The following is a 56,066-nucleotide window of genomic DNA, read 5'->3' as shown; positions in this document are numbered from 1 at the left end:
TCGTCGGCCCCGAACGCAGCCGCCGCCCCCGCGAAGTCCTCCTCACCCGCGACCAGCTCCCCGCCCTACTCGCCGAACTCGCAGGAGCCCCCACCCCATGACCACCAGCACCAGCGGGAAACCCACCTACTACCGCCGCCGCAACGACGACACCCTGCAACACGAGATCATCGTCCGCTCCCCCAACCACGGCACCCAGTGGGACCTCACCATCACCAGCGACGACACCCCCTTCAACCCCGCCATCACCGTCCACGTCAGCACCGACAGCTTCCCCGCCTACACCCACATCCCCGACTTCTTCCGCCGCCTGGCCGAACGCGCCCCCACCACCCTCGACCAGCTCGCCGCCATCCTCGACGAGCTCGGCATACCCGACGAGACCGCCGCCCGCGAACAGGAACGCGCCCGCACCGCCGCCCTGACCACCCACGACCCCGACGACGGCTGGCCATACCTGTAACCCCGCCCCGCCCCTCAACCTCCCGGTGAAAGGACCCAGAAGACGCCATGACCGAACGCCCCCGCCCCGCTGTCCGCCTCCCCGCCGGCACCACCGCCGAACAAGCCCACCGCGCCACCATGCCCTCCGCCCTCGCAGCGCTCGGCGAAGGACTCTGCCCCGCCTGCGCCGCCGACCTCCAACCAGCAGAAGGCGACTCCCACAGCGAGCCCACCGGCCGGCCCTGGCTCCACTGCCCCGCCTGCGCCTGCTACTGGCAGGCCGACCACGACAAGTCCGAAGTCACCTGGGAAGCCGCATGGTTCTGGGCAGGCATAGACCCCTTCAACCCCTGACCACCACCCCCGTGACCCCGCCCCCGGGGCGTTTTGCGAGGCTCTTACGCGCGCACGCGCGAGGCCGGCCTCCTTCGGGTGTGCGGTGTCGGCCCCGGCCTGCTGTGTCAGGTCGGGGCCTGCGCGTATCGTCGGGAGGGTGCGCTATCTGGTGGGGCCGGATGGGTTGCGCGTGGAGCCGGTGAGGTTGACCCGGGGCAGCGCGCACTGGCTGTTCGCGCGGATGCGGGAGCCTGACGCCCGGGAGGGTGAGATCTGGTACAAGGTCACCCGGGATGGGCACGCGGTCGACGTGCCCGGCTACTACCAGCTGCACGAGCTGGAGCAGGTGGTGCCGTTGTCGGAACTGCGTGAGGTCGATGACGGCACGGCGGCGGATGCCGGATGAGCGGTGTGACGCCGCCGCGGGGTTGGTAGCGTCGCGGTCATGCCCCCCTCGAAACGCGCCGTGGCGGCGTGGGACGGTCTGAACGAGCGGCAGCGCGAGTACATGCGGGTCATCTACGAGCACGACCAGGCGGCCGAGAAGCTCTGGAAGGGCGCGTGGGGGCGAGGCGAGACACCGAGGCCGGCGAGTGAGTGGCGGTGGCTGGAGTACGGCAACGTGGGCGGCCTCGCGCAGTTGGGCAAGCTCCAGAGCGCGCTGCAGCGCCGTGGTGTGCGTGACCCGGGCGCCGGATCCACGATGGAGGCGTTGCAGGGGCGGGGGCTGATCGAGACCCGGGAGAAGCCCGCGCTGCTGGGCGGCTACCGGCTCGAGGTGAAGCTGACCACGCTGGGCCGGGCCGCGTGCCGGGCGGGTGGGCTGGACCCCGATCGGGCGCTGGCGCCGGCGCGTGGGCTGCTGTCGGAGGCGCTGTGGGCGATGCTCGTCGACGTGCACGCCGCCGGGTCGCAGGGGCTGCGCGTCAAGTGGGCGAACGGGGCGTGGGAGCGGCTGCTCGGGCGGGAGCCGGACCCGTTCGTGGCCAAGACGCCAGCCGACGGCCGCCCCGACGGCAGCGAGTACGGGCCGTGGCTGCTACGGCTCACCGACACCGGCCGCGCCCACTACGCGGCGAACTGGCGGGAGTACGCGCGGCTCTACCCGGGCGTGAACGCTCCCGGCCCGGACGGCGCCCCGGTGTGGCCCGTCGAGATCGACCGCGAGCTGCGGCGGCTGCGTGAGGCGCCGTGGCCGGCCACGGCGCTGTTGAAGGAGACCCGCGCCGAGCTGGCCCGCCTCGACGAGCAGCCGGGCGGGCAGACGGTGGAGGTGCCGGCGGGCCGGGGCGGGCTGGCGCGGATCGCCGCCAGGAGGAACAAGGCCGCGGCCGCGTACGACATGGCGGTGACGCGGGCCGCTGACCGCTACCGGGCCGTGTTGGAGGAGCAGGCGGCCGAGCTGGTGGAGGCGCGCTGGCAGGGGATCGCCCGGTACGCGGCCGCCGCCACGGCGGTGGTCAACGCCGCGGTGGCGGGCACCAGCCTGACGGCCGCGCTCGAGGAGGATCCGGGGCCGGTGGTGTGGCCGTGGGCGCCGGATGTCCCGGTGACCGGGCTGCCGGAGGTGGACGAGAGCCTGACCCGAGCGCACCCGATGGCCAAGCCCAAGCAGCCGTCGAGGAAGCGCCGCCCGGCGCGAGCCCGCGATGGTGGGGATGGTGCCGGCACGGAGGAGGACAAGGGGACGAGGCTGCTCCGGTACGCGATGGAGCTGGAGGGGCTCGTCGCCGGCGGGAAGCTGCTCCGGCTCCTGATGCGGCAGCCAAGTCCGAGGTAGCCGGTGCCCGGGGCACTGCGCGGGACCTTACCTGGAGGCAAGGTGGCCTTACCCAGAGGTGACGGTTTCTAGCGCGGCCGCACCCGCGTTTCGCTCACGAATTCGATGATCAGAGGGCGTGGACCAGCAGCTATGTGCTTCCACCTGCACAGCCATTAAGCGTGCGCCGGTCGACGCTCTTTCGCAGCAACCGGAAGCGCGTTTCCCTGCGGTCGCTTACCGTTTATCTCGTACCCTTCTCCGCACCCTGGACTGGCCGGTGGACTGCAGTGTCCCCGGTTATCCGGACCGGGCTACCTGATGCGAAAGGTCAGGTGATCGGCGTGGAGAAGGACAGCGCGCTCAAAAACTGGTGGAGGGGCCGCAGGTGGCCGGCCCCCCAGGAGATCGCCCTCGCGGCGATCAACCTGGGGGCCGCGATCCTGCTGCAGATCGGCGGTTGAGTACCCGAGAGTGCCAGCTATCGGGCTCGACCGGCGGTAACAACCTCACCCGGTGACGGGTGCCTCACCTCGGGGCCTCGTAATGCTCCTCATCACGAGGACAGTGCGGGGCCCCACCCTTATGGCCAAGCTCGTAGTGCAACTTGGCATGTACTAAATGACTGTACCCCGCATCTGCACGGGTCGGCACGACGTCCGGACTCGAAAACGTAAGCACTCCTGCAAAGGCTCAGAGAAGTCACCGCGAGGTCAGGTTCCGAGGTGTGACCAGCGCAAGTCACCGTGCTGGCGTCGCATCTTCCGCCTGCCCTGCGGGTCTACCAGCGGCAATGTAGCGCCAGCACGTTGCGCGGGAACCGTCCACTTTCCCTCTCCCTACCCGTGCTGCGTGACGACCGGATCCGCGCCGCCGGGGCGGGACGCGCCTCCTAGGCGGCGTGTGGGCTGCCCGTCGACGGGGCCCGTGCGGTGTGCCACGCCGTCACGGCCGCGCTCACGATCTCCCCCGCCCGCTCCCGCTCCCGGTCGCCGTGCACGCGCCGGCGGGCAAGCTTGGCCAGACTGTCGGCGGCCTCGTTCAACGGGTGCCCGGTATGGCCGATCACGTGCTTGGCCCACAGGTCCGGGAACGCGGCCACCTGCTCGGCGAGCACGACCAAGCGCGGGCGACCCGTCCGTGGCAGGGCCAGGTAGCCGGGCGGCATCATGCCGACGTTCCCTCTACGCCAGGCGCGCAGGTACTTCAGCGCTTTCCTGCTGTCGGTCAGGAGCACGATCTCGCTGGCGTCCTGCCCGAGCGTGGCCACCGCCAGAGCGACCGCGCGCAGCTCGGTCACCAGCGTGCTGACCCGGTCGCGGATGGTGTGGTAGCCGCTGATCGGCTGGTAGTCCATCCCCCACCGGCCGTCGCTGGTGAGGAACGCCATCCCGGAGTGGAAGCTCTTGCAGGAGCCGTCCGTGGCGACAACCAGCCGCTCACCGGCCGGCGCAGCGGGGGCGGCGGTGGGGCGGTCGGCCTGCTCGAGGATCGCCACGATGCAGGACGGGGGCACGTGCTCGGCGGCGGCGTGCTGTTCGGCCAGGGCGAGCATGCCGGCGGCGGCGCCGAGGTCGTCGACGAACGCGGCGTCCAGGGCGAGCCACACCGCTTCACGCGCCTGGTCGCAGGCCGGGCAGGTGCGGGGCCTGCTGGTGGCGTAGTCACGCAACGCTTCAGCGCGGGCCTGCAGGTGCTCGGGGAGGGCGTTGACGCAGGCTGAGAACGTCTCAGGGGTCCGGTTCACGGGCCGGGACTGTAGGGACAAATCGGCTTAACGTCCCCGGGCCGGGAGCCGCCAGGACGTTAGCGCGGGAATCGTCTACCTTCCCTCTCCCCTACCCGTGGAGAGGTCCCCCCTCTGATGCCTCACATCGTGGACTGGGTCGCGCTCGTGTTCAGCGTGGCCGCCCTGCTCGTCGCCCTGACCGTCATGCGTCGCGCTGGCCGCAGAGCCGCGGCCAGCGCGGAGCTGTCCGCCCGCCAGGCCGAGTCACACGCCCGCATGGCCGACCTGCTCGCCGACCACGCCGAGCACCACGCCGTCGTGTCCGGCATCGCCGCCCAGCGTCTTCTGGAGGAAGGAGCCGGCCGTGGCCGTTGACGCGATCGCCGCCTGGCGCGCCCAGCTCGACCACGCGGAGAAGGTGGCCAGGAAGAGACTGGCCATCTACGACAGCGCGGGAATGGGCGCATCCGCCATCGACGAGGATGCCCGACTGATACTTCGCCTGGTGGCCGGCCACCGGCGGCTGCTGGAAGAACTCCAGGGCGCGGCCCGCAGCGACGAGATCACGTTCGTCGAGCAGCGTCCCGCGCCGCCGGAGCTGCCCCACCCTTCGCTGCTGCCAGGGTTGAGGCGGGCCGCCGAGCTCGTCTCCGAGCTGCTCACCACCCCGGAGCGGAGCGTCCGGGCGTGGCTGGACCAGGCCGCCGACCAGTGGGAGAAGGGCGGCCCCACACCATCAGCTCACCCGCTGGTGGCGTCGCTGTTCCTGTCGCTGGATGTCCCTCGCCGGTACGAGTTCGAGCGCGGGGTGCTGGAGGAGCCGCAGGACGTCACCGTGGTGTTCACCGCGACCCTGGACGACGAAACCAGGGTGGAGGTCCGCCGGCAGGTGCGGATGCAGGTGGTGCCGTCGTGAGCGGGTTCGTGCAGCACGGTGACGGCAACGTCTGCCCCGTCGCAGCCCTTGGGCCCGGCGAGGTTCCCGGCGTGCTGCCGGTCGAGCTCGACTGGGATGCCCCGGCCCCGAAGCCTGGCCAGCCGATCGTGGGCGTGTGCCGGAACTGCGGCCGCCGCGGCATCGTCATCCAGCCGCTGCCCGTCGACCCCGGCCAGGCCGACCTCGCCGACCGGTTCGCGTCCTGGCTCGGCAAGTCGATCGGCTGGCAGCTCGACGTCCACGACCAGGGCGCGCCGCTGCACAAGGAGCTGTTCGACCTGCACGCCCGCGTCGAGGCGGTGGTGCTCGAAGGACGCCCCGGCGGCATACCGAAGACGGTGCAGCAGTGCCGGGAGTGCGGGGGCGACGGGTGGCCGTGCCGGACCCTGCGCGTCCTGGGCACCTGGCACAAGGGGTCCGAGCCGGGCTGGGACGAGCGGTGGTCGGCGTGACCGGGATCATCCTCGGGCCCGGCCGGCTGTATCTCGCCCCGGTGGGCACCAGCCCCGGCGACGTCGACGCCTGGAAGCCGATCGGCACCGTCGACGACATCACGCTCACCCTCGACCCGGGCTCGGCCGTGCCGGTGCGGCCGGGCGCGCTGCCGCCCATCACCTTCACGATGCCGAACGGGATGGTGCGGGTCGGGTGGAAGGGCCACCTGCTCGCGTACAGGCGGCGGCACCCGGGCCAGCAGCACGCCAAGGCCCTGTACCGGCGGCGTGCGCGCCGTCGCGGGAGGCGATGACCCATGGGGATCTCCCTGCCCCTCACACCGCCCACGCCGCCCACGACGCCCGTGATCCCGGCCCTGCAGCCACTTCCCCAGCCCGGCGCCGCTCCACCCGCGCCGGTCAGCCTGGCCGCGATGGTCGAGCGCGGCCTGCCCGACACGATGATCGACGTCGCCTACATGGCCAGCCTCATCGAACCGAAGGTGTGGGCGCACGCCCTGCTCATGGACGTGCTCTACGGCCCGTTCTCGTCCACCGACTGGATGGTGTGGGCCGGGGGCGTCGTCCAGGTCATCCGCACCCACCCGCCGCGCCTGTATCCGGCGCCGCCCCCTGCCGGCCCGGTACGGATCCGCGCCGGCCTACTCACATCCCCCTGGAGGAACACGAACGTGACCAGCAGCAGCGGCGGCCAGGCCGCCAGCCCCGACCACGCCGCGCAGGACATGCTGGCCCTGCTGGGCGCCGTCCAGGAAGGCATGGCTGCCCGGCGGGCTGAGGTGAGGGGCGTCCTCGACCGGCTGCACCAGGACGGGCTGGATCTCGACCCGCTCGTGGCCGCCGCCTCGTCCGTGATCATGGGCCGGTTGCACGACCACCCCGTCCTGAAGAAGGTGCGCGAGCGGCGCACCGCCGCGCGCGAGCTGTGGGTGGGCGACGTCGGCGACGCCGCCCGCCAGACCATCACCCTCGACGACGCCCGCGCCCTGCACGCCCATTTCGAGGAGCTACGCGCCCGGCACCACGACGGGTGGAAGGTGCCACCCCTCGGCCTGATCGTGCCCGGCCGGCACTGGCTGACCGTGTACGGGGTCCAGGTCGTGATCGAGGACCGGGCGCCCGTGCTCGGCAAGTACGAGCCCCGGCCGGGCCCTGGCCGGGTCAGGAGCCTGGGGGAGATCGCGCGGGAGATGCTGCCCGCCGGCACCAGACTCGACCGCAAGTGCCGCATGCACGTCCTCGCGGCCCCGCGCCAGGGCAGGCTGGTGGAGAAGGCCAAGGAGTGGGTCGCGAAGGCGCTCGACGCGCCGCACTACATCGCGGTCCTGTCGGCCGAGGACCTGCCCGAGTGCGAGTATCCGCCGTCGCCGTGGTCCGACGAGCCGGGCTGGCTGGAGGTGTACGGGTTCACCGCCGCGGCGATCCCCGCCAGCACGCCGTTCATCGTCTACCGGCCCGGCCCCGGCCTGTCGGCGGGCTGGCTGCACCCCGACCGGGAAGGCGAATGGCACGAGCGCGGCCACATCCACGACCTGGCGCACCTGGGCGGCGTCGGCCCCTTCTCCTGGAGCCCGCTGGACGCGCAGGTCGAGGTGCGGGCGCTGACCGCGCGGGCCACCGGCCGGGTCGAGATCCGCGACGGCCAGGCCGCCGAGGTGTTCGAGGTGACCTGGTGACCCCCGACCGGCAGTTCACGGTGATCTGCGCCCACGACCAGCGCGAAGCCGTCAGGATCCGGCGCCGCTACGGCTTGCCCAGCAACAGCGGCCGCGTCGTGGTCGCCTGCAACATCGACCAGCTCCACCGCGACCTGCGCGGGGCGGAGTCCGCCCGAGTGATCGAGACGAGCGGTTTCCACGACCGGGCCGACGCGCTCCGCATCCGCCGGGACCTGTTCTTGTCCGGGATCGACTTCGGGGACTGGCCGAAGCCGGGAGTGACGCTGGTCGACCAGGTGGGTGGTAACGGCCTGCGCGGGCTCGACGCGATCGCCGCGGCGGCCGCGCCCGCCGGCACCCGGCCCGCCGCCCACACCGTCCAGGTGGCGACGCGCGGGATCTGGTCCGACCCGCCCGTGTGGCAGACCCTGCGCCGAGAGCAGGCGTTGATCGCCGGGCAGCCGCACATGCTGCTCCTGCTCGACGCGGAGGACCTGCTCGACCACGAGCTTATCGGCTGGCCCGCGCACGCTATCGCGCGCCCGGGTGGGTGGCGGGTGCTGTACACGGTCACCCTGCGCGCGATCCCGGGCGCGGTGCCGTACGTGGTGTTGCGGCCGTCGCCGCTGCTCCCGGACGGGTGGCTGCCCGCCAGCCTGGACGGGGCGTGGCAGGTACGGCCGAACGACGCGAAGCCCGTCACGGTCGCCCGCGCCGGCCATGCGTTGAAGTTCCCGGCCGAGTGCGGGCGGGCGTGGCCGACCGGCCGCCTGGAGGCGCGTAAGCCCGTCCTGATCGAGGGCGGCGAGGCGGATGGGTGGGAGCTGGCCGAGGTGTGGGAGGTGGAAGCGTGACCACACCAGCGGAGGCGCGGGCTCGGCTCGCCGAGCAGGTCGACCTGCTCGAAACCGTGTATGAGGCCACCCGGCGCCGGTTGATCGACGAGGCCACCCGGGACCCGTTCGCGGCCATGTCCCCGGAGGAGATGTGCGACAGCAACGGCCGTCCAGTGCTGCTGGACGCGCTGACCGCGATCGTCAACGCCCGCACGGCCCTCGCCCAGCATCCGGGATGGACGCCCGCCTACAACGTGTACGCGCCGCCGCAGGGCGTGCGCGGCCGCCGCCTACCGGCTGGCGCGCCGGAGAAGGTCGTGTGGGAGGGGACGGCGCGGCTGGAGTCGCGTGAGGGTGACCCCCGCGTGGTGCGGCACGTCCACGCGACCATCTTCGAGCAGGAGGTGCGAGAGCCGCGGATCGGGGACAGCCACCGCGTGTGGGCGGAATCCGCTCTACCGCGCGTCCTGCTCACCCCTGCCCGGGACGAGGCCGGCGACGTGGACCGGAGCATCCCGGCATTCCGACCGTACATGCCGGGCCCGCTGGGAGAGGTGGGCCCGGGGCAGGAATGGATCCTGCACGCGGGAGAGTTGCGGCTGACCTTGCACCTCGACCGGATAGAGCCCACGCTCAACTCCGGCCGCAGCCTGACCTGGCAGGCGTACATGAACGTCGTCACCTACCAGGATGTGGCGGGCACGTGGTGACCGGCGTGGACTGCGTGACCGTGATCTGCGCCCACGACCACGCCGAAGCGCTGGCCTGCTGGAAAGACCTCGGCCTCGCCGCGGAGAAGGTCGTCATCGCCGACGGTCCCGAGCCGATCCGGGGCATCCGCGCGGTGGAGCTCGTGATCGTGGAGACGTCCCGGTTCTGGCGGCGGCCGGGCGCTGCGGAGATCCGGGATGCGCTGCTGCCGGCCGAGCTGGTGGCGCGCAGCGTGCGCCGGGTCTCGTGGCCGTTCGGGGCCGGCGGGGCGGGCCGTCCGTGGAAACGCGCCCAGCTCGACACGTGGATGGTGCTGGCGGCGGTGCGGGATCACGAGTTCGGGGCGTTCGGGGAGCTGGTGACGGTGTTCCCGATGAAGGTGGTGCTGGCCGCGTTCCGCCGCGAGATAGGGCGGGGGCGGCTGGAGTACGGGGTGGCCGAGCAACGGCCCTGGCTGACGAGTAGGGGGAGAGCATGGCTGGAGATGCATCGGTGAGCGACGAGGCGGCCCGGGTCGTGGCAGAGGACGCGGCCCGCAACCAGAGGACGCTGCTCCGGCTGCGCGGGGTGGAGATCGACGGGCACCGCTACCGGGCCTGCGGGAAGCCGGACTGCGAGCGGGTGGTGCGCGGGAGCAGTGCTCACTGCTGCGGGCCGTGCGCGGACGCGGCCCAGCGTGGCCACGAGGTCGACGAGCACAGTCCGGGGTGTGAGGAGCGGTGGCGGGAACGGGCGCCGCTGGTCGCGGAGGCGCTCAAGGCGAACCGCTGGTAGCGGCCCGGCACCCGTGGTCTGGTCACGGTTGGTGATCGAGGGTGCCGGGATTCCCGGGGCCTACGCCTACGGTGCGTGACCAGGGGACGTAAGCGGCGGTTTACGCCACCATGCCCGGCATGGCCGCTGCCGCATATGACCTGCTGATCGAGCAGGGCACAGACTACGAATGCCGTTTCATCCTCACCCAGGGCGTCGACAAGGAGCCGATCGACCTGACCGGCGCCCAGGTGCGGGCGCAGATCCGCACCAACCACAGCGCGGCCGCGCCGCTGCTGCACGACCTGGCCGCTGCCGGTCACCTGACCATCACCGACGCGGCCGCCGGCATCGCCACCATGCTCATCCCTGGCGCGGTGTCGGCCGCCTGGGAGTGGCGGGTCGGCGTGTGGGATCTGGAGCTCGTCGACGCCGGCGGCAGGCCGCTCAGGCTGCTGCGCGGCGCTGTCCGGGTGTCGCCGGAGGTGACCCGGTGACCGGCCCGAACGTCGAGATCACCGAGCAGGTCACGCACGTGGTGGTGGAGATCGCCGAGCAGGGCGGCGTCGACCTGACCGTAGAGCACGTCGTCACGGCGGTCGACGTCGAGATCGCCGTCCCCGGCATCCAGGGGCCGCCCGGGGAACGCGGCCCGGCCGGGCCCGGCGGTGGCAGCTACCACGTCCACGACCAGCCCACCCCCGCGCTGGTGTGGACCATCGGGCACGAGCTCGGCCGCCGTCCTGCCGCCGTGGCCGTCGAGGACGTCGACGGCCATGAGATTGACGCGGGCGTGCACTGCCCGGACGACCAGACCGTGATCATCACGCTCGGCGCGGCGACCGCCGGCCGAGCACACCTCTCCTAGAAACACGGGGGCCTGCTGTGGCTATCAAGAAGATGTTGGCCGGCGACTACGACTTCGGCCAGGGCCAGCTTCTCAACGTCGGCGACGCGGAGACCGACAGCGGCGTGCCGTCGTGGGGGCAGGTCAAGACCCTGGTGGGCGGCGCCGTCTCGAACTTGGACTTCAAGGGCAGCGTACGGCTGGCGTCGACGGGCAACGTCACGGTGGCCACCGCGCCGGCCACGATGGACGGTGTCACCCTCGCCGCCGGCGACCGGGTCCTGCTGAAGAACCAGACCGCCGCCGCCGAGAACGGCCTCTACACCTTCGCGGGGGCGGGGCAGCCGCTGGTCCGCGCCTCCGACGCCGACACCAACGCCGAGGTGACGCCCGGCCTGTGGGTCACCGTCGAGGAAGGCACCACCAACGCCGACAGCGCGTGGTGGGTGACCACGAACGCGCCCATCGTCGTCGGCACCACCGAGATCACCTTCGCCGCGTTTCCCCTCACCTCCGGCGGCGCCACCTCCCAGGACTTCGAGCAGGTCGGCCCGCCGGCGGCCGGGCAGACGTGGACCGTCACCCACCAGCTCGGCACCCGGGCGCTCGTCGCGCAGGTGTGGGAGGTCGCCACCAGCGAGCAGGTCGACGTCAAGATCACCGCCCCCACCGACGACACGATCGTCATCACCGCCGGCGTCACCCTCGCCCAGGACGCCTACCGGGTCGTCATCTTCGCCAGGGCGGCCGCCTGATGGCCGCCCGCCACCTCACCCCGCTGCACCTCGCCCACCACCCCGCCACCCCCGCCCCACCCCGGGCGGGTGAGAGCGCCCTCTACCCGGGCGCGGACGGTGTGCTGCGGCAGCTCGACGCGGCCGGGGCCGTCACCCTGCTGCCCGGCCGCCGCCGCGCCGTACTTGGCGCGGACTGGACCCACGATGCGCTCGGCACATGGGTGCCGGTCCCGCTGTCCATCGACGTGGAGCCGGGCCTGCACCGGCTCACCTTCCGCGTGGAGGCCAGCACCCGGGACGGCGCCTGGTCGGACCTGAGCCTGGAACGAACCGCCGGCGCGGCCTCGCTCGGGTTCGGCTCCACCACGTTCCTCCTGGACAACTCCGCCAACGGCTACGGCTACCCCATGAGATGGGGCCTGCCGATCTTCGAGTGGTGGAGGGCCGGCCAGGCAAGCCTCGTGGCCACCACCCACGTGCTCACCCGCGACCCCATCACCGTCAGCCTGGACGCCGGACTCGCGTACACGTCCCAGAGCGCCGACTTCGAGGGCGGCCTGGACTGGCAGATCGACGGCGCCGCCTACGTCGACGACGACGCCGTGGCGCACGGAGGCGGCTGGTCCGGCAAGCTCACCGCGGACGGTGCCGGGCGGGGGGTGTTCTTCGACTGGTTCAACACGGCGCCGGGGACGGGGTGGCGGCTCGGCGGCTGGCTGTACGCGGCCGAAGGGCACCCGCTGTCCGGGGTGGCGATCACCTGGTATGACGGGGACGGCGTCCAGATCAGCCGGCTCGCTGACGAGCGGCCGCTCCAGGCCGGCGCGTGGACGTACGTCGAGGCGGCCGGGGTGGCGCCCGCCGGGACGGTCGAGCTGCACGCGCAGATCGGCATGGAGGAGACGGCCGGCCATCAGGCGGGCAGCACGATCAACGTGGACGACGTGCTGCTGCGCACCACGACCGGGTCGGTGACGGTCCAGGCGGGCTCCTACCTGGAGGTGGCTCCCGCCTGAGGGGGGCGGGAGTCCTGCCCCCGGCCCCGGGCCCTGCTACGGGGCGTCGGGCACGTTCAGCGGCTCGTTCGGGCAGGACGTGGCGAGCCGGTCGAGCATGTCCTTTTCGGCCGGGTCCGCGGCCAGTTGCCAGCGGAGCTTGACCGTCAGCCAGTCGGCGACGTACCGGCAGTGGGCGGGCTCGTGTGGCGGCAGCCAGGTGGCGGGGTCCTGGTCGGCTTTGCTGCGGTTGGTGCGGGCGGTGACCGCGACCAGGGCGCGCGGCTCGTCGAGGTCGTTGGCGTAGGCCTGCCGCCGGTCGGCGGTCCAGGCGGACGCGCCGGAGTCCCACGCCTCGGCGAGGGGCACCATGTGATCAACATCCAATTCGGACGCTTGTTCGACTGTGATGTCATCATAGTAGGAATACCACCGACCGCCCGCCAGGGCGCATCGAGAGCCGACCTCGGGTGGCGTGACGGCCTCCTCGATCAGCACCTCGTTGCGGGTGTGGCAGCCGTCGCGGTCGGCGTCGATCCAGTGCCTGAAGGCGGTGCGGGTGTAGCCGTCGCGGGACTCGGTCGCGGTGTCGAGTGCGGCGACGGCGTCCCACAGCATGACGGTGCGCGCCTGCGCGGCCGGCGCCGACGCCGACGCGGATGTCGCGGTGGCGGGCAGCAGGGTGATGGTGAGGGCTGCGGCGGCAAGGCTGGCGAGGGTGCGGGGCGGGGGGAACGGCATGAAGCCTCCACTAGCTACATTCTGTCGCGGTCAGCTACGGAACGTAGTTAGTGGAGGTGGGGCGGATCTGTAGCCGCACGGTGATAGCCGCGTACGCCCCCGGGCTACATGTCGAACGAGAGCTGCTCGACCCCGGCCTCGGGCCGCTCGCCGCCGAGCGGGACACCCGCGATGTTGCGCAGCACCGCGGCGGTGGTGGCGTCCCCGCCCGGCAGGCAGGCCACGAGCGCGGGCAGCAGCACAGCGGCCGCCACGGCGTCCCACAGCGCCCGGTGCGGCCTCCCTCCGGGCACGAGCGCCCGCACGCGCTCCTCCAGCCCGTACTGGTCCAGCACGGCGGCCAGGTTCCAGCGGCGGATGCCAGGCCGCAGGTGCCGCACCATGCGGGCGGTGTCGAGCAGCCCGGCCGGCGCGAGCTCGGGCAGCCGCCGGTGCAGCAGCCGCCAGTCCACGCCGATGTTGTGGCCGACCAGGACCCGCCCGTCCAGCCGGGCCGTGATCTGCCCGCGCACGTCGTCCAGGGCGGGGGCGGCGGCCAGCGCGTCCCCGGCCAGGCCGGGCGAGATCCACGGGCGCGGGCTGATCCACCGGCCCGGGTTGAGCACGGTGTCCCACGCCTCCCCCATGCCGGGGCGGCCGCCCTCCAGCGGGACGGCCGCGATCTCCAGGATCTGCTCGTTGTCACGGTCCTGCCCGCCGGTCCCTTCCAGGTCGACGGCGACGAGCGGCACGGCCGTCCACGGCTGGTCGATCAACGCGAATCCCCCGGGGTTAGTCGTCTTCGTGGCGGGCGGCCTCGGCCAGCCGGGCGCGTGCGCCGTCGAGCTGCGCCTGCTCGGCAGGGTCCAGCTTGTAGCCTGCCAGCGCCCGCCCGTGGGCGCCACGCGCATGCGGATGCTCGACCTCCCACATCTGGTAGCCGAACCAGTGCTGGAGCGCGTAGCGGCGCTGTTCGCCCAGCGTGGCGGTGAGCACGTGCCCGTCCTCGACCAGGAACGGCGTCGTGGGGTCGAACCCGAACGACTCCAGCGCCGCGATGAACTCCGACTCGCTGGGCGGGCGCAGCGCGGCCTTGCACCGGGCGACCTGCTCGGCCGGGCAGATGTCGCACAGCTCCGGCACGCCGAGGTGCCCGTTGTAGTCGGCGATCTCCCACGAGGCGGTGACACCGCACGACGTCTTGCGGAACAGCGGGATGCTGATGCCGGAGTCCCGCCACGCCTGGACGACCCGCCGGTCCAGGTCCTCGGGCAGCATCTTGCGGCGCTGCCAGTTCTCCGCGTACGGCACCGGCACACCGAGCCCGCGCAGATAGGAGGCGTTCTCCTCCTTGTGGTAGTAGCCGGTGAACACGATCGCGTCCACGCCGGCGGCGTCGGCGACCTCCAGCACGTGCGCCATCGTGGCAGGGTCGTCGTTCCAGTGCGGGACGATCGGCCGCCAGTACAGGATCACCTTCGTCCGCTTCCGGTGACCGGCGGCGATGGCGATGGAGTCCACGGTCGTGGTCGTCTTGGCGATCGGCTCGACCCGGGCGTCGGCGATGCCGGAGTAGGTGAACAGCAGCGTCGGCCGCACGTACGACAACGCCTCCAGCCGGCGCATGTCGTCCTCGGTGACGTGGAACCGCGTGATGATCAGCACCAGGTTTCTCATCGCGAGCCGGTCCAGCTCCTCCAGCACCTCGAAGGTGTGCGGCTTCACCCCGGGCAAGAACGGGTCGGTGGCCTTGTTGAAGATTTGGATCGGGGTGGTGTCCGGCCGGAACTCCGGGTGGGAGACGAGCAGCGTGACGGCCTCGTGGGTGGGGATGAGCAGTTGCGGGATCTTCTGCTCGAAGTTGCCCCAGAAGTGCCGCACGCAGTAGCCGCAGTCGAGCGGGCAGCCGATCACGTGGTTCAGCGACAGGCCGGACTTACGGTTGGTGATGATCTGCGCCATGTACGGGTCGAGGCCGTCCTGCTCGACGGCGGGCATCAGCCGCAGCTTGCGCGGCCCTGAACTGAGGCTGATCGGTACGGGCTGGCTGGTCATCGTGCTGTCGCCTCCTGACTCAGGACGTGCAGGTAGGGTTCGCCGAACCAGATCCGGAAGTCGGCTTCGGCGTCGGCAGGATGGTCGCTGGAGTGGACCAGGTTGCGCACGAACCGGCCCTCGGAGCGCGCGGCCTCCTCGCTGTCGCGCCCGTAGTAGCCGCGGATCGTCGTCCGGGCCGCGCGGGACGGGTCGTAGTGGCCGAGCAGGTCACGCACCTGCTGGGCGGTGTCGTCGCTTGTCCCGTAGGCGAGCGCCACGGTGACGGTCGCGCCGACGTAGTGGCCGACCAGCTCCGCCTCGACGTCGAAGGGGAAGCGGTGCTGCAACTCCAGCATGTCGGCGTAGTGGGCGAGGATCTGCTCGCGGGTGACGACCACCTGCCGGCTGGTGGCGATGGTGACGGTGCCGGCCACCCATTCGAGGATCTGCTGGACCAGGCCGCGCTGGGTGGCGTCCGGCTTGCACAGCACGACCGTCCACCGCGTCCAGTCCACCCGGGCGGTCACGCTCCGGCCCCTTCGGGCATCCGCTTGGGCCAGCGGTGGCGGATGAGCCACTGGTAGCCGGGGTCCAGCGCGCCGAGCACGTCCCGGGTGACGGGCTGGTCGGTGTGGGTGATCTGCCGGTACACCTCGAACACGAGCAGGACCTGCTGCCAGTACGGGTCCAGCCCCGTCTCGCGGACGCTGGCGCCGGTGTGCTGGTGGAGGTTCGCCCGCAGCCCGGCCTCTTCCTGCATGAGCAGCCGCAGCGAGGTCCAGCAGTCGTCGACGGGCATGGCCGGGAAGCGGAAGGCGGGCGGCCGGTAGCCGGCGGCGTCGACCTCGGCGAGGATCTTGCGCACCTTGGCCCGGTTGGGCAGGTTGACGTGCATCGACCCGACGTGGTGGCTGTAGTGGCCGACCCGGACGCCGAGCTGGTGGGCGGCCAGCTCCTGCAAGACGGTGAAGGAGAAGACGTCGCTGGGCATGCCCATGAAGGCGTCGTTGCCGCGCATGTAGGCCGTCATGTGCAGGGCGCCGCCGCGCAGCAGGAACTGGGCGGCGATGGTGCAGGACACGTCCGGGTTGTTGTCGCGGATGAGCTCCTCGGGCCGGAAGATCGATAAGACGGCGCGTTTGCTGTCAGGATCTTTGCCGAGCAGGTCGAGCACCCGCTGCCACTGGGTGCGCCCGTCCGGGCCGGTGATGAACAGCGGCTGCCCGTAGGCGGTGCCCGTCAGGGTGCGGCCGTCCCCGCTGTTCTGCCGCATCTGGGGCGCGTAGTAGCCGATCATGTCGAGGTCGTCGCGGCCGAACAGGTACCACAGCACCTCCGCCCAGTTGTAGGCCAGGTTGATCGGCCGGCTGTTCAGGTACGGCACCCGCTGGACAGGGTCGGCGATGCGGAAGGACACATCCAGCACCTCCAGGGAGGTGTTGCCCCGCGTGCATATCTCGTGCTCGGGGATCGTGGTCACTTCCCGTAACACGCGCGGGTACATCTCGTGGAAGGTGAGCGCGTTCTCCGGTGTCATCCGGGAGCTCCTCGGGTCGGGGGATAGCGCACCCGGTCCAGGGGTGCGCGGGCATGCGGAAGTCATTTCCTGCCGATGGGACACGGATGCGGGACATGCCGGTTGGGGCAGCAGATCATGCCGATCGTGACGAACCGGCCGCCGGTCAGCCACTCGCCCCACTGCACGTCCACCCCGGCCGGCAGCAGCCCGGCGGCGGTCTCCAGGCGGGCGGGGAGCGGCACGCCCTCCCCATGCAGGAACGTGCCCTGGACGGCCCTGTACTGGCCGGCCAGCCACTCGATCGCCGTCTCGACGCTGTCGCATGTCTGGCCGATCCGGGAGGGCGGCTTGGCCAGCCAGTCACCGGTCCGCATGGGCGGCAGCGCCGAGGTGCGGAAGTCGGGCGAGGAGGGGCGGCGTTCGGCCTCGTTGCCGCGTTCGGCGCCGTTGCCGATCCAGTGGTAGCCGTGCCAGTGCATGATCTGCTGCTCCCGTAGGCTGCTGGTGCGGCCCCTGCTTGCTTGGATCAGGCAGGGGCCGCGATCATCGGTGTCTAGATGGTGGTGTCGATGCCGGCCGCGCGCAGCTCGGCGCCGGTGAACCGGAGTGTCCCGGCGGCCGGGTTCTTCGAGTCACTCAGGGCGAAAGCGTCCTCGACCCCCTCCAGCGGGGCGATCTGGACGCAGGACTCGCCGTCCTCCTCCTGCTGGTTCCCGCCGCACAGACGGCGCCATCCCTGCGCGGCCACCCGGCGGCTGTAGAGATCGTTCATGGTCATGCTCGTGCTCCTTCCTCCTTCAGCCCCGCGGGTTTCGGGGCTGTCTTCCTGGCCGCCGGGCGGCGGCCAGGAGGCTTCAAGGGGCAGGCTCCGGCCGACGCTGCTCGGCCGGGTCGGGCCCGCCCGGGTCAGGCTTGCCCGGCTTCTGTTCTGGCTCGGCGCGGCGGACGGGTTGCGGGCGCTTGCGCAAGCTCCGGGCCAGGAACCACTGGGCGACTCCGGCGTCCACCACGCTCACCTCCACATCAGGGGCGGCCCGAACGGGTATTGCAGGGCCATCTCCAGCTCCGCCGCAGCGATGCTGTCCCAGACGTTGTCGAGACCGCTCTGGAAGCAGTAGCCGCCCCTCGGGGCGGGGCCGCGCCAGAACACGGTCAACTTCTGGCTGTAGGGGCCCCACAGCGCCAGCCACCGGCCGCGGGTGCGCTCCTGCACCTCGGCGGCGATCGCGCGGCCAGTGCGGTCGTCGACGCCGTGGGTCGGCCACAGCTGCTCCCTGACTGGCTCGTCCAGATCCTTGTGCATCACATCTCCAGCGGAAGTGCTCAAGCGGTCGGGGCCGGGTCCGGACTGCCGCGAGGGAAGGGCGGCCCGGACCCGGCGGTGCCGGCGGATGTAGTCACCGAGCCGGCGAAGTGGCGCGGCGGTGCCGGCGTCGCGGGGGGACGCTGGGGTGGGCTGCCGCCACACCACGCTCATCACCTCGTCCCGGCGACGCCGGCGAGGAAGTACGGGGCGGGCTGCGCCAGCGCGGTGGCGTAGTAGGGATGCCACGTCTCCGTGGTGGTCAGGCCGGGAGGATGCAGCGGCCCCCACGGGTCCAGCAGCTCCGCGATGCGCTTCCGAGTCCGCAGATACAGCCGCTGCCCGGTCCGCTGCTCGTAGCGGACGCGGGCGGCCTGGACCTCGTCGGCCGGGTAGGGCACGTCGCTGGTGGCGTGGGTGGCCAGCAGCAGACAGGGGGCGAGCCGGTCGTGCACGACGGCCAGCGCCTCCTCGGCCTGGCCGTCGTCCAGGAAGTGCAGCACCGCCCCCATGACGACGATCACCGGGCGGCTGAAGTCGAGCAGCTTCGTCTTCTCGACCTCGGTCAGGAGGCGGGCGGGCTCGCGCAGGTCGGCCTGCACCATCGCCACGCCCTCCCCGCGCAGCAGGGCCCGGCCGTACACGCACACCTGCTCGTCGTTGTCGACGTACACCACGCGGGTGTCCGGCCGCTCCCGCTGCGCGACCTCGTGCACGTTGGGCGGCTGATCCGGCAGGCCGGCGCCGATGTCGAGGACCTGCGGCGGCTCCGCCGGGTCGGCGAGTTCCACGGCGTAGGAGACCATGCGGCGCAGGCACTGCCGGTTCGACTGGGCGATCAGCCGCATCCCGGGGAGCGCCTCGTCCAGGGCGGCCGCCGTATCTAGGTCGTCGGCGAAGTGATCCCTACCGGCGGGGCTGAGCGCGCTGTAGATGCGCGCCGGCGTCGAACGGGCTTCGCCCTCGCCTTCGGGAGGGGTCGCAGTCGTCATCATCGCGGGGCCTCAGAGTTGGGGTCGAGGGTCAGTGCTGGGCCCGCCGTCTCCCCGGGCGGCGGGCAGATTCCGATCGTGACGCGGAGTTGATGGCATGTGAACGCCGCGCAAGCGCCGTTCTCGGCGCGGGCCCGTCACCTTCCCGTCGTGGGGCCGCCGTCTGTCCGCCATTTGGACCGGCACGCGCGCAAACCCCTTCCAGCGCGGGCATCGCCGTCTTACGCTCGGAGCCCCGATGCAGTGCGTGTGAAGGAGCGCAGCGGCATGAGCGGAACGTTGTTGAAGCATCTGTGCCGCCGCCGTCACCTCACCACGCTGGCGAAGTTCAACGCCGTCTACAGCAGGACCGCGCGCGAGCTTCAACTGGGAGACCGGACGGTCTCTCCGCGGACGCTCGAACGCTGGATGGCCGGGGACCTGAAGAGGGCGCCCCAACCTGGGGCGCGCGAGGTGCTGGAGGTGATGTTCGGCCACACGGTCGAGCAGCTGTTCACCAAAGGCGACTACGACAACCCGGCCGCCTCCACGGAGACGGTGATCGACCTCACCGCGCTGCCGACCACCCCGGCATGGAACCGGCCCCGGGCCGGCACCGCCGATAGCTCCTCACGCGAGAGTCTGTACGAATTGATGATGTCCGCCGCCGATGAATCCCGCGAAGCCGCCGTCGACGCCGAAGCCGCAATCGGCCGGCCCACCATGGAACACCTCGAAGCCACCGTGATCGAGCTGTCGCGCTCCTACCTCACCCAGCCGCCCGCCGCGCTGATGCCCAAGGTCGTCAAGGTGCGCAGCCAGATCCTGGACCGGATCAAGGAGACCAGCCGCCCCGACCAGCTCCACCAGCTCCGCTTCCTCGCCGGGGTGGCCACCGCGCTGATCGCCGAAATCTGCATCGACCTCGGCGAGCACCGCATGGCGGGCGAGCACGCCCGCAGCGCGTGGGCGCACGCCGACGCGATCGGGCACGTGCCGCTGGCGGTGTGGGCGCGCGGCATGCAGGCGTCCAGCTCCTACTGGGCCGACCTGCCGCAGGACGCCGTGGTGGCGATCGCCCGCGCGCAAGAACACCACCCGACCGGGGTGGCCGCCGCCCGCATGCACAGCATCCAGGCGCGCACCTGGTCGCACGTCGGCAACATCCAGGGCACCCTGGCGGCGGTGCGGGCCGCGATCGAATCGCGGGCGAGCGCCCACCAGAGCGACGACCTGCACGACATCATCGGCGGCGTCTTCCACTGGGACGAGGCGCGCGAGCAGCGCTGTCACTCCTCGGCCTACCTCCAGCTCATCAGCGTGCGCCGGGACGAGCTGGAGCCGCGGCTGGTGGAGCAGCTCACCTCCGAGATCCTCCAGCACACCCGGCGGGCGCTCGCCGTGTCCCAGGCGGCGCCGCCGAGCCTGCGGTCGCTGTCGGTGGAGGCCACCATCGGCCTGGACATGGCCACCGCCTACCTGATGCTGGGCGACCTGTCCGCCGCGCAGGAGACGCTGTGGCCGGTCCTGGAGCTGTCCCGGGATCTGCGCACCCACCCGGTCCTGTACCGGCTGCGCGGGGTACGCGCCCAGCTCGGCGCTCTGCCGTCGTCCCGGACGACGGCAGAGCTGTCAGCGGCGGTGACCGAGTTCGCGGCGTCCTCCACCGTGCGGGCGCTGCCGCCGAGCGTCTAATGCGATCTGGCGGCCCAGGCGGCGAGGATCTGCCGTTCGCGGTCCCGGTCGATGCCGAGCTCGGCCGACCGCTCCGTCACCGAGAGGACGGTGGACGACATCCACGACCACGTGTCGGCCACCGTCTGCGGGAGCGGCCGGCACTCCAGCCCGGCGGCGCGGGCCCGGCCGGCGTCCACGTGCCAGGTGCCCGGGTAGTCGCGCCACAGCGGCAGCCCCACCCATTCGGGCACGCGGTGCTCGCGCAGGAACGCGTCGTCCACCCACACCAGCTCGACGTCGGTGCCGGCCGCGCTCTGGCAGGCGGCGAGCATCTCGCCGAACGTCGAGTGGCCGATCGGCGCGGTCACGTTGTAGGAGCCGGGCAGCCGCTGCTCGGCGGCGGCCAGGGCGAACGCGGCGACGTCGCGCACGTCGACGGGCTGGATCGGCCAGTCGGGGCGGCCCGGCGCCAGCACCGGCCCGCCTGCCCGGAGGCGGTTCAGCCACCACGGCAGCCGGCCGACGTTCTCGTATGGGCCCAGGATGACGCCGGGCCGCAGCAGCGTGGCCCGATCCCCGTACACGGTCGTGACGGCCTGCTCGCATCCCGCCTTGAGCCTGCCGTACTCGTCGGCGCCGCTCTCCCCGGGCGGCCCGTACGGGGCGTACGCGCGCACCGGCGAGCTGTCGGTGAGCGGGTAGCGCGGCCACCCCTGGTAGACGTTGACGGTCGAGATGAACACGTAGTGGTCGACCACGCTGGCGAGCGCGCCGGTCGACGCCTCGACGAGGTCGGTGGTCATGCCGCTGGTGTCCACGACCGCGTCCCAGCCGCCGTGCGCCACCAGATCGGCCAGGTCGGCCGGGACGCTGCGGTCGCCGCGCACGGTGGTGACGTCGGGGAGCTGCACGCTGGACTTGCCGCGGTTGAAGACGGTCACCTGGTGGCCGCGCGCCACGGCCTGTTCGGCGATGGTGCGGCCGAGGAAGTGGCCGCCGCCGAGGATGAGCAGTCGCATGCCCCAGATCCTGACCGACCTTGGAGCGGATCGGTAGGTGGGATCGGGGGTTCCGTTGACGCGCGAAGGCCGGGAACGCCACCCCACCAGAGTCAGCGTTCCCGGCCCTCATGTAGTCGCCCGGACGTCCAGAAACCGAAGCCTCTGGGTGTGAATACGCCTGGCGGCTGAATTCGCCCAGGCTAGAGCCTAGGACCCTAGGGTCACAAGTGAAAGGGGGTTAGGTGCCTAGGATCATAGGTTCTCATGATCGACTTCGGCGCCGACCGGCCGGTGCACAAGCAACTGGCCGACATCATCCGCGCCGACATCGCCGCCGGCAGGCTGAAGCCCGGCAACGCGCTCCCCTCCGAATCCCGGCTGCAGCAGATTTACGGCGTCGGCCAGATCGCCGTACGGCAGGCGCTGCGGGTGCTGCGCGGTGAGGGGCTCATCGTGACCGTGAAAGGGTCAGGCTCCACCGTGGCCGGCGGGCCACGCGAGCCCTACAACGTCGAACCCGGCTCCAACGTGGTGCTGCGCATGCCCTCCCCCGACGAGCGGGCCCAGCTCGGCGACGTCCCCGAAGGCGTGCCCATCGCGGAGATCCGGCCGCCCGGCAAGGGCCGGCACCGCAAGCTCATCCGCGGGGACCGCTACCAGCTCGTGTTCGAGGAGCCGGACGGCGGCTGATCAGCTCTCGCCGTCCCTCGGCGGGTACAGCCTGTCGTACGCCTGCCCGATCAGCCACCCAACGAACGACGCGACGATCACCGGGTTGAGGCCCGAAGCGGTGATGAGGACGTCAGCCTCCGTGTAGCTCTCCAGGGCAGCCTGGGTCAGCACCATCCAGACGGTGACGGCCCCGGCGAGCTGAAGGACAGCCCGCTGTGCCGCTCTGCTGAGTCGGCGCGGCTGTTGCTGAGCTGGCACCTCGATAGCGGCCTGCCCAGCAGGCTCACGGCGGTGCTTCGAGACGACGAAGACGTCCCGCCCAACCTCCTGAGGCAAGACCTGGAGTTCGACGAGGCTCTTGCTGAAGATCTCCAGAGCGGGGGCCAGACTCGTCATGACCTGAGAGTTCAGGGTCCTGGACGGCGCGGCCAGCAGTTCGGCATGGCTGGCGAAGACCTTGGCGAAGGCAGCCTGGACCTGCGAGGTGTAGGCGCTCACCATCATCGGGTTGCCCGCGTTCGCAATGCGGATCGCGTCGGCCAGTTGCAGGAGCGCCGGACGGAGTATGGGCGTCGGGTCGATCGAGGCGAGGTATGAGCTGCCAGAGAGGCCGGCAAGCAGCCCGGCAAGCAGCGGGTGCGGGCCTGAAGGAGCCTCGGCTGACGGTTCGGTGTTCTCCTCGTCGGGAGGATCGTCGTCAGGCTCATGGCGGTGGGTGTCATCCATGATCCGCCAGGCTATCGTCAGGCTCCGACATTAACCGGGGTGTCATTCCGCCTTCCGATGAGACCCGGGGCGGACCTCGGACGATCAACGCTGGGCAACGATTCGCGACACGCCGCGCGCAACGCTGACGATTGAATCTGAATCAGATAGTGTCTGCGACCATGAGTGACAGCAGACACAGCCGTGGCGGCGGACGCAAGCCGAAGGGCGGGTCCCGCCACAGCATCCGCTTCACCGACACCGAGCTGTACAAGCAGTGGGCGGAAGACGAGCAGTTCAAACAACTGGGCTTCGACAGCTTCAGCGAGTACGTGGACTTCGTGTTCAGGGCCTACCACGGGCGGCCTGTGACGCCGCCGCAGCCGTGCGCTCAGGAGGCGCTGCCGCTCATCCAGACCACCGCCGCGTAGCAGTACGCGGATCCTGCTTATGTCCTGAACGAAGGAGATGTGGACGCCGGGGACGGCGTCTAGAAAGCCAACGAGGGCCCCTGCGCGCGTTCCACCGCCAAGTTGAATCGCGCAAGGACCCTCGGTAACTCCCGGCTCCGGCGGGGCGCTTTCGCGTGCCACCGATGCCGGGCCAGTAGCTAGGAGCCAGAGTAATCGATGGGCCCCTGGCTCTGCCAGTCGTGCCCGAGTTCGGCGTGTCGCATTCGGGCGAAACCGGCACAGCCAATGCGTACAACGTCATACCCGCCCCGCGAGGGGGTGAACCGGGACACGCCGTTCTGACGGCGGCCGCGACCTGGGCGTTGTGTGCCCCTCGCCTGGGCGCCCGCGGCAAGGTGCGCGTCGCCCGGCGCGGGAAGAAGGCCGGGTTCGGCGGCCGCCGCGAGCTGCCGCTGACCCGGCGTGTCCCGCCGATGGTCGCGGCGCTGTACGTCTACCGCGAGGGCATGACCCACCTGCTCGCGTGCGACTTCGACCCCGGCCGCGCGGCGCGGGCCGGCGCCGTCGACCCGGTCGCCGTGGTGGAGCGTGAGGTCGCGGACCTGGCGGCGCTGGTCGCGGCGTGCGGCGGCGAGTGCTTCACCGACCGCTCCCCCGCCACCGGGGGCCGGCACCTGTACGTGGTGTGGGCCGAACGCCAGTATTTCGGGCCGATGAAGCTGCTGGCGCAGGCGCTGGCGCGCCGGTACGTGTCGCTCGACCCGACGCCGATGCTCGGCATCCAGGAGGGGCTCATCGTGCCGCCCGGTGCGTGGGTGAGCGGCGGCGCGTTCCGGGAACTGACCGACGACCCGGCCTACGTCGACTGGGTGCTCGACCACCCGAACGGGCCCGAGGTGTGGTCAGCGCTGATGGACGCGCTCACCCCCGAGCTGGAGGCGCTGGAGCGCTCCGCCCCGCCCGCCAGCGGCGTCCAGGCGGCCGGCGGGGTTCCGGCGCCGCGCACCACGGCGGCGAGCTGGGCGGTTGTCGACGACGAGGACGGCGTGCCGGTGTGGCGGCGGCCGGGCGGCAGGCTGCCCGCGCTCTCCCCGGTCATGGAGGAGATCGCCCGTACGGGCCGGTTCGAGCAGGGGACGGGGCCGGGCCGCTACCGGTCCAGCAGCGAGGCGCGGCTGGCGGTGCTCGCCGGCGCGGTGTCGTGCGGGTGGCGGCTGGCCGACGTCGCCGCCCGGCTCCGGTCCGGTGCGTGGCCGGGCCTGGCGGGCTTCTACGCCAAGTACGCGGCCTCGGCCCGGCTGCGGGTGCTGCGGGGCGACTGGGAGCGGGCGGTGCCCTGGATCGCGGGGCGGGAATCTGACCGTGACATCCACACAAGGGGGAGAACACAAGCGGGGGTTGAAGGGGTGGTGGTTGAGGGGCTGACGATCGCGTTCAAAGCTCCGACCTGTTCCCGGGACAGGGTGGCGGCGTTGCAGCAGACCCGCCGCTGGAACTCTGCGCTGCGTGCTGCTGAACGTTACCGGTGGCCGGGGGCGGGAGGGATCACCAAGCGGCGGGTCCTGGAGGCGATGCTGAAGGCCGCGCAGCTGTGCCACAGCATGGTGATCGGGTTCGGGGTGCGCGAGCTTGGACTCCTGGCGGGTCTGGATCATTCGACGGTGGCCAAGGTGCTGAAGGAGCTGCGGGACGAGCCGGACCCGTTCGTGCGGCTGGTGGGCGAGCACCACGGCGACTGGCCGGACTACTACGAGCTGGTGATCCCGGCCGGGTACGCCGAGGCGGCCGCGTGGCGCCGCTGGCAGCCCGGCCGTCTCGGCGGCATCCACCCCGTCTTCCGGGAGCTGGGCGGCCCGGCCGCGCTCATCTACCGGATGCTCACCGACACGCCCGTCCGCTCGTTCGACGTGCCGGGCCTGGCCGGGGTGTCGAGGACGGCCGCGACCACGGGCCTGAACGCGCTGGCCGAGCAGGGGCTGGCCGAACGCGTCGACGGCGGGTGGGTGCGCGGCCCGGCCGACCCGAAGAAGGTGGCCGAGCGGCTCGGTGTCTACAAGAAGGTGGACCAGATCCGGGCCCGCTACAAGGAGGAGCGGAAGCTGTGGCGGACATTCCTGGACATCCTCGAGGCGTGGGATCCGTCGTTCGACGCCGAGGACCTGTCCATCCCTGAGGAGGAGCTGGCGGTCCTCGGCACGCCGGCGTGGATCGAGGCGCAGCCTCAGGCGCCGTAGGCGACCAGCGGGACGCGGGGCGGCTGGTAGGTGACGGGGACGCGTACCTCCCAGTGGCCCGGCCTGTCCTGGCTCTCCCCCGTGATCCGGTCGCAGGGGCACGTCCACACCAGCTCGTCGCCGTCGACGGGCAGCGGCGGCCACAGCTTGAACCGGATCTCCTCCGTGCGCGGCTTCCCGCGGTCGGCCGGCCAGTGCTCGACGTGCAGCCGGTACGGCATGCCCGGGTGCAGCACGAGCGGCAGCCCGGCGAGAGGGGTGTAGCTGTTGCCGATCCATCCTTCGGCCTGGACCCGGTAGGCGCGCGGGACGGTCACCTCGGCGAACAGGCTGCCGTCCTCAAGGGTGAAGGTGAGCGGGCCCAGGACGCCGGGGCCGAGCCGCTCGTGGGTGGCCTGCCGCTCCTCGCGGAGACGTTCCTCGGCGGCGTCGGCCATACGCCGGTTCGAGCGCGCCGTGTTCAGGCTGATGACGAGGGCGGGTAGAGCGAGCGCCGCGCTGACGCCGCTGATGATCAAGCTGGGTTCCACTGCGGAAGAACCTCTTTCGATGGGAGGAGTGGTCACTCCCAATCTGGCGGCGCTGCCCGAGCGAAATCAATCACCCTGCGTGTTTACGTGAACCGTTAGGCTGCGGTGATCTTGGCCGGGGTACGGCGTAGCAGCCCGGCCCGGTACAGCTCCTCCACCACGGCGCGGGCGATCTCTTCGCGGGAGGAGATCTCAGGCAGCGCGTTCGCGGCGTGCTCGCCGACGTCGACGGCGCGGCCGAACGCGGCCGCGTCCGCCTTCGCCGGCGTGAGGGCGCGGCGGAGCTCGCCGCGGTGTCGGACGGGCTCGGAGAGCTGGCCGTTGCGGTCGGTGGCGAGCGGGCCGCCGCAGTTCCGGCACTCCCACGTGTCGCCCTCCAGCCACTCGACCGCGCGGGCGCATCGGCTGATCGGCATGGGCACTCCCCCGGGCTTGGCGGTAAATCGCCTGTCGTATGGGGCTTTGTAGTCGATTGTGGCCGCCGCTGGTTGGGGGCGTCAACCGGGTTGGCCTGCTGATTCGCTGCCGGAAGACGTAAGCGCGGCGATGTGCTTTGCTCCGCGCCGATGAACAGCCGTCTCGGATGCAGCGTGCGCGGGTGCGACACCTGGCACATTCATAAATCTCCTGTATTATGTGAATTACCTGACGGGTATTGCGGCCCTGTCCGGTGCTGTCATCCAGGAAGAGGAGAACCACTCCCGTGACCACGGACCCTGTCACGCCGACGACCTACCGGGACGTATGCGGCACCTTCGACGGGCTGCGCGCCCATCAGGCCCACGGCGAACCGGCATGCTCGGCCTGCATCGCCGAAGAGTCCCGCCAGCTTCTGGACGCCAAACTCCTCCGCGAGATCGTCCACTTCCGGCCGACACCGCCCCCGCCTGCTCCCATCAGCGAGGCTCAGGCCGCGCTCAACCTGGAGATGCTCAACCAGGCGATGGAGCGCAAGGACGTCCAGCCGTGCGGCACCCACGCCGCCTACAACAGGCACCTCAGCAACGGCGAGAAGCCGTGCGAGGACTGCCGGGTGGCGCAACGCCAGTACGAGAAGGACCTGCGCCTCGTCCACCGGCGGCTCACCGCCGCGCGGAAGAACGCCGCATGACCGCGCCCGCGTGGCTCGCCACCGACCCGTACCCGGGCGGCCCGCACTGGCCCGACTGCGAACGCAAGCACCCCGCCTGCGCCTGGAAGGCCGGCGTCGCCTACGGCCGCACCCACACCATCCCCACCCCTCCCCCTGCTCTGGAAAGGACTCCCGTGGACGACTTCGCCGCCACGGCCGACTACGACCTGGCCGCCGGGCACGTCGACCTCACCGCCGACCCCGACCAGCCCAGCCCGAAGGAGCGGTTCCTGCGCCTGCTCGGCGAGGCCGTCGCCATGGACATCGCCCACGACGTGAAGGGCGTCCCGGTCGAGGTGAGCGGCCGCGACGGCCGGTTCCTCGGCGGGAACCAGGGGTGGGCCGAGCACTACCCCAGCAACGGCCAGTCCTGGACCGTCCAGCTCCGCGCCAGTGCGCACTGCATCCGCGTGTACGCGCTCGGCGGGCCGACGGGCGGCTCCCGTCTCCTGAACGGCAGCGCCACCGAGCTGCCCTACCCCGGCGGCGACCCGAACGAGGTCATATCCACCGCCTACCGCGAGACGGTCGAGCAGGCCATCACCAGCGCGGCTGCCGCGATCAGCCGCGCCCGCTACGACGAGCAGCGGTAGCCGCTGTGCGCGCCCTGATCCTCATCCTGGCCGTCGCGCTCATCTGCGCGTCCATCCCGGCCGCCTACCTGACGGCCCGCTGGATACTCCAGCGCCTACGCGATCAGCGCGACCTGATCCGCCAGCGAGCGTTCGTCGAGCACCTGCACCAGCGCGCGCTGGAGCACCAGCAGCTCGGCGACCATTTCGCGGTCATCGTCACCGACGACATCCGCCACTTCACCAGCACCAACTCCCTTCCGGAAGGAACCACCCGATGACCCCCCGCAAGATCGCCGTCCTGGCCGTCGCCGGCCTGCTCGCCACTGCCTGCTCCATCACGAACGTCGAGCCCGACGAGGCCGGCATCGTCTACGACGCCGGGCCGATGTCCAGCACCACGTTCCAGGAGTGCCTCAAGCCGTCCACCCGCGACGTGTCCGGGCCCGCCGACGAGGGCTACCGGTACCCGAACGGGCAGCGCACCTTCCGGTTCAGCGGCGGCGACACCGACGAGAGCAAGCCGATCACGTCCGCCTCCAAGGACGGCGCCACCATGACCATCTACGGCGGGCTGACCTTCACCTTCTCCGCCGCAGACTGCGCCAAGCTGCGCAAGTTCCACGAGGAGATCGGCCGCAAGTACCAGGCGTACGAGGCCGGCGGCTGGGTGGAGATGCTCAAGTTCTACGTCGGCGGCCCGGTCGAGCGCGCCATGGACGAGGCCACCCTCAAGTACAACTGGCGCGACCTCTACTTCGACTCCACGAAGAAGGCCGCGTGGGAGAAGGAGATGGCGACGCTGACCAGCCAGTACATCGCCCAGATCGCGAAGGGCGACTACTTCGCCGGAATGGCGTTCATCCTGCGCCAGCCCGAGCCGCCGCAGAAGCTGAAGGACGCGATGGTCGCCGAGCAGGCCGCCATGGCGCAGAACAACGCCCAGAAGCAGATCAACGAGAAGCTCAAGACGGAGCTGGAGTCCACCAAGGCGCTCGTGGAGGTGCTGGGCAAGGAAGGCGCGGTGTCCAAGCTGAACATGGACAAGCTCGCCGAGATCGCCGCGTCGGGGAAGGTGAGCATCGTCTACGTGCCGCAGGGCGGCCAGGTCGCCGTCGCCCCTCCCAAGTAGGCCATCCGGCGCCCGAGCCCTCCGTCCGGGGCTCGGGCACCCCTCCCACGCGCCACCACCCCTTCCCCCTGTGATCAAGGAGACCGCCGTGCCTGAGCTCAAGCAGCGGCCCGGAGACCAGCCCCTCCCCGTGCGCAACGACCACCCCGACATCCAGAGCCTCGTCCTGGCCGACATCGCCCAGCGCCGCCAGGTCGGCATCGACCGGTACGGCACCGCGCTGCAGCCGCACAACGGCCGCGACGCGCTCCGCGACCTGTACGAGGAGCTGCTGGACGGCGTCATGTACGCCCGGCAGCTCATCGAGGAGCGCACCGCGCTGGCCGACAGCCCGGAGTGGCTGCGCGTCGAGGAGGGCCTGCTGCGTGGTGAGCTGGCCGCGCAGGACGCCACGTTCGGCGAGCAGAACCACCCGGACGGCACCGGCGGCGCCTACCGCGACTCGGCCGGCAGCATCGTCGGCCCCAACCTGGCCTGGAGGTTCCGCAAGGAGTGCCACGACGCCGCCCAGGCCGGGACGCTCACCTGGCGGCACATTCTCACGGAGGAGGTGTACGAGGCGCTCGCCGAGGACGCCCCGGACCGGCTGGCCGCCGAGCTGCTCCAGGTCGCCGCCGTTGCGATCCAGTGGCGGCGCAGCATCGCCCGCCGCCGCACCCTCGCCGAGACGCCGCAGGGGGCGAGCGCCGGTGCCTGACCAGATGCTGCGGCCGAACCCGTACAGCCCGTACGCCACCGCCACCCTCAGCGGCCGCCACGTGTTCCCATCGTTCCTCGGCGCCTCTCCGCTCCCCGGCGTGCTCGGCCTGGCCCACTGCGAGCGCATGGCCGTCGTCCCGGCCGAGCCGTTGAGCGGACTCGACCTCGACCAGCCGCAGCCCGGCCTGTGCCAAGCGTGCGTCAACGCCGCCATCGGCCTCGCCGCCCCCGCCCGGCAGGAGCCGCAGGACTGCCAAGAGTGCGGCAGCGTCGGCTCGCAGGGCCGCTGGTGCGCGCTGTGCCGCCAGGACCTCCACGACCACTGGTGGGCCGCACGCGGCCAGCGGATGAAGGCCGTCACCATCTACCAGCCGTGGACGTGGGCGATCGGCCGCGCCGCCACCTCCCCGACCGGGAAGACGATCGAGAACCGGCACTGGAACACCCGCCACCGCGGCCTGGTCGCCATCCACGCCGGCCAGCAGTGGGACGGCAGCGCCGCCGACAGCCCGCACATGCAGGCGGAGTGGAGCGAGTACATCCGCACCGCCCGCGACCGGAAGGCGGCGGGCGCCGGCATCGAGGCGAAGGCGCCGGAGTTCGTGACCGGCGCGATCACCGCGGTGGCGAACCTCGTCGACGTGCACCACTCCTCCACGTGCGCCCGCCCCGGCGGCGAGCTGTACCCGGGCGGCGCCTACACGTGCTCGCCGTGGGCGGCCGGTGGGGAGGGCGGCATGTACCACTGGCAGCTCGTCAACGTGCGCGTCCTGGACGAGCCGGTCCCCTGCACCGGCCGGCAGCGCTTCTGGGACGTCCCCCCGGCCGCCATGACGCTCGTGCTCGAGCAGCTCGGCGCGGCTCTCTGACCCGCCCCGCCCCGGGCCCCTCGGGGCGGGCACCCGATCGACTGGAGGAAGACACGTGGCCGAGACGCCGGACGAGCCTGTGGTGTACGTGCTGGAGATGCCGGCGGGGATCCCGCTGGCCAACGCCAACGACCGGGGGCACTGGCGCAGGAGGCACCGCCTCACGAAGAACCTGCGCAAGCAGGCCGCCAGGCTGTTCCGCGCCTCCGGCATCCCGGGCATGAAGCGGGCGGCGGTGATCGGCTACCTGGAGCCGCCCAACCGGCAGCCACGCGATCCCGCGAACTGGTATCCGTCGTTCAAAGCGATAATCGACGGGATGGTCGACGCCGGGTTTCTGCCTGACGACAACAGCAAGCACTTGGACGGCCCGGACATGCGGCTCGGCCCGGTCTACCCGAAGGGCCGCCTGGTGCTGCACATCACCGACCTGAGCCACACCCTGAACGCCCCGCAGCCGTAGCCCCGTACCGGGCCGATATTCCAGGCGGCGGAGGGGCCTGCCGTCCTAGGCTTGGCGGGTGACATCTACCGCCAAGCCCCCCTGGCGGCCGCTGCGCGAGCGGCAGGCCGGGATCGTCGACGAACCAGCCCTTGTGGAGGGTGCACCCCCATATTTGGCCGCGCTGCTCTACCAGTGGTACGGCGAGCTTTCCGTTGAACTCACCAACCTGGACGACCTGCTGCAACTACGCCTTCGTCGCGAGATCCCATGGAGCTCTGGGGGCAATCTCCTCTTCCAAGGGGAAGATCTGCTGGAGGCGATCGACGCGACCTTGTTCTTGGTGCCCTCGCTGCTCGAAGACGACGAGGTACAGGCATCATGGTGGCGCGAGATGACGTCCGTATTGGGCTGGACCCTCGAAGAGGGGGGCTCCGCTTGGTGTGTCAACGATGACTTCACCGGCCTTACCCGACGTGTAGACGCGACCGTCGCGGGAGTTACCGCAGCGACGATCCAGGCTGCTCCACCTGATGCGGCCGGACACCTGCGGCGGGCGTGGGACGCGGCATACGGGTTCGGCCCGGACGCGACGAAGGCGTACAGCGAGGCGGTCAAGGCCGTCGAGGCGGTCGTCGTCCCCGTGGCCATCCCGAACGATCGGGTGGGCACGCTCGGCAAGGCGATCACGCACATCGAGCAGACCGCCGCCCGGTGGACTCTCGCCGTCGACCAGAACGGTCAGGCCGCGCCGGTGGATGCGCTGCTCGCCATGCTGAAGCTAGTGTGGCACGGGCAGAGCGACCGGCACGCGGGCCCGAACACCAGCCCAGTCACGCTGGAGTCGGCGCAGACCGCGCTCCACGCCGCGGTGACGATCGTCCAGTGGTTCACCTCCGGTGCGGTGAAGAAGGCGCCGAAGCCGGGAAAGTAGCCGTGGGGCGATAGGCAGGCGTGTAAATGGCCTGTAATATCGTGGGTGAAGGGTTCCGTTTGGGGCCCTTGCTCCCGTCGTTGGGAGGTTCGCCCACCTAAGGAAGGCCGTCCCCACCATGGCAACCGTAGAAGCGACCGCGGCCCAGGTCCGCGATGCGCACGCCCGTGCCGTCCGTCTGCTGTCCGATCTTCGGACGGAGGCGCACCCGCGTAACCTTGCCGGCGTCACGCTGGTCCGCCGCTACCACGTTGACCCGGTCGAGCTGTGGAAGCGTATGGACGTGAGCCGGACCATGGGCGATCAGGAGATCCTGCCCGCCGGCTTGCTTGACGAGGACCTGCTGGACGAGAGCCAGGAGGAGTGCGAGCGGATCATCGCGGTCCAGGTGAAGAAGCTGAAGGAGATCAAGGCCGAGCGTGAGGCGGCGCTGGAGGAGCGGCGTGAGGGCCTGGCCCGGCTGTCGCTCGGCCAGGCGGGTGACCAGCCGCTGCCCAACGCTGAGATCGCCAAGCTGACCGGGCTCACCCTGCAGCAGATCAACGCCGACCTGAAGAAGACCCCGCGCGGCACCGCTGATCTCGCACACATGCTGGGCATCACCGAGGCCCGGCTGATCGGCACCATGGAACGGGCCCGCGACGCCGGGGTCGCCTGGCCGAAGCCCGCCCAGGAGGAGCCGCTGCTGTTCGACCCGGTCGACTTTCGCACATGGTGGGACAAGAACCGGCTCGGCTGGCGACCGGCGGACCAGCACGCCCTCGACATGGGGCTGGACCGCGACCGGGTGCATGCGCTCCTGCAGGTGGCCGACGAGATCGGCGACCTGCCCGAGCATGACGAACTCGACGGCGAGCGGCGCTTCGCCCCGGAGCCGTTCGCGGCCTGGTGGGCCAACCGGGAGCGCGACCGCGCCGAGATCGCGTACGGGTGGGCGGGAGCGACCGCGCTCGCCTACGAGGTGCGCATGCCGGTGCTGACCCTGCTCGGCCTGTTCACCGCAGCGAAGAAGGCGCGCACCCTGCCCGAGCACCGGCAGGGGACGCGCGGCCGCCAGTACAACGTCGACGCCGTCCGCCAGTTCCTCCAGGCGCGCAGCGGTGCCGCCGGCGGAGAGTCGGATGGGCGGTTCGCGCCGCTGGGCAAGCTCGCCGAGGAGATCGGCGAGCCCGAGCACGTGGTGACCGGCTGGGTGCGCGAGGCCGAGCAGCGCGGCATCAAGCTGCCGCCGTTCGAGGAAGGGCCGCGCTGGCGCCGCTACGACCGGGAGGCGTTCCCGGCCTGGTGGCGGGAGACACGCGAGCGCACCCGCGACGGCGCCCTGGCCTCGAAGGAGGAGCTGGCCCACCTGGCGGGCGTGCCTACGCGGGAGCTCACCCGCAGCTTGGCGAAGGCGGAGCAGCTCGGCGTGGTGATGCCGGCCGCCGCCGAGGACGGCCAGTACGAGGTGGCGTGGTTCCTGGTGTGGTGGCCGGCCTGGGCCGCCGGCGTGGCCGCAGGCCCCCGCTTCTTGCCGATCGCCGGGCTGGCCGACGAGCTGGGCCTGCCTCGGGAGAAGGTCAAGCGTCAGGTCAAGGCGGCGCTCGAGCGCGGCCGCGTGCTGCCGCCTCACACGGTGAACGAGCGTGGGCACAGGTTGTTCGAGGTGGCGGGGTATCGGGCGTGGCGTCAGCAGATCGAGGCGTGATCTTGCGGAGATACGCGGGGATACGCTGAACCCGTTAGGTGTGATGTAACTCACCTTTTGCGCTCTGTGCCTGGTAACCCCGGGTTACCGGTGAAAGGATGCGACCCTTTCCCGTGACGGGGGCGTCCTGCTTGTTGCGCCAAGCAGCAGGTAGGGGATAGCTTCCGGCGTGCTAACTGAGACTGGGTCCATGACCTGGCTCGGTGCGGCGCGAAAACATAGCAAAGGCTCTGCCCCGGCCACGAAACCAAGAGCAGAGCCTCTGTTGCTGCTAACGATGCGAGCTCAGGTAGGCGGCCACCTACTTGGGCTCGTTTTCGTTGTACCGCTTCCAGAGCCACAGGGCCGTCCGCGAGGCGATCGGCCCCCAGAGCGGATACGTCGACCGGACCAGCCGGAGGTACTTCTGGCTGGCCCGCATAGACGTCTGCATGCGCTGCCGTACTGCGGCGGCCCAGGCGGAGATCCGCTTGTGGTTCTGGGGCTTACGGGTGGTGGTCATTCCACTTCCCTCTGGGCCCTCTTCTCGAGGTATCGGTCGGGGGACCGACCCGAGAGGACCCGTGCGGCCGGTCCCCCCCGGGAATCGGCTGCGGAAGGTCGTGGCGAACCACCGCTCGGTAGCAGAGCGCAAACTACCGGTTCGAGGGTCTATCGCATAGCGGACTCTGAGCGAGTTGCGGGTTGACGGATCCTCAGTCAGATCTTGGGGTGCAGGTCACAGCGGTGGGCAGTTGTTGCGAGTTGTTGCAATGTGACATTCGTCACTTCCTGGATGCGCTGTAGTCCTGTCAAGGACGGCCAGGAAGCACCAGATGCACGCTCCTTCGGCTGACTGGACGTTAACCCCCCAGCGCCGAACCATACGGCCGTGATCTCGGGGGAGGTTCCAGCGGTCGGCGTGCGGGGGCGCCGGTGCTGACCCCTGCCCAGACCGAGGCCGGCGACCGGCGGTCGAAGATCGCCCGCCGCATGTTCACCGACCTGATGGACCTGCCCGCCCCGGCCCGCCGCCAGCTCCTGTGGGAGCTGTCCGGTGACGAGGCGCGGCACGTCTACACCGCGGCGTACGAAGTCGCCGGCACCTCCTACGCGTTGTGGGTGGACGACCCGGTCGGGTTCTGCGAGCAGGTGCTCGGGTCGGTGGCGTGGAAGGTGCCGCGCCAGTTCATGCAGGCGCTGGTCGACCACAAGCTCGTCGCCGTGCCGTCCTGCTTCGGCTCGTCCAAGACGTTCTCGTGCGGGCAGCTCGTTCTCTGGCACAGCCTGGTGCATCCGGTCGGGACCGGCGTGACCGTGACGCTGGCGCCGTTGTGGCGGCAGGTGACCCACCAGCTCTGGCGTGAGGTCCGCGCCGCGCACTCCCGGGCCGGCCTGCCGGGTGAGATCGACACCGCGCAGTACAAGCTGCCGGACGAGGCCGGGCTGATGACCCGGGTCGCGTACGGGATCGCCGCCGCCCCATACAACGAGGCGGCGGTTCAAGGGATTCATGGGCAGCATCTTCTACTCGTTGTAGAAGAAGCGGGCGGCATCGCCCACACCATCGGCCGCAACCTGTCCGGCCTGATGGTCGGCGAGGACTCCCGCATGATCGCGATCGGGAACCCGCCCACCGACGAGGTCGGCACCTGGTTCGAGCAGTTGTGCAAGGACCCGGACGTCAAGACCATCCCGATCAGCGCGTACTCGACGCCGAACCTGACCGGCGAGCAGTTCGGCATCTGCCAGTCGTGCCCGGGAGCCAAGCACTCCCCCGCCGTGCACATGGTCGACAAGGCGTGGATCGACCGCACCGTGCGCGTGCATGGGCCCAAGAGCAACTACGTGCGGGCGAAGGTCGAGGCGAAGTTCCCCAAGGGCGTCGCCAACGCCACCATCCCCGCGGACTGGGTCGAGCTCGCCGTCGAGCAGGAGGAGCCGGAGACCGGGATCCGGCTGTGCGACCTCGGCCTGCCCGAGGAGAGCGACACGTGGAAGGTCCACGAGGGCGCGTGGGTGCGGCTCGGCGTCGACGTGGCCGCCGACGGCGGTGACGAGCTGGCGATCTCCCGCGTCGTCGGGGACCTGGTCACGATGGAGCACGCCTCGTCCGGGCCGGAGAACGGCGACCCGGTCGCGGTGGCCGGGATCATCCTGCGGCAGATCCTGCGCGCCGAGGCGCTCGCCCGCCGGCTGGGCAGCCCTGCGCGGGTGCGGGTGAAGATCGACGGCATCGGCTGGGGCTGGGGGCCGGCCGGGCTGCTGAAGGCGTGGGGCGAGGAGGGGCGGCACGGCGCGGAGATCGTGGTCGTGATCGTGTCGGAGAACACCGGCCGCGAGCCGGACGAGGAGTCGATGCGGCCGTGGCGCAAGCGCGACGAGATGTGGCTGGCGGGCCGGTCGCTGCTGCGGCCCGACGACCACGGCCGTACCCGGGTGCGGCTGCGGGTCGACGAGCTGACGGTGGCGCAGTTGTCGGCGCCGAAGCTCGCCACCAACAGCACGGGTTACTCGGTGGTGGAGTCGAAGGAGTCGATGCGCAAGCGCGGCCTGTCCTCCCCCGACCGTGGCGAGGCGCTCCTGTTGGGCCCGTACGAGCCCGCCGTTGAGGCCTATGAAGCGCGACTGCTCGTCTAGGTTTACAGGTTGACCGAAATTGTTACGTTCGGGAGTTTACGAGGTTGAAAAACACGGATGCCCGAATGGTCTTTACCTCCCCTCCGAAGATCGTTACCTTGCTGACTGGTTACTGACAGTGGAGCATGATCGGCCCCGCTGCTCATGAACACACAGCACGCAAACCCCCTACCAGCCAGAGCAGCCACCCCGCCCACAGGGTTGACAACTCACGGTGACCAAGAAGGGTTGGGCGGCTGTGTCGTCACCTCAGGGGGAGGAGATAAATGCCCGATTTCCCGCCGGGGCACGCGTTCTACCTCGCGGTTTACATCCCGGTGTCTTCGCCAGCCCATCTGCGCCTCATCGAGCAGAACCCGTTCGTCACCATCCCCGATGATCTGACCGAATCGCCGGAGTGGGTAGGCGGTGGGATGGTGCTGGAAGTCCAGCAGGTGGTGTGCCTGAAGTGCCGGAAGCCGTACAGCCAGGTCGCCTTCGACCCCGAGTGCCCGGCGGACAGCAACCCGTACTACCTCAGGGGCGGCAAGCACGATCGGGCAGGACGCACCACGGCGCCGCCGGGGCAGAGCGGCGCGGAGGTGGCCGCGCGGCAGCGGCGAGAGAACCCCGCCCTGATGCAGGCATCGCGGATCTCGGGCCTGTCCTAGCCGCGAACAGGACGTAAGCCTCCAAGCCCCCTACCGTGCCCCCCGCCAGCGGACCCACGCGCTGGCAGGGGGCAAGGCAGGGGGCTTTCTGGTGGACGACGTTGGGCGCAGGCCGGACCTGACCGGCCGGCAAGTGCGTGACCTGGCCGGGCTGGCGCTGATGGCGGTGGGGGCCGTCCTGACGTGCGTTGCCGCGTTCATGCTGCACCCGGCGGCCGGGCTCGGCATGGTCGGGGTGTGGCTGCTCGGCGGCGGCTGGCTGCTGGCCACCGGCCTACCGGACTCTCCCGAGGGGGGCCGGTAACGGTGGGACGGCGTAGATTCCTGCCGGGCCTGCGCGGTCTGGCGACCAAGCAGTGGGGCACCTGGGCAGGCCCGACCGGGGTGTTCTCCCCAGTGACCGACGCGATGCGGCGGGCGTGGCCGTTCGAGCGGGCCGTGGCCGAAGGGTTCGAGCGGACCGTCTGGGTCTACAAGAGCGTGGACGCGATCGCCGGCAACCAGTCCCGGCTGGACTTCGTGCTGCGCGACGGCGACGAGGTGATCACCGACCACCCGCTGTGCCTGCTGCTCAACGACGGCAAGGCCAACCCGCTGGAGTCCGGACGGCAGTTCCGCAAGCGGCTGTCGCAGCAGATCCTGCTGTCGCCCGGCGGCGCGTTCGTCGAGGTGACCATGTCCAACGGCGGCACCCCGAAGCGGCTGGACCTGCTGCCGCCCTCGCGGACGCGGCCGGTCCCGGGCCGGGGCGGCGACCTGCTCAGCCACTTCGAGACGATCGCACCCGACGGGCGCAGGCACATGATCGACCCGGAGAAGGTGCGCTGGTTCCGCGACCCCCACCCCTCCGATCCGTTCCGCGGCATCACCCCGCTGGAGGCCGCCGGTCTGTCGGTCGACCTGGACTACCTCAGCCGCCTGTACAACGTGGTGTTCATCCGCAACGACGGCCGCCCCGCGACCTTGATCAGCATCGAGGGGCCCGGCCAGGGGATGTCGCCCGGGGAGGCCCAGCGGGTCGAGTCCCGGTTCGGGCGCGGCCCGATGGAAGCCGGCAAGGCGACGGTGATCAACGGGAAGGTCCGCGTCGACGACCTCGGCGCCCGCCCCAGGGACATGGCCTACGGGGAGACCGCCACCCGCGCCAAGGAGGAGGTGCTGGCCGCGTTCGGCGTCGGCGAGTCCCTGCTCGGCAACGCGGCGCAGCGGACGTTCGACAACAGCGAGCAGGAGTTCTACAACTTCTGGACGATCACGATGCCGCCGCACAACGGCATCGTCACGTCCGGGTTCGACCCCGACAGCGATGAGGGGCTCGTCGGCGAGCTCGACACCTCGAAGGTGGAGGTGCTGCGCCGGGTCGCGGCCGCGCGCCGCGCGGAGGCGCGGGAGGAGGCCGGGGCGGGGCTGATCAGCCTGGACGAGTACCGGACGGTGGCCGAGTACGAGCCGATCGACCTGCCGCACACCCGCGCCCTCTACATCCCCACCGGGAAGACGCCGATCCCGGGCCGGGAGGAGGACGCGGTCGCGCTGGGCCTGGCCACGGACGAGGCGGCGCCGGGCGCACCGGCGAGCGGCCAGGGCGGGTTGCCTCCCGGCCAGACCACCCCCGCCGAAGGCGAAGGGGAGCAGCCTGGCAGGGGGCCGGCTGGGCCTGGGGTGGCGGGGGCGCTCACCCGGCTGCAGAGCCTCCTCGACGCCGACACCGCCGGCACCACCGGAAGTGACCCCGGCGGTGACGCAGGCGGCGGAGGTGGCGAGGCTGGGGTGAAGGCGCTCCCGGCCCGGCTACCCGACCCGGCGGCCGAGGGTGGGCCCGATCCGCGCGACCAGCTCGAGACGAAGCTCGGCGAGGTGCTGGACAAGCTCGCCGACCGGCTGGTGTCGCGCACCGCCGCCCGCGCGGTGGGGCCGAAGGCGCGCAAGGGCACCCGCCACTTCCAGCCCCAGCCCGGCTTCGAGGTGGACACCCGCGTCGGCGACGCCCCGCTGGACGTGTCCCGGATCATCGACCCGGAGCAGTGGGGGCAGGAAGCCGCGCAGGTCGTGGCCCCGCTCATCGAGGAGGGCGCCGCCGCGGCCGCCACCCTCCTGCTCCCCCGCAACCCTTCGGAAGCGGCGGCGGGTGCGGGCGAGGCAGCCGCTGGGGCGGCCGGTTGGGTCGCCGCCGGCGTGCGGGCGGCCGCCGTGGAGATCGGCGAGCAGATCGCGGCCCTGGACGCGGCGGGCGCGGACATGGACGCCATCGTCGGCGCCGTACGTGACGCGCTGCCCGGCCGGAAGGCGTGGGCGCGCAGGGCGGCGCTCGCCGTGGCCACCCACGTGGTGCACGCCGTCGAGGCGGAGGCCGCGGCGCGGGTCGCCGGGCCGTCGGGGCTGGCCATGGCGGAGTGGAAGACCCGGCATGACCCGGCGGCCGGGCGTGCGCACCAGCATGTGGACGGGCAGGTGCAGCCCGCTGGGCGGCTGTTCCAGGTCGGGCAGGCGCGGCTGCGCTGGCCGGGCGACCTGGCGGCGGGCGAGGCGGTGTCCGGGTGCCGGTGCCGGCTGCGGTGGACGGTCGTCCCCGGCGCCGACGCCCCCTCCGGCGCCTCGCCTGCGGCCGGCGGGACGTAAACGGGCGAAACCTGCACCATCCCCTGTCGGCGGCACGAGCTGATGCGTGCCGATGTACCGGGGGAAGCGGGGGCGCAGCGTGACGACCGTCGGGGTGCAGAGCAAGGCGAGGCGGGCGCGGTGGAACGCCGATGACCACCCGAGAGACCGGCAGGGCCGCTGGATCGAGACTGGCGCCCAGGTGCGGGTGTGGGGCGGCGGCCGGGGCAAGGTGCTGCGCAACGTCGGCGGTGGCCGCCTGGAGGTGGAGCTGACCGATGGCCGCCGCCAGCGGGTGCACCGCAACTACCTGACGGTGGAGCAGGGGCCCGGCGGGAAGGCGCCGACCGGCCGGGTGGAGGAGCGGCCGGCGGCGGTGCCGGTGCAGGAGCCGACGGCGGGGGTGCCGGACTTCGAGCCCGGCGCTGATTCGCGTAAGCCGGTCGGTGACGTCGGCGAGGGCGACGCGGTGCTTGTGTACGGCGAGGACGCCGACGGCAACGACGTGGCCCGGGTCGGTGTGGTGCGGTCGATCCAGGCGGTGGAGGGGCGCGGTCACGCGGTCGAGCTGGCGATCGGCGACGGCAGCGAGACGGTGTTCACGGGGGATCTGCAGGCGCGGGTGCGTCAGATCCCGGCCGAGGACCTGGCGGCGCTGGAGGAGGCCATCAGCTCGGGCGACGAGCGTGCCGACGGGATGGCGCGCGAGCTGCTGGCGGCGGTGCGTGACCTGGACGAGCGCGAGGAACGCGGCAGCGACACGCCTGAGGGTGAGCCGCAGGGCGGGCCGGGGGTGGGGTCGCGGGTGCGGCTGGCCAACGGCGCCGAGGGCCGCGTGGCGCGCACCGGTGAGGGCGGCGCGCTGGTGGTGGAGCTGGAGTCCGGCAGCCGCGTCAACGTCAACGCCTCCGCGGTGACCGTCCTCGACACCCCCACCAACGGCGACGGCGACGGCGACGGCGACGGCGACGGCGACGGCGACGGCGGTGGCGGTGGCGGTGGCGGTGGCGGGGAGCTGGGTGGGCGTGAGGCGGCGATCGCCCTGTCGCAGCAGGCCGCCGCCAAGTACCGGCAGGGCGACGTCGACGGGGCGCTCGCCGACCTCGACGAGGCCGCCCGCCTCGACCCGGCCGCCCGGGACTGGGCGAAGATCCGCGAACTGATCCAGGCGGGCCGGGAGCGCCGCGACACCGCCAGCACCAGTAGCGGCCCCTCAGACGTCACCACAGACCCCTCACAGCCCCCCACAGACCCGACAGACCGCGGGGACACGCCGACAGCGGCGGAGGCGGCGGCGGCGCCTGGGGTGGAGCCGGACAAGCCCGCCCTCGACCCCGACAGCAACGGCGGCTACGTCCGCGCCTGGCAGCTCCAGCCCGGCGACACCGTCTTCCCCTCCGGCCGCGACACCACCGCCCCGCCCGAACTCGTCGAGACCATCACCGACCAGCCGGACGGCACCCGCTCCCTCACCCTGCACACCGGCCACACCATGACCGTCGCCCGCAACACCCCGCTCGTGCGCGGCGGCGACCTGATCGCCCGCACCGGCGGCGACGGGCAGCGGTACGGCGTCACCACCCACGCCCAGCTCCTGCGCCCCGGCGACTGGGTCGAATACACCACCTTCGACCGCGAGCAGCTGCTCCAGGCCCGCCAGAGCGGCCGCACCGCCGAAGGCGTGATCGTGCGCGGCCGGGTCGCCGCCAACCCGGGCGGGCAGGCCCGTATCCAGCTCGACCAGGTGCGCGTCCACGACCCGCGCACCGGCGCCATCCTGGGCGCGCTGCCGCTGTTCCACCTCAACCGGCGCGACCGGCCCGTCCGGCTCGACACCCCGCCCGCCGACGAGGCGCCGGCGGCGGGCGCCACCCGGCTGCCCGTCCCCGACGGCGCCACCTGGACCGAGCCCGGCCAGCAGACGGTCGGCGGCACCGTGGCGATCCCGCTGCGCGGCAGCCACCCCGCCCTGGAGGGCGCCGGCCTCGGCCCCACGGATCGGGTGACCGTGCACGGCCGCGTCCGCGACTACGCGCCGGCCGGGCAGGGCTGGGCCGGACACGACCTGCTCCTGGACGACGCCCGCTGGGAGAGCGCCGACGGCCGCTCCGGCGCGCTGCCGGAGGGCTGGCTGCGGCTCTCCCCCGACGCCGGCTTCTACCACGCCCCGGCCGCCCCGGACCCGGCGTGGGACAAGCCGCCCGCCGAGGCGATCGCGGTCGGCGACCACCTGCCCGAGGGCGAGGTGGAGCAGGTGGTGCGCGCCGGCGATCTGGTGTTCTTCACCGTCCGCGACGCCGACGACCGGCGCCGCCTGATCGCCGCGCGGGCAGGCCAGCCCGTCAACCGGGTGAGGGCGGGCGGCGGCCGCGCCCCCGACCCGGTCACGCTCACCACCGTCGCCACCAGCGCGCTGAAGGAAGGCGACCGGGTCCTGCTGCAGGACCCGGGCAGCCCGCACGCCCCGGCGACCGTCACCGGCATCACCGACGACGACACCGGCCGCTGGGTTGGCGTCCGCTACGACGACGGCAGCACCCGCGAACTCGTGGCCAGCGACCGCCGCCAGGTGCAGCGCATCGACGGCCCCGACGCCACCGTGATCGATCCGCCCCGCCGCGACGAGCAGGAGGAGGTGCCCGCCCCGGCGCGGCCTGACCCGCTGCCGAAGGGCACCCCGTCCGCCCGCCCCGTCCTGTACACCTACCAGCGGCAGAACCTGGTCGCGCTCGGCCTGGATGGCAGCGGCGACGAGCTGGTGGCCGACGCCGCCCTCCGGTTGCGCCACCGCATGCCGCTCACCCCCGAGCAGGCGCGTGCCCTGGCCGACGCCGTCCACGCCGCCTCCTCCGGGCAGGGGATCAAACCCGCCCGTGCGCGGGCCCTGGCGCGGGCCGCGCACCGGCTCGCCGCGGCCGCCGCCGAAGCCGAAGGAACGCCCGCCCCCGAACCGCCGCCAGGCCGTGCCGCGCCGCAGCGCACCCGCGCAGTCAACGTGACCCCGGGCGACACGATCGTCCTGCCCGGCACCGGCGGCGCCTCCCCCGCCACGGTGCGGCAGGCGCGGCCGATCATGCGCGGCCGGCTGGTCGAGGTGGAGGTGGAGCACGCCAACGGCAACCGGGAGACGCGGCTGATCACCGGCCGCACCGACGTGTGGCTGCTGCCCGACCTGCCGCCCTCCCGCCCCGCCCCGCCGTCTCGGGTGGATGGGCGTGAGCACATCGCGGTGGAGGACCTGCGGCCCGGCGACCAGATCACCAGCAGCGGCGGGCCGGTCGACGTGCTCGCCGTCGACTACGACTGGCTGATGGAGCGGGCGACCGTCCAGGTGCGCGACGCGAACGGCGACACCCGCGAACTGACGCTGTCCTCCCGCTCGAGCGGCCCGTCGGTGATCCGGCTGCGGCGCGGCCCCGGCTCGCAGGAACAGCCGTGGGACGGGCTGCTGCCCGAAGCCGACCCGGTCGACATCGAGCCGGGGCAGGCCCGGGTCGGCGACATGGTGGCCACCACCACCCTGCGCGGCGACCAGGTCGAGGGCACCGTCGAGTCGGTCCGGCAGATCACCGACGACTCCGGCACGGTGGTGGGGCACGCGCTGATGGTGCGCAGCCTGGACGGCGATGACCACCTCATCACGTCCATGAACTCCGACCCGGTCCCGCTGACGCGGCTGTGGGACTCCGGCACGTCCCACGCCCGCCACATGGCCGAGGCGCGGCGGCGCGAGGAGCGTGACCGTATCGCCCGCGACGTCGCCTCGGTGCTCGGCGACGTGCAGCGCGACGGCTACCGGCAGGCGTCGGTGGCCGCCGGCGAGATCAGCCGCGGCACGCGGCTGGAGGAGGTGATCCGCCGGATCGAGACGGCCGCCCCGGGCGAGCCTGGCTGGGCGGAGCGGCACCGCGCCGGCCACATCGCCAACCTGCTCGGCATCACCGAGGAGCAGGCGCGGCAGAAGGCCGTCGAGCGGCTGCTGCAGGTGTTCGAGACGATCCGGGTGCGGGCCCGCACCCCGCTGATCGAGGCGCTGCGCGACGCCCGCCCGACCGGCCGGCAGACCGAGGCCGGGGCGTGGGCGCGGGTGCTGCACCAGTACCACGACTCCCCGCCCATCGACCCGAACCTGTTCCGGCAGTCGGCCACCACGCTGGCCGAACTGCGCACCCTGCTCGCCGACGGCGACGAGGGCGGCGGCGACGGCCAGGCCGAGGTGCCGGACGCGCAGCCGGGCGACGACATCGCCGCCCGCGTCGACGCCTACCGGCAGGCGCTCGGCGGCGGCGAAGCGTTCGGCAAGGCCCGCCGCCGCACCACGGTGTTCGCGCCGACGACGTTCGACGACCTGGAGGCGGGCCGGGTCCCCGCCACCGAGACGGTCGACATCCTGGTGCGTGACGAGGCCGCCGACGGCGGGCCCGGCCACACCGCGCTGGCCCACCTGGCGCTCCTGCGCGCCGCCGGCCGCGAGCTCGACGTCCACTTCCAGGCGGGCCGCTCCCGCATCGTGAGCCGCCTGGACGAGGAGGAGGCGGCTCTGTCGCGCGAGCAGGACGGCATGCTGCAGCAGAAGATCGACCAGGAGCGGGCGTATGAGGACGAGATGAGGAAGGAGATGCGCCGGCTCGCGCGCGAGCACGGCTTCACCTCCCCCACCGCGATGCGGCGCGACCTGACCGCGGCGCGGCGCAGCGGCGACCTCGACGAGCAGGGGCGCATCGCGCGGCTGCTGCGCCAGATCGAGGCCGAGGCCGCGACGAACGCGCGGGCGAAGGTGCCGACGCCGTCCAGCTTCCTGAAGCGGCGCAACGAGATCGGCCTCCGGCTGCGCGCGCTGCGCCTGGAAAGGGCGCAGGCCGACCGGGACGCGGCGATGGAGCTGCTGGCCCGGGTGCGGCCCGGCGGGCTCGGCGGCGTGCAGATCCAGTGGAAGAACGACCGAGGCCAGGTCGCGCCGGAGAGCGACGAGATGGTGAAGTCGCTGCGGTTCGCCGAGAACGCCTACCCGCGCGAGTGGCTGGAGGCGTTCCGCGAGCAGGGCGGGCGGCGCGGCTGGACCATCCGGCAGGTGCAGCGCGGGTACTTCAGCTACGAGGACCGGGAGGTCGCGCTGTCACGCAAGCAGGAGACCACCCGCGACGGCGGCCGGTACGGGGCGGTGGCCGTGCACGAGATGGGACACGGCATGGAACGCAGCGTTCCCGGCGTGCTGGACGCGCAGTGGGCTCTGCTGTGGTCACGCACTTCCACCGGGGAGGTCGGTTCCCGCACCCGCGAGCAGCTCGCCCAGATCTACACCGGCACCCGCGAGTACGGGTGGCGCGACCAGTTCCCGTCGCACTACACCGGCAAGGACTACGGGAGCCAGCCGCATTACGAGGTGTTCACCACCGCCGTGGAGTCGCTGATGGGCGGGTCGAACTATCTGGATGATGACCTGCGGCACTGGCTGCTCGGCGTCCTGGCTGTGCTGTAGCAGGGGCTCGGAACTGCTGGCGGGGCCGGTACGTTCACCTCGTGAGGAGGCGTACCGGCCCCCGGGCCTCGACCCCGCACCACATCTGACCAAGGAAGGGGAAACCCATGTTCGAGGTGTCCGGCTACATCGGCGAGGTCGCCTACCAGCTCGTCCACGACACGCAGGCGCCCCGCCCGATCGCGGGCAGCCCGCGCGTGCTCGCGCTGCTGGAGATGAACGCCGGCGAGGAACTGTCGGCCACGCCCACCGGCCCGACCCTGCCGCTGGACGTCGGCGACGGCGCGTCGGTGCTGTGCGCCCTGTACGCGCTCACCAACGTCACCAGCGTGTCCGGGGACGTGCCGGACCTGTTCGGGCCGCAGCGGTCCGACGTCGTCTACTAGCCGCCCCGGCGGCCGCGCGGACGGCCGGGACGTTAGCGGCTGATCCCGCCATCATGCACCGCGTGAACAAGCAGGTGGCATGGTGGCGGCTCTCGCTCGTCGCCGGGATTCTTCTCGGCCTGCTCGGCGCAGCGGCGATCTGGCATGTGGCCGGCGCCGACGACGCTGGGCCCGGCGTTGCGCCGGCACCGTCAGACGGTCCCCTGCTGGCCGCTTCTACCTGGGGGAACCCATGACGCTGTACGCCGCCAACGGCACCCAACTGACCAAGACCACCGCCGCCGCCAAGGTGGACGACGTCCCGGTCACCGACCCGATCGTCGAGGTCACCGAAGACCTGATCGAAGGCTTCCGGCCGGAGGGCACCACCTTCCCTCCGCAGGCGCGCCGGCTGTGGAAGACCGCCGGGACGCTGATCCGCCAGTCGGAGCTGGACGCGATGTTCCCCGCCGGGGAGATCACCAGCGTCAGCCCGGCGACCGGCCCGGCCGCCGGCGGCACGGCGATCACGATCAAGGGCCGTAACTTCACCCCGACCGCGTCGGCGTCGGCGGTGACGGTGGGCGGCGCGAACGCCACCGACATCGTCGTGGTCGACGAGCAGACGATCACGTGCAAGACGCCGGCGGGCACCGCCGGTGCGCAGGACGTGGTGGTGACGACCGACGCGGGCGCGGTGACGAAGGTGGACGTCTTCACCTACACCGCCTGACCAGCGCACCCCGGCAGGGGGAGGGCGGGGGCAGCCTCGACGGGGCCGAAGAGGCTCCCCCCGCCCTCCCCCTTCGCTATGCCCCGGAGGGACGTAAGCGGATCGTCCTGGCATCCTCCCCCGCGACTGGATACAGGGGGGCTCGCTGTGACCGAGACGCAGGTGGAACCGGCCGCGCTGGAATACAAGGCGGCGACAAGCAGCGCGATCATGACCGGGGACGAAGGGCTCGTCGAGGCGCTCGTCTCGATCACCGGCGTCCCGGACTCCGTCGGGGACGTCATCGTGCCGGGCGCGTATCGGCGGACGCTGGCCACCCGCCGGCCGAAGGGCATCTTCAGCCACAAGACGGACGTGTGGGTCGCCCGTACGGAGGCGATCGAGGAGCTGATGCCCGGCGACCCGCGCCTGCCGCAGGTGACGAAGGACGGGCGGCCGTGGCCGCGCGAGGCGGGCGCGCTGTGGGTGCGGTGCCGGTTCAACCTGGCCACCCCGCACGGCCTGGCCGCCTACGAGGACGTGAAGTTCTTCTCCGCAAGCGGGGAGTGCGAGTGGTCGATCGGCTACACGATCCCCAAGGGCGGGGCGAAGAAGAAGGGCGGGCTGCGGCACATCCACGACCTGGACCTGTGGGAATACTCGCAGGTGCTGTTCGGTGCGGCGCCGCTGTCGACGACGCTGTCGGTGAAGGCCGCCACCCCCGGCGAGCCCGGCGAGTCTGAAGATCCCGACGCTGATCCTGGGAAGAATCCGCAGGTAGACGGGCCGCCCGAGGTGGAGGCGAAGGCCTCTCCCACCGCCGGGGAAGCGGGCGTGGGCGAGGAGTGGGCCGACCTCGACGACGGCGGGGCGGAGCTGGGGCAGGCGCTGGGCACGATGATCGCCCTGATGATCCCGCCCGCCATCGCCCAGCAGCTCGCCGTCGACGGCGGTCTGCCGCCCGAGGAGCTGCACATCACGCTCGCCTACCTCGGCAAGGGCGTCGACGAGGCGACCCTGGACGCGGCCCGCACCGCCGTGGCGGCGGTGGCCGCGAGCGGTGTCCCGCTGCGCGGCACGCTAGGCGGGCTGGGCGCCTTCCCCGCAGGCGAGGACGGCACCCCGGTGTTCGTGCCGGTGGACGTGCCGGGCCTGGAGGTGCTGCGGCAGCGGCTGGTCGACGCGCTCACCGCCGCGGGCGTCTTCTACGCCGCCGACCACGGCTACACACCGCACGTCACCCTCCGGTACGCGGCGGAGGGTGACGCGCTGCCGGAGCCGGTCGCGCCGGTGCCGGTGGAGTTCGGCGAGGTGGTCGTGGCGGTCGATGACGAGGTGGTGGGCGCGTTCCCGCTCGGCGCCGTCGACATCACCGAACCCGACGAACCCGACGACGAGGAGGAGGGGGACGACGTGGACGTGGAGGAGACGAAGACCGGGGAAAAGGCGCTGCCCGTGGACGAGCTCCACGCCGGCCAGGCGGACAACCCCGACGCCGGCAACGACGGCGCCGCCGAGGACGAGGACGGGGACGGCGAACTGCTCGAGGAGGAGGCCGACGACGCGGGCGAGGACGAGCAGTCCCCGCCGAGCCTGGACGAAGGCGGGACCCTGCCGCCCGGCACGACCGTCGTGCGCAACGACGGCGACGCCGAGCCAGTGACCGCCATACCGGCGCCCGGGGAGCCCGACCCCGACCCCAAGCCGGAGACCGAACCCGAGCCGGAGCCGGAGGCCGAGGAGAAGACCGGCCTGGACGAGGTCCTGCTGGAGACGAAGGCCGGACGCGTCCTGTCGGACGCCAACGCCAAGCGGCTGCGCACCGCCTACGAGACCATCGGCGAAGTCCTCACCGCCGCCGGCTACCTCAGCGACAAGCCTGTCGAGCAGGTCAACGACGACGAGCAGGTTCCTCCCCCGCCGTCGATCATGCCCGACAGCACCGCACCCTCGGCGATGCCCAACGACCTCAAGGAACAGCCCGCCGCTCCGGAGATGGAGATGACCGTGATCAGCGCGGAGGAGCTCAAGGCGGGCCTTGACCTCCTGGCCGACGCCGCAGGTCTGCGGTGAAGCTGCTGAAGCGGCTGCGCGAGCGCGGCCGCGAGAACCGCGCCCTGCGCCGCCAGGCGGCCGACGCCAAGCGGGAAGCTCGGGAGGAGAGCGAGCACGCCCGCGAACTGCGCGAGGAGGTCGAGCGGCTGCGCGACGTGGGCACCCGGATGGCCAACCGGCTCCGGGCGCTCGACGCCGACCGGCTCGCCGCGGAGAACGCCGACCTGCGCGCCGAGCTGGCCAGCCTGCGCGCCCAGTCCGCCAATCAGGTGCCGCGCGAGACCTACCTGCGGGAGAAGGAGACCAACGCCCGGCTCTCAGAGCGCCTTGTGGCGCTTGAGGCCGGGCGGGTCACTATGTAGGCGGCAGCGTCCCGATTAGGGGACGCTGGCCGTCTGCCGGAAGCTGCCGAGGAGCGCGAGGACAGTCAGACTCAGCCCCGTCATGGCAACGAAGGTGCCGCCGGTCCAGGCGCACACGGTCAAGGGTCCACCCTCGAGAAAGTAGGCGCAGATACCTGCCCCCAGGGCACAGATGACGCCGAACTCCAGAGCTACGACCGCCCAAAGGACACGAACGGTTGATGCGGTTGGCACACGAACCTCCTGGTCATGTACCCAGGGGCTCTGCGGCGGGGTCCCGATAGGAGTGTGCACACAGAGGCTCCCCGGGAACGCGAACGTTTCCGTGGTCTGTGTGCGCGATTCACCCCTTACGCGCCCCCACAGTGTGAGGACAGGTGGGTCCCGCGGCTCAGGGCCTCACATCAAGCCCTGACTCGGCTGACGCTCAGGGGCGTCGTGGGTTGGGTGGCGCCTACCGGGTTAGCTGACGGATTCGGGCCTGGAAGTCGCCCTACACGCACGTACAAGTGCGGACAGAATATCGCGAGCCAGGCCCGGAGTGCGGGCGAAGTGCGAACCTCAGCGCATCACCGCTTGACGCCGATCTCGTCCAGCGCGACGAGCACCGGCCGCAGCCCCTTCCCGCCGGAGCGGGCAGGTAGCGGCCACTCGTACCGGCCGCCGTCCGGTGACACGTACACCAGGCTGCCACCGCGTGAGAACGCGTCGAACGTCACCACGTAGTTCCGGGCCTTGCCGGCCGGGATGTCCTGGATGGTCGGCTGGCTCACCCGGCCGATCCACGGCGGGTCCTCCCCGTTGGTGGCGTCGACCTGCTCGCCGTCGTGCTCGCCGTCGCCCTCCCAGTAGAAGCCGTGCCGGGAGGCGGGCGGCGGGACGTGGTCGGCGCCGGTGGTGGTGGCGACCCTGACTGAGATCGCGGCGAACACGCCGTTCTGCGGCATCCCGTACGCCTGGTCGCCCTTGTGGTAGTAGACGCCGAGCGGGGTGATCTGTAGCGGCTGGCCCTGCTCCCCCGTGCCGGTGGCGCTCTTGCCCCACTCCAGCACCGTCGGCGGCTTCTGTGCGGTGGAGTCCGCGGCCGGCTGGGATTCGGCCGTGGGTCCTTCCTGGCCCGGCCCTGTACCGGAACAACCGGTGACGATCACCGCAGTGAGTATCAGTCCAAGCGCACGGCGAGCAGCCACCAAACCTCCAGGTTGCGGATCGTTCCAGGCCCCCCGACCAGGCGAATGATCACCTTAACCGTGCTGCTGGGACGTTAGCGAGGAAATCGCCTAACTTGCCCCACTGATCACGGGGCGTCCCGGTGCTGACCGGGCGAGCGGATCACATCCGAATCGCAGGTCAGCACAGGGGGACGACAGCCATGTCTGTCAAGGAATCCGCGCGCGTGCGCGAGCTCAAGACCGCTCTGAAGGAAGCCGCCGACGAGGTCACCCGTATCTCCGGCACCTTCAAGGAGGAGGACGGCAAGTTCGTCATCTCCACCGAGCAGCGGGACGCCTACCTCGGCAAGATCGCCGAGGCCAACGAGATCAAGGAACTCCTGAACGCCGAGGAGTCGATGGCGGGCATCCAGGCATACCTGGACGCACCGTCCGGCGTTCCGGTCGCCGGCCAGCTCGCGGCCGCGCAGGGCCGCCCCGAGGCGAAGTCGCTGGCTCAGGTGCTCTTCGAGTCCGACATGTACAAGAAGATCGCCGACGGCGGCTTCCAGGAGCCGCGCGGCAGCCTGACGATCGAGCAGGGCCTGTACGCGTTCGAGTCCATGGGCACCAAGGACATCTTCACGATGTCCGGCGGTACGCACACCACGCCCGCGTTCGGGCACGGCCAGGACGTCGGCATCACCGAGCGGATGCGGCGCCCCAACCGGGTGCGTGACCTGTTCCCCGCGGAAGCCACCACCGCGAACATCTTGCACGGGATCAGGCAGACCGGGTTCGTCAACAACGCCCGGCCGGTGCCCGAGCGGGTGGCCGCTGACGGTGTGTCGCCGGCGACCGGCGGGCCGACCGACATCTTCGGCCGCGCGCCCCGCTCCTCGCTGACCTTCAAGCCGTACGTGGCGCCGCTCGCCACGATCTCCCACCTCGAGTACGTCCACAACCAGACCCTGGCGGACGAGTCCCGGCTGAGGGGCATCATCGACCGGGACATGATCGACGGTGTCAAGCTCGCCGAGGACTACCAGATCCTGTTCGGCAACGGGCAGGGCTCGAACCTGACCGGCATCACCCAGACCGAGGGCATCCAGCTGTACGCCGGCGTGTCCGGGGAGAAGCCGACCAAGCAGCTCCGCCGCGCCATGACCCTGTCGATCCTGGCGTACTTCGACCCGAACGGCATCGTTCTCCACCCGAACGACTTCGAGGAGATCGAGCTGGAGGAGGACGGCAACGGCGCCTACCGGGTCGCCGTCTCCGTCGCGATCGGCGCCGAAAAGCGGGTGTGGAGGCTGAACGTCATCGACACCCCGGCCATGGTCGAGGGCCGGTTCCTGCTCGGCTCCTACGGCCTCGGGGCGAAGTTGTACGACCGCCAGTCGGTGTCCGTCCAGGTGTCGACCGAGAACGCGCACAACTTCGAAGAGGACGTCTGCACCATCAAGGCGTCCGAGCGGGTCGGCCTCGCCGTCGACCGGCCGGAGTCGTTCGTGTACGGCGAATTCGCCGCGTGAACAGCGTGACGGGCGGGACGGCCCAGGCCGCCCCGCCCCCCGGCGTGTTCCGGCTCCACGTCACCCGCGTGCACCGCGCCGGCGTCACCGGGACGCTGGACTACGGGTTCGGGCTGCACGCCACCACCACGCTCAAACTCGCAGCCCCCGACCGGCGGGGCATCGCCGCCGTGCGGGAGTGGGCGCGCGAGCGCGGCGACGTCGTCCACGTCCAGCTCACGCCCGGCCCCTGGCCCGGCAACCAGCCGCACGGGACGCTCGTTGACGTCGTCGAGCCGTCCTACGCCTACCCGGCCGACGGGCTGGTGGTGGTCGACGGGGACTCGCTGAACGCGCGCCTGACGCTCGGCTACGGGCTGGAGCTGGAGGCGAAGCTGCGCCTGGCGGGGGTGAACACGCCCGAGCTGAAGACGGCCGAGGGCGTGGACGCCGCCGGATGGGTACGCGACTGGGTGGCCGTCCGCCGTGGCGGGCTGGTGGTGCGCACCGTCAAGGACCGGCGGGAGAAGTACGGCAGGCTGCTGGCCAGCGTCGAGGACGCCGCCGGCATATCCCTGAACGAGCAGCTCGTTGCGGCCGGGATCGCTGTCCCCTACGACGGCGGGCGCCGCGAGACGTAAAGCGCGGGAACCGTCAGGATGCGCGCCGTGACGACGAACTCCATGCGCATGCGCGCGCACGCCGCGACGATCGACATCATCGACTCCCGCACTCCCCCGGCCGAACGGCGGGAGGGCGGCCAGACCGTGGTCATCCCGAACGAGATCTACGTCGACGGCGTCCCCCTGTACGTCCCACGCGACTCCAAGATCAGCATGGACATCGACGGGCACGGCAACTCGCCCGTCGAGGTGACGATGACGTTCTTCGCCCGCCGGGTCCGCGTCGGGTTCGCCGACGAGCTGGACGGTCCGGCCGCCGCCCTGCCCTCGCCGGTCATCGTGCCCGTCACCATTCCCGTCGACGGGGTAGAGGCGGCGGCCGCGCATCCCGAGCCCGAGCAGGGGACGCCGCTGAACGAACTCGGCCTGCCCACGGAACGCGCGTCCTGGAAGGTCACCGAGGGAGACTGGGTACGGCTGGGCGTCGACATCGCCGGCGACGAGCTCATCGTCGCGCGGGCGGTCGGCGACCTGCTGACCATCGAGACCGCCACCACGGTGCTGGACGGATCGAACCCGGTGTTCCTGGGTGAGCGGGTGCTGGGCGAGATTCGCCGCGCGGAGGCGCTGCGGGCCCGGCTACGGCAGATCACCCCGGTCAGGGTGAAGATCTCCCCGCACGGCATGGGGTGGGCGGTGATCGCCTTCCTGAACCGGTCACGTGCGGACGGGGAGCACAGCGCCGAGATCGTGCCGGTGTCCGGCAACCGGCCGGCCGCTGACGCCCCGGAGGGGGCGAGCCTGCGTCCGGCGCGGCAGCGGGACGAGATGTGGCTCACGGGCCGCGCCCTGCTCGCCCCCGACGGCGGTGAGAGTCTGGTGCGGCTGCGGGTGGACAACGTGACCAAGGCCCAACTGTCGGCGCCGCGGATCACCACCCGCGCTGACGGGCTCACGCACGTGGAAACCGCCACGGAGCTGCGGGCCCGCTCGGCGGGCTGGATCGCCAAGGCCGAGGCGCTGCTGCGCGCCGTGTACGAGCCTCCGGTCGCCGCCGAACCGGCCACACCCCGGCCCGACACCGCCGAAGCGGCCCCGGCCACCAGCTCGTAAGACGTTAACGTGATCGTTCGTCATACTCCGCGCCGTGTTGGATACCCTCCCTGCTGACCTGGCCAGCGCCTACACCGGCGGCCGGTCCATCCGCGACCTGGCGGCCGCGCACGGCTGCTCCCAGAAGACCGTCTTCGACATGCTGGTCGAGGCCGGCGTGGTGCGGCGGCCGGACGCCGGACGGTCACAGCCGCTGCCCGAGGACAAGCGGCAGCAGCTCGTGGCCGCCTACCGGGCGGGCGTGGCGATCGCGGAGATCGTCGCCCAGTTCGGGGTGTCCGACGTGACCGCGCGCCGGATCGCCGCCGATGCCGGGCTGCCGCGCCGCCGCCCGGCATCGCGGCGCCGGCTGAACTACCGGCGGATCCGGTCGATGGCCGCCCGCGGGAAGTCGCCGGCGGCGATCGCCGCGGCGGTCGGGTCGAGCCCGGCCTACATCCGTGCGCTGCTGAACGGCCGGACCGCCACGGCGCACCGCTCCCCTGCCGGTGACCATCGGCGGGTGCGGTCGGGGCCGGAGCCGATGCGGCTGGACCTGGAGGCGATGGCGGCCCGGTACGCGGCGGGGGCGCCGGTGCGGGTGGTGGCCCGGGAGGCGGGCTGCTCGGTGGCGCTGCTGTATCGCAGGTTCCGGCGGGCGGGGGTGCCGCTGCGCGGCCGGGTACAGCCGCAGCCTGAGGCGGCCGCTCGGATCGTCGACGCCTACGCGGGCGGCTGGTCGATGCTGGACATCTGCGCCACCTGGGGGGTCACGAAGTCGACCGTGGCCCGGCTGGTGGAGGAGGCCGGGGTGGGCAGGCGGCCGTCCGGGAAGCCGCGCCAGGCGGACTGGGAGGCGATCGTCCGGCTGATCGGCGAGGGGAACACGGCGCGCGAGACAGCTCAGGAGGTGGGCTGCTCCCCGCGTCAGGTGGCCCGGGTGCTCGGCAAGCACGGCTATGAGTGGAACGGCCGCGCCTGGGTCGCGCCCGCCACCCCGGAGGGCGGCGGGCCCCACTGATGGCCCGGGTCAGCCGGACACCAGGTCCTCGAGGAGGAACAGCGACATCTGCTGCACTTCGAGCCCGATCTCGACGTGCAGGATGTCGCCGTCCTTCTCCCGGACCGCCGCGATCCACTGTTCGAGCTGCCGTTTCGTCATGATCAGCGCCGTGTGCAGGCCGACACCGTGGTTGGCGCCCTTGCAGATGCAGTCACACTCGGTGTCGTTGGCGGCGAGGTAGCAGCGGGCGTCGCAGCGTAGGACACGGCCGCCGGGCAGGCTGAGCGCCAGGAGAGTTGCCACCTACGCCTCCTCAAGATCGAATAACGGGAGGATGCCGGCCGCTGCCAGCGCGGCCCGCCGGGTGCGGGCGCGGGTCTGGGCGTGGTGGTCCTTGTCGTAGTGCAGGTGGCAGCCGGGGCACATGGCCCGGAGGTTGTCAGGCGCGCAGTCCTCGGGCTGGTGGTTGAGGTGCGCGGTGGTGAGCACGACGGGATAGCCGGAGTCGTAGGCGGGCTCGCCGTGCACGTTCGGGCAGCGTCCCTCATGGGTGCCGCGCCCGCACTCCCCGGTGCAGGCGCACCGCCACCCGGCCTCCTCCTTCACCGCGCGGGCGATCTCGGGCCAGTCGGCCGGGTAGCGGTCCTTATTCTCAGGCCGGATCGGCACGGCCCGCCCTCTCGTCCTCGTCGATCAGCGGCGCCAGCTCGCCGCCGGCGGCGATCATCCGGTCGCGGCGCTTCCTCCACGCGGCGGTGACGAGGGCGGGGTCCCAGCCGCTGATCCGGACCTGCCACGGGCCCGGGTGGAAGGGCGGCCACCACTCGATGTGGAGGGCGTCCGCGCGGCCGTCGTAGTCGCGCATCTCGCTGTGGCCGTCCATGTCGAGCGGGTTGATCCAGTCGAACTCGTGGTCGGCGGCGGCCGGGTCGTTGATGTTCCAGAGGGCGCGGATCCACGTGCGGGTCTCGACCGGGCCGGGCTGGACCGTCCACTCCTCCACGTCCTCGCCGCATTCGTACGCCTCGGCGTCCTTCCGGTGGGCGAACACCTTGCGCACCCACCGGGCGTCGTAGTCGCCGCCGATGGCCAGGAACACCGTCTGCGGCGTGCTGGGCGCTGCTGTCGCCCCGTACTGGAGCTTCAGGCCGGGCACGGGCACCGGCGGCGGGAGCGGCAGTGTCCGGCCCTGAAGGTACTGCTCGTGCATGCGGCGGATCACCTCTTCGCCCACCGGTTTCGGGCGCGCGGCGTCCTGCCTGATGCACACCTCGAGCGGAATGACGGTGAGGTCCTGGACGTGGACGACAGAGCCCGCCTCGGTGGCGAGCTGGGCGAGGTGGTCGGCGACGCTCTGCGGCAGGTTGGTGTCGTCGCACACGACGTCGATCCCGGCCCGGAGCAGGCTGGTGATGGCGGTGTCCCGGATCGCGTCGATCTGCCGCTCGGTGGAGTCGTCGAGGTAGACGCTGGCGTGGGCCATGGCGCGCAGGTCGTCCTTGTTGACCCGGGCGCGGCTGGCCGGGTCATCAGCCACCCAGGTCCGGGCGAAGGTGGTCTTGCCGGAGCCGGGCAGGCCGCGGGTGAACAGGAGGGTCGTCACGAGGCGGGGTCCTTTCTGGGGGTGTAGCCGGGGATGCCGGCGAGCAGGTCGGGCAGGGTGTCGTGGGTGGCCAGCACGGTGCGGGCCTTCGACCCCTCGCTGGGGCCGACCACGCCGAGTTGTTCGAGCAGGTCCATGAGCCGTCCGGCCTTGGCGAAGCCGATGCGGAGCTTGCGCTGCAGCATCGACGTGGAGCCGAACCGGGTGGTGACGATCAGGTCGGCGGCCTGGACGAGGAGGTCGGCGTCGTCGCCGATCTCGTCGGCGATGGTGGGGGCGGGCGCGGCGGGGGCGGTGAGCTCGGGCAGGACGGGCGGGCTGCCCTGCGCCTTCCAGTGCGTGACGACGTCGGCGATCTCCTTCTCCGACACGAACGCGTTCTGGAGGCGGATCGCTGTGGTGGCGCCCATCGGCAGGAACAGGGCGTCGCCCTGGCCGACGAGCTTGTCGGCGCCGGGCTGGTCGAGGATGACGCGGGAGTCGGTCACGGAGGAGACGGCGAACGCGAGCCGGGACGGCACGTTGGCCTTGATGAGGCCGGTGACCACGTCCACGCTGGGGCGCTGGGTGGCGATGACCAGGTGGATGCCGGCGGCGCGGGCGAGCTGGGTGATGCGCACGATGGAGTCTTCGACGTCGCGGGGGGCGACCATCATGAGGTCGGCCAGCTCGTCGACGATGACGAGCAGGTATGGGTAGGGCTGGTAGACGCGCTCGCTGCCGGGCGGCGGCTGCAGCTTGCCGGCCCGCACGGCCTCGTTGAACTCGTTGACGTGCCGGAACCCGCTGGCGGC

The 56,066-nt window shown here is 71.8% G+C and carries 64 protein-coding genes (1 of these 64 running past the window's edge); 45 read left to right on the top strand and 19 right to left on the bottom strand.

The features are described 5' to 3' along the window. The 5 genes from ACWDXC_RS43680 to ACWDXC_RS43660 all read left to right on the top strand — a co-directional run. Positions 1–101, top strand: the 3' portion of a protein-coding gene (locus ACWDXC_RS43680) for a DNA translocase FtsK (protein ID WP_449992811.1). 631 nt of this gene lie to the left of the window's left edge; only the last 101 of its 732 coding nucleotides appear in the window; its start codon lies off the left edge, out of view; the stop codon is at positions 99–101. Then, entirely contained in the window at positions 98–463 is a 366-nt protein-coding gene (locus ACWDXC_RS43675; RefSeq protein WP_449992809.1) for a hypothetical protein, read from the top strand. Before ACWDXC_RS43680 ends, ACWDXC_RS43675 begins: the two co-directional genes overlap by 4 nt. A gap of 47 nt (positions 464–510) precedes the next feature. After that, positions 511–798, top strand: coding sequence for a hypothetical protein (locus ACWDXC_RS43670; protein WP_449992807.1), 288 nt, complete (start codon positions 511–513; stop codon positions 796–798). A gap of 139 nt (positions 799–937) precedes the next feature. Beyond that, entirely contained in the window at positions 938–1,186 is a 249-nt protein-coding gene (locus ACWDXC_RS43665; protein WP_449992805.1) for a hypothetical protein, read from the top strand. 39 nt (positions 1,187–1,225) lie between these two features. Further along, the gene (locus tag ACWDXC_RS43660; protein ID WP_449992803.1) at positions 1,226–2,560 is read left to right on the top strand and encodes a hypothetical protein; all 1,335 of its coding nucleotides are present in this window, start codon (positions 1,226–1,228) and stop codon (positions 2,558–2,560) included. An 871-nt stretch (positions 2,561–3,431) separates the two neighbouring features. On the opposite strand, the gene ACWDXC_RS43655 is transcribed toward ACWDXC_RS43660, so the two are convergent. Next, a complete protein-coding gene (locus tag ACWDXC_RS43655) occupies positions 3,432–4,286 on the bottom strand; it encodes an RNase H family protein (RefSeq protein WP_449992801.1) in 855 nt (284 codons plus the stop codon). Positions 4,287–4,403: 117 nt separating this feature from the next. Here ACWDXC_RS43655 and ACWDXC_RS43650 point away from each other — a divergent pair, with 117 nt between their 5' ends. The 13 genes from ACWDXC_RS43650 to ACWDXC_RS43590 all read left to right on the top strand — a co-directional run bounded on the left by ACWDXC_RS43650 (position 4,404) and on the right by ACWDXC_RS43590 (position 12,218). Continuing rightward, positions 4,404–4,643: a hypothetical protein gene (locus ACWDXC_RS43650; protein WP_449992799.1), complete on the top strand. Its 240-nt coding sequence runs from the start codon at positions 4,404–4,406 to the stop codon at positions 4,641–4,643. Beyond that, positions 4,633–5,184 (top strand): hypothetical protein, encoded by a 552-nt coding sequence (locus tag ACWDXC_RS43645; RefSeq protein WP_449992797.1) that lies wholly within the window; start codon positions 4,633–4,635, stop codon positions 5,182–5,184. The genes ACWDXC_RS43650 and ACWDXC_RS43645 overlap by 11 nt, the downstream gene beginning before the upstream one ends. Then, complete coding sequence (locus ACWDXC_RS43640) at positions 5,181–5,657, top strand: hypothetical protein (protein ID WP_449992795.1); 477 nt, start codon at positions 5,181–5,183, stop codon at positions 5,655–5,657. Before ACWDXC_RS43645 ends, ACWDXC_RS43640 begins: the two co-directional genes overlap by 4 nt. Continuing rightward, positions 5,654–5,953, top strand: coding sequence for a hypothetical protein (locus ACWDXC_RS43635; protein ID WP_449992793.1), 300 nt, complete (start codon positions 5,654–5,656; stop codon positions 5,951–5,953). The genes ACWDXC_RS43640 and ACWDXC_RS43635 overlap by 4 nt, the downstream gene beginning before the upstream one ends. 3 nt (positions 5,954–5,956) lie before the next feature. Then, a complete protein-coding gene (locus ACWDXC_RS43630) occupies positions 5,957–7,336 on the top strand; it encodes a hypothetical protein (protein WP_449992791.1) in 1,380 nt (459 codons plus the stop codon). Continuing rightward, positions 7,333–8,172, top strand: a complete 840-nt coding sequence (locus ACWDXC_RS43625) for a hypothetical protein (protein ID WP_449992789.1) — start codon at positions 7,333–7,335, stop codon at positions 8,170–8,172. Before ACWDXC_RS43630 ends, ACWDXC_RS43625 begins: the two co-directional genes overlap by 4 nt. Further along, the gene (locus tag ACWDXC_RS43620; RefSeq protein WP_449992787.1) at positions 8,169–8,864 is read left to right on the top strand and encodes a hypothetical protein; all 696 of its coding nucleotides are present in this window, start codon (positions 8,169–8,171) and stop codon (positions 8,862–8,864) included. The genes ACWDXC_RS43625 and ACWDXC_RS43620 overlap by 4 nt, the downstream gene beginning before the upstream one ends. A 5-nt stretch (positions 8,865–8,869) precedes the next feature. Next, positions 8,870–9,361 (top strand): hypothetical protein, encoded by a 492-nt coding sequence (locus ACWDXC_RS43615; protein ID WP_449992785.1) that lies wholly within the window; start codon positions 8,870–8,872, stop codon positions 9,359–9,361. Beyond that, the gene (locus tag ACWDXC_RS43610) at positions 9,358–9,639 is read left to right on the top strand and encodes a hypothetical protein (protein WP_449992783.1); all 282 of its coding nucleotides are present in this window, start codon (positions 9,358–9,360) and stop codon (positions 9,637–9,639) included. The genes ACWDXC_RS43615 and ACWDXC_RS43610 overlap by 4 nt, the downstream gene beginning before the upstream one ends. 119 nt (positions 9,640–9,758) lie before the next feature. Continuing rightward, positions 9,759–10,115 carry a hypothetical protein gene (locus tag ACWDXC_RS43605; protein WP_449992781.1) on the top strand — a complete coding sequence of 119 codons (357 nt, stop codon included), beginning with the start codon at positions 9,759–9,761 and terminating at the stop codon, positions 10,113–10,115. Further along, entirely contained in the window at positions 10,112–10,486 is a 375-nt protein-coding gene (locus ACWDXC_RS43600) for a hypothetical protein (protein WP_449992779.1), read from the top strand. The genes ACWDXC_RS43605 and ACWDXC_RS43600 overlap by 4 nt, the downstream gene beginning before the upstream one ends. 17 nt (positions 10,487–10,503) lie before the next feature. Beyond that, positions 10,504–11,220, top strand: coding sequence for a hypothetical protein (locus ACWDXC_RS43595; RefSeq protein ID WP_449992777.1), 717 nt, complete (start codon positions 10,504–10,506; stop codon positions 11,218–11,220). Then, positions 11,220–12,218 (top strand): hypothetical protein, encoded by a 999-nt coding sequence (locus ACWDXC_RS43590; RefSeq protein WP_449992775.1) that lies wholly within the window; start codon positions 11,220–11,222, stop codon positions 12,216–12,218. Before ACWDXC_RS43595 ends, ACWDXC_RS43590 begins: the two co-directional genes overlap by 1 nt. Positions 12,219–12,254: 36 nt before the next feature. On the opposite strand, the gene ACWDXC_RS43585 is transcribed toward ACWDXC_RS43590, so the two are convergent. The 9 genes from ACWDXC_RS43585 to ACWDXC_RS43545 all read right to left on the bottom strand — a co-directional run bounded on the left by ACWDXC_RS43585 (position 12,255) and on the right by ACWDXC_RS43545 (position 18,771). After that, positions 12,255–12,938 carry an HNH endonuclease family protein gene (locus ACWDXC_RS43585; protein ID WP_449992773.1) on the bottom strand — a complete coding sequence of 228 codons (684 nt, stop codon included), beginning with the start codon at positions 12,936–12,938 and terminating at the stop codon, positions 12,255–12,257. 104 nt (positions 12,939–13,042) lie between these two features. Next, on the bottom strand, positions 13,043–13,693 hold the full coding sequence (locus ACWDXC_RS43580; protein ID WP_449992771.1) for a 3'-5' exonuclease: 651 nt from the start codon (positions 13,691–13,693) through the stop codon (positions 13,043–13,045). Between the two features lie 16 nt (positions 13,694–13,709). Then, the gene (locus ACWDXC_RS43575) at positions 13,710–14,972 is read right to left on the bottom strand and encodes a hypothetical protein (protein WP_449992769.1); all 1,263 of its coding nucleotides are present in this window, start codon (positions 14,970–14,972) and stop codon (positions 13,710–13,712) included. Beyond that, positions 14,969–15,481 carry a nucleoside-diphosphate kinase gene (locus ACWDXC_RS43570; RefSeq protein ID WP_449992767.1) on the bottom strand — a complete coding sequence of 171 codons (513 nt, stop codon included), beginning with the start codon at positions 15,479–15,481 and terminating at the stop codon, positions 14,969–14,971. Before ACWDXC_RS43570 ends, ACWDXC_RS43575 begins: the two co-directional genes overlap by 4 nt. Then, positions 15,478–16,491, bottom strand: a complete 1,014-nt coding sequence (locus ACWDXC_RS43565) for a thymidylate synthase (protein WP_449992765.1) — start codon at positions 16,489–16,491, stop codon at positions 15,478–15,480. The genes ACWDXC_RS43570 and ACWDXC_RS43565 overlap by 4 nt, the downstream gene beginning before the upstream one ends. Positions 16,492–16,553: 62 nt before the next feature. Next, entirely contained in the window at positions 16,554–16,952 is a 399-nt protein-coding gene (locus ACWDXC_RS43560) for a hypothetical protein (RefSeq protein WP_449992763.1), read from the bottom strand. A gap of 74 nt (positions 16,953–17,026) precedes the next feature. Beyond that, a complete protein-coding gene (locus ACWDXC_RS43555) occupies positions 17,027–17,251 on the bottom strand; it encodes a DUF397 domain-containing protein (RefSeq protein ID WP_449992761.1) in 225 nt (74 codons plus the stop codon). Between the two features lie 234 nt (positions 17,252–17,485). Further along, positions 17,486–17,776: a hypothetical protein gene (locus ACWDXC_RS43550; protein WP_449992759.1), complete on the bottom strand. Its 291-nt coding sequence runs from the start codon at positions 17,774–17,776 to the stop codon at positions 17,486–17,488. Between the two features lie 173 nt (positions 17,777–17,949). After that, positions 17,950–18,771, bottom strand: coding sequence for an SAM-dependent methyltransferase (locus tag ACWDXC_RS43545; RefSeq protein WP_449992757.1), 822 nt, complete (start codon positions 18,769–18,771; stop codon positions 17,950–17,952). Positions 18,772–19,035: 264 nt separating this feature from the next. Between ACWDXC_RS43545 and ACWDXC_RS43540 the strand changes: the two genes are divergently transcribed. After that, positions 19,036–20,442, top strand: coding sequence for a hypothetical protein (locus ACWDXC_RS43540; protein WP_449992755.1), 1,407 nt, complete (start codon positions 19,036–19,038; stop codon positions 20,440–20,442). Here the strand turns inward: ACWDXC_RS43540 and ACWDXC_RS43535 are convergent. After that, complete coding sequence (locus ACWDXC_RS43535) at positions 20,439–21,443, bottom strand: NAD-dependent epimerase/dehydratase family protein (protein WP_449992753.1); 1,005 nt, start codon at positions 21,441–21,443, stop codon at positions 20,439–20,441. The two genes, ACWDXC_RS43540 and ACWDXC_RS43535, sit on opposite strands and share 4 nt — an antisense overlap. A 246-nt stretch (positions 21,444–21,689) precedes the next feature. On the opposite strand from ACWDXC_RS43535, the gene ACWDXC_RS43530 reads away from it, so the two are divergent. Beyond that, positions 21,690–22,115 (top strand): GntR family transcriptional regulator, encoded by a 426-nt coding sequence (locus ACWDXC_RS43530; protein ID WP_449992751.1) that lies wholly within the window; start codon positions 21,690–21,692, stop codon positions 22,113–22,115. Here the strand turns inward: ACWDXC_RS43530 and ACWDXC_RS43525 are convergent, their stop codons facing one another. Next, entirely contained in the window at positions 22,116–22,823 is a 708-nt protein-coding gene (locus ACWDXC_RS43525) for a hypothetical protein (protein ID WP_449992749.1), read from the bottom strand. A 161-nt stretch (positions 22,824–22,984) separates the two neighbouring features. Here ACWDXC_RS43525 and ACWDXC_RS43520 point away from each other — a divergent pair, with 161 nt between their 5' ends. Both ACWDXC_RS43520 and ACWDXC_RS43515 read left to right on the top strand, forming a co-directional pair. After that, the gene (locus ACWDXC_RS43520; protein WP_449992747.1) at positions 22,985–23,233 is read left to right on the top strand and encodes a hypothetical protein; all 249 of its coding nucleotides are present in this window, start codon (positions 22,985–22,987) and stop codon (positions 23,231–23,233) included. Between the two features lie 344 nt (positions 23,234–23,577). Further along, entirely contained in the window at positions 23,578–25,449 is a 1,872-nt protein-coding gene (locus tag ACWDXC_RS43515; protein WP_449992745.1) for a hypothetical protein, read from the top strand. On the opposite strand, the gene ACWDXC_RS43510 is transcribed toward ACWDXC_RS43515, so the two are convergent. Both ACWDXC_RS43510 and ACWDXC_RS43505 read right to left on the bottom strand, forming a co-directional pair. Continuing rightward, positions 25,437–25,979, bottom strand: a complete 543-nt coding sequence (locus ACWDXC_RS43510) for a hypothetical protein (protein WP_449992744.1) — start codon at positions 25,977–25,979, stop codon at positions 25,437–25,439. The genes ACWDXC_RS43515 and ACWDXC_RS43510 overlap by 13 nt on opposite strands. A gap of 95 nt (positions 25,980–26,074) precedes the next feature. Next, positions 26,075–26,395, bottom strand: coding sequence for a hypothetical protein (locus ACWDXC_RS43505; RefSeq protein ID WP_449992742.1), 321 nt, complete (start codon positions 26,393–26,395; stop codon positions 26,075–26,077). A 287-nt stretch (positions 26,396–26,682) separates the two neighbouring features. On the opposite strand from ACWDXC_RS43505, the gene ACWDXC_RS43500 reads away from it, so the two are divergent. From ACWDXC_RS43500 to ACWDXC_RS43410, 19 genes are all read left to right on the top strand, one after another. Next, on the top strand, positions 26,683–27,090 hold the full coding sequence (locus tag ACWDXC_RS43500) for a hypothetical protein (protein ID WP_449992739.1): 408 nt from the start codon (positions 26,683–26,685) through the stop codon (positions 27,088–27,090). Beyond that, the gene (locus ACWDXC_RS43495) at positions 27,087–27,704 is read left to right on the top strand and encodes a hypothetical protein (RefSeq protein ID WP_449992736.1); all 618 of its coding nucleotides are present in this window, start codon (positions 27,087–27,089) and stop codon (positions 27,702–27,704) included. Before ACWDXC_RS43500 ends, ACWDXC_RS43495 begins: the two co-directional genes overlap by 4 nt. A gap of 5 nt (positions 27,705–27,709) precedes the next feature. Next, positions 27,710–27,964 (top strand): hypothetical protein, encoded by a 255-nt coding sequence (locus ACWDXC_RS43490; RefSeq protein WP_449992734.1) that lies wholly within the window; start codon positions 27,710–27,712, stop codon positions 27,962–27,964. After that, positions 27,961–28,815: an SPFH domain-containing protein gene (locus ACWDXC_RS43485; RefSeq protein ID WP_449992731.1), complete on the top strand. Its 855-nt coding sequence runs from the start codon at positions 27,961–27,963 to the stop codon at positions 28,813–28,815. Before ACWDXC_RS43490 ends, ACWDXC_RS43485 begins: the two co-directional genes overlap by 4 nt. Before the next feature lie 88 nt (positions 28,816–28,903). Continuing rightward, complete coding sequence (locus ACWDXC_RS43480; RefSeq protein ID WP_449992728.1) at positions 28,904–29,512, top strand: hypothetical protein; 609 nt, start codon at positions 28,904–28,906, stop codon at positions 29,510–29,512. Continuing rightward, positions 29,505–30,383, top strand: a complete 879-nt coding sequence (locus ACWDXC_RS43475; RefSeq protein WP_449992725.1) for a hypothetical protein — start codon at positions 29,505–29,507, stop codon at positions 30,381–30,383. The genes ACWDXC_RS43480 and ACWDXC_RS43475 overlap by 8 nt, the downstream gene beginning before the upstream one ends. 55 nt (positions 30,384–30,438) lie before the next feature. Beyond that, complete coding sequence (locus ACWDXC_RS43470) at positions 30,439–30,846, top strand: hypothetical protein (protein WP_449992722.1); 408 nt, start codon at positions 30,439–30,441, stop codon at positions 30,844–30,846. Between the two features lie 154 nt (positions 30,847–31,000). Continuing rightward, positions 31,001–31,759 carry a hypothetical protein gene (locus tag ACWDXC_RS43465; protein ID WP_449992720.1) on the top strand — a complete coding sequence of 253 codons (759 nt, stop codon included), beginning with the start codon at positions 31,001–31,003 and terminating at the stop codon, positions 31,757–31,759. A 118-nt stretch (positions 31,760–31,877) separates the two neighbouring features. Continuing rightward, complete coding sequence (locus tag ACWDXC_RS43460; protein WP_449992717.1) at positions 31,878–33,446, top strand: hypothetical protein; 1,569 nt, start codon at positions 31,878–31,880, stop codon at positions 33,444–33,446. Between the two features lie 915 nt (positions 33,447–34,361). Further along, entirely contained in the window at positions 34,362–36,065 is a 1,704-nt protein-coding gene (locus ACWDXC_RS43455) for a hypothetical protein (protein WP_449992714.1), read from the top strand. 266 nt (positions 36,066–36,331) lie between these two features. Then, positions 36,332–36,715: a hypothetical protein gene (locus ACWDXC_RS43450; protein WP_449992712.1), complete on the top strand. Its 384-nt coding sequence runs from the start codon at positions 36,332–36,334 to the stop codon at positions 36,713–36,715. Between the two features lie 91 nt (positions 36,716–36,806). Continuing rightward, on the top strand, positions 36,807–37,019 hold the full coding sequence (locus ACWDXC_RS43445; protein WP_449992709.1) for a hypothetical protein: 213 nt from the start codon (positions 36,807–36,809) through the stop codon (positions 37,017–37,019). Positions 37,020–37,021: 2 nt separating this feature from the next. Continuing rightward, positions 37,022–39,334, top strand: coding sequence for a phage portal protein (locus tag ACWDXC_RS43440; RefSeq protein ID WP_449992707.1), 2,313 nt, complete (start codon positions 37,022–37,024; stop codon positions 39,332–39,334). Positions 39,335–39,413: 79 nt separating this feature from the next. Further along, a complete protein-coding gene (locus tag ACWDXC_RS43435; protein ID WP_449992705.1) occupies positions 39,414–44,792 on the top strand; it encodes a hypothetical protein in 5,379 nt (1,792 codons plus the stop codon). A gap of 107 nt (positions 44,793–44,899) precedes the next feature. After that, entirely contained in the window at positions 44,900–45,178 is a 279-nt protein-coding gene (locus tag ACWDXC_RS43430; RefSeq protein ID WP_449992703.1) for a hypothetical protein, read from the top strand. A gap of 62 nt (positions 45,179–45,240) precedes the next feature. Then, positions 45,241–45,414 (top strand): hypothetical protein, encoded by a 174-nt coding sequence (locus tag ACWDXC_RS43425; protein WP_449992700.1) that lies wholly within the window; start codon positions 45,241–45,243, stop codon positions 45,412–45,414. Continuing rightward, positions 45,411–45,890, top strand: coding sequence for an IPT/TIG domain-containing protein (locus tag ACWDXC_RS43420; RefSeq protein ID WP_449992697.1), 480 nt, complete (start codon positions 45,411–45,413; stop codon positions 45,888–45,890). Before ACWDXC_RS43425 ends, ACWDXC_RS43420 begins: the two co-directional genes overlap by 4 nt. A 147-nt stretch (positions 45,891–46,037) precedes the next feature. After that, entirely contained in the window at positions 46,038–47,942 is a 1,905-nt protein-coding gene (locus ACWDXC_RS43415) for a 2'-5' RNA ligase family protein (protein WP_449992695.1), read from the top strand. Beyond that, positions 47,939–48,286 (top strand): hypothetical protein, encoded by a 348-nt coding sequence (locus ACWDXC_RS43410; RefSeq protein ID WP_449992692.1) that lies wholly within the window; start codon positions 47,939–47,941, stop codon positions 48,284–48,286. Before ACWDXC_RS43415 ends, ACWDXC_RS43410 begins: the two co-directional genes overlap by 4 nt. 569 nt (positions 48,287–48,855) lie before the next feature. Here ACWDXC_RS43410 and ACWDXC_RS43405 read toward each other — a convergent pair. Further along, positions 48,856–49,437 (bottom strand): hypothetical protein, encoded by a 582-nt coding sequence (locus ACWDXC_RS43405; protein ID WP_449992689.1) that lies wholly within the window; start codon positions 49,435–49,437, stop codon positions 48,856–48,858. A gap of 221 nt (positions 49,438–49,658) precedes the next feature. On the opposite strand from ACWDXC_RS43405, the gene ACWDXC_RS43400 reads away from it, so the two are divergent. Genes ACWDXC_RS43400 through ACWDXC_RS43385 form a run of 4 tightly spaced genes read left to right on the top strand, consistent with a single transcriptional unit; the run spans position 49,659 to position 53,687 of the window. Further along, the gene (locus ACWDXC_RS43400; RefSeq protein ID WP_449992687.1) at positions 49,659–50,972 is read left to right on the top strand and encodes a phage major capsid protein; all 1,314 of its coding nucleotides are present in this window, start codon (positions 49,659–49,661) and stop codon (positions 50,970–50,972) included. Continuing rightward, positions 50,969–51,592 (top strand): thermonuclease family protein, encoded by a 624-nt coding sequence (locus ACWDXC_RS43395; protein ID WP_449992685.1) that lies wholly within the window; start codon positions 50,969–50,971, stop codon positions 51,590–51,592. Before ACWDXC_RS43400 ends, ACWDXC_RS43395 begins: the two co-directional genes overlap by 4 nt. Positions 51,593–51,619: 27 nt before the next feature. Continuing rightward, positions 51,620–52,687, top strand: a complete 1,068-nt coding sequence (locus tag ACWDXC_RS43390; protein ID WP_449992682.1) for a hypothetical protein — start codon at positions 51,620–51,622, stop codon at positions 52,685–52,687. 34 nt (positions 52,688–52,721) lie between these two features. Continuing rightward, positions 52,722–53,687 carry a helix-turn-helix domain-containing protein gene (locus tag ACWDXC_RS43385; protein ID WP_449992679.1) on the top strand — a complete coding sequence of 322 codons (966 nt, stop codon included), beginning with the start codon at positions 52,722–52,724 and terminating at the stop codon, positions 53,685–53,687. 9 nt (positions 53,688–53,696) lie between these two features. On the opposite strand, the gene ACWDXC_RS43380 is transcribed toward ACWDXC_RS43385, so the two are convergent. From ACWDXC_RS43380 to ACWDXC_RS43365, 4 genes are all read right to left on the bottom strand, one after another. Continuing rightward, positions 53,697–53,972, bottom strand: a complete 276-nt coding sequence (locus ACWDXC_RS43380; protein ID WP_449992676.1) for a hypothetical protein — start codon at positions 53,970–53,972, stop codon at positions 53,697–53,699. Beyond that, positions 53,973–54,338 (bottom strand): hypothetical protein, encoded by a 366-nt coding sequence (locus ACWDXC_RS43375; protein ID WP_449992674.1) that lies wholly within the window; start codon positions 54,336–54,338, stop codon positions 53,973–53,975. Further along, the gene (locus ACWDXC_RS43370; protein WP_449992672.1) at positions 54,322–55,272 is read right to left on the bottom strand and encodes an AAA family ATPase; all 951 of its coding nucleotides are present in this window, start codon (positions 55,270–55,272) and stop codon (positions 54,322–54,324) included. The genes ACWDXC_RS43375 and ACWDXC_RS43370 overlap by 17 nt, the downstream gene beginning before the upstream one ends. Beyond that, positions 55,269–56,066, bottom strand: a 798-nt coding sequence (locus ACWDXC_RS43365; protein WP_449992671.1) for a DNA translocase FtsK, incomplete at its 5' end; no start/stop codon positions are given. The genes ACWDXC_RS43365 and ACWDXC_RS43370, both read right to left, overlap by 4 nt.

Source organism: Nonomuraea sp. NPDC003214 (assembly GCF_053590035.1).
The sequence above is the reverse complement of the archived record's forward strand: the minus strand, read 5'-3'. Positions and strand labels throughout refer to the sequence as shown.

What these genes read in the sequence shown, in the direction of transcription:
- ACWDXC_RS43675 (WP_449992809.1), top strand. Translation starts at nt 98, where the DNA reads ATGACCACCAGCACCAGCGGGAAACCCACCTACTACCGCCGCCGCAAC.
- ACWDXC_RS43670 (WP_449992807.1), top strand. Translation starts at nt 511, where the DNA reads ATGACCGAACGCCCCCGCCCCGCTGTCCGCCTCCCCGCCGGCACCACC.
- ACWDXC_RS43660 (WP_449992803.1), top strand. Translation starts at nt 1,226, where the DNA reads ATGCCCCCCTCGAAACGCGCCGTGGCGGCGTGGGACGGTCTGAACGAG.
- ACWDXC_RS43650 (WP_449992799.1), top strand. Translation starts at nt 4,404, where the DNA reads ATGCCTCACATCGTGGACTGGGTCGCGCTCGTGTTCAGCGTGGCCGCC.
- ACWDXC_RS43630 (WP_449992791.1), top strand. Translation starts at nt 5,957, where the DNA reads ATGGGGATCTCCCTGCCCCTCACACCGCCCACGCCGCCCACGACGCCC.
- ACWDXC_RS43605 (WP_449992781.1), top strand. Translation starts at nt 9,759, where the DNA reads ATGGCCGCTGCCGCATATGACCTGCTGATCGAGCAGGGCACAGACTAC.
- ACWDXC_RS43590 (WP_449992775.1), top strand. Translation starts at nt 11,220, where the DNA reads ATGGCCGCCCGCCACCTCACCCCGCTGCACCTCGCCCACCACCCCGCC.
- ACWDXC_RS43585 (WP_449992773.1), bottom strand. Translation starts at nt 12,938, where the DNA reads ATGCCGTTCCCCCCGCCCCGCACCCTCGCCAGCCTTGCCGCCGCAGCC.
- ACWDXC_RS43575 (WP_449992769.1), bottom strand. Translation starts at nt 14,972, where the DNA reads ATGACCAGCCAGCCCGTACCGATCAGCCTCAGTTCAGGGCCGCGCAAG.
- ACWDXC_RS43565 (WP_449992765.1), bottom strand. Translation starts at nt 16,491, where the DNA reads ATGACACCGGAGAACGCGCTCACCTTCCACGAGATGTACCCGCGCGTG.
- ACWDXC_RS43560 (WP_449992763.1), bottom strand. Translation starts at nt 16,952, where the DNA reads ATGCACTGGCACGGCTACCACTGGATCGGCAACGGCGCCGAACGCGGC.
- ACWDXC_RS43555 (WP_449992761.1), bottom strand. Translation starts at nt 17,251, where the DNA reads ATGACCATGAACGATCTCTACAGCCGCCGGGTGGCCGCGCAGGGATGG.
- ACWDXC_RS43550 (WP_449992759.1), bottom strand. Translation starts at nt 17,776, where the DNA reads ATGCACAAGGATCTGGACGAGCCAGTCAGGGAGCAGCTGTGGCCGACC.
- ACWDXC_RS43545 (WP_449992757.1), bottom strand. Translation starts at nt 18,771, where the DNA reads ATGATGACGACTGCGACCCCTCCCGAAGGCGAGGGCGAAGCCCGTTCG.
- ACWDXC_RS43540 (WP_449992755.1), top strand. Translation starts at nt 19,036, where the DNA reads ATGAGCGGAACGTTGTTGAAGCATCTGTGCCGCCGCCGTCACCTCACC.
- ACWDXC_RS43535 (WP_449992753.1), bottom strand. Translation starts at nt 21,443, where the DNA reads ATGCGACTGCTCATCCTCGGCGGCGGCCACTTCCTCGGCCGCACCATC.
- ACWDXC_RS43530 (WP_449992751.1), top strand. Translation starts at nt 21,690, where the DNA reads ATGATCGACTTCGGCGCCGACCGGCCGGTGCACAAGCAACTGGCCGAC.
- ACWDXC_RS43525 (WP_449992749.1), bottom strand. Translation starts at nt 22,823, where the DNA reads ATGGATGACACCCACCGCCATGAGCCTGACGACGATCCTCCCGACGAG.
- ACWDXC_RS43520 (WP_449992747.1), top strand. Translation starts at nt 22,985, where the DNA reads ATGAGTGACAGCAGACACAGCCGTGGCGGCGGACGCAAGCCGAAGGGC.
- ACWDXC_RS43505 (WP_449992742.1), bottom strand. Translation starts at nt 26,395, where the DNA reads ATGCCGATCAGCCGATGCGCCCGCGCGGTCGAGTGGCTGGAGGGCGAC.
- ACWDXC_RS43495 (WP_449992736.1), top strand. Translation starts at nt 27,087, where the DNA reads ATGACCGCGCCCGCGTGGCTCGCCACCGACCCGTACCCGGGCGGCCCG.
- ACWDXC_RS43485 (WP_449992731.1), top strand. Translation starts at nt 27,961, where the DNA reads ATGACCCCCCGCAAGATCGCCGTCCTGGCCGTCGCCGGCCTGCTCGCC.
- ACWDXC_RS43460 (WP_449992717.1), top strand. Translation starts at nt 31,878, where the DNA reads ATGGCAACCGTAGAAGCGACCGCGGCCCAGGTCCGCGATGCGCACGCC.
- ACWDXC_RS43450 (WP_449992712.1), top strand. Translation starts at nt 36,332, where the DNA reads ATGCCCGATTTCCCGCCGGGGCACGCGTTCTACCTCGCGGTTTACATC.
- ACWDXC_RS43430 (WP_449992703.1), top strand. Translation starts at nt 44,900, where the DNA reads ATGTTCGAGGTGTCCGGCTACATCGGCGAGGTCGCCTACCAGCTCGTC.
- ACWDXC_RS43420 (WP_449992697.1), top strand. Translation starts at nt 45,411, where the DNA reads ATGACGCTGTACGCCGCCAACGGCACCCAACTGACCAAGACCACCGCC.
- ACWDXC_RS43400 (WP_449992687.1), top strand. Translation starts at nt 49,659, where the DNA reads ATGTCTGTCAAGGAATCCGCGCGCGTGCGCGAGCTCAAGACCGCTCTG.